Annotated in this window: 55 protein-coding genes and 2 pseudogenes (1 of these 57 cut by a window edge); 37 read left to right on the top strand and 20 right to left on the bottom strand. The window is 70.9% G+C overall.

Annotated elements, in window-relative coordinates; all coding sequences use genetic code 11:
* The 3 genes from ABZU52_RS12165 to ABZU52_RS12155 form a co-directional block, all read right to left on the bottom strand.
* Window positions 1-450, bottom strand: partial view of a carbohydrate ABC transporter permease gene (locus ABZU52_RS12165; RefSeq protein WP_354971102.1) — the 5' portion only. 381 nt of this gene lie to the left of the window's left edge; only the first 450 of its 831 coding nucleotides appear in the window; its start codon is at window positions 448-450; the stop codon falls past the left edge of the window.
* On the bottom strand, window positions 447-1,400 hold the full coding sequence (locus tag ABZU52_RS12160) for a sugar ABC transporter permease (RefSeq protein WP_354971101.1): 954 nt from the start codon (window positions 1,398-1,400) through the stop codon (window positions 447-449). The genes ABZU52_RS12165 and ABZU52_RS12160 overlap by 4 nt, the downstream gene beginning before the upstream one ends.
* Window positions 1,401-1,473: 73 nt before the next feature.
* Entirely contained in the window at window positions 1,474-2,721 is a 1,248-nt protein-coding gene (locus tag ABZU52_RS12155) for a sugar ABC transporter substrate-binding protein (protein WP_354971100.1), read from the bottom strand.
* 111 nt (window positions 2,722-2,832) lie between these two features.
* Here ABZU52_RS12155 and ABZU52_RS12150 point away from each other — a divergent pair, with 111 nt between their 5' ends.
* Window positions 2,833-3,669 carry an IclR family transcriptional regulator gene (locus tag ABZU52_RS12150; protein ID WP_354971099.1) on the top strand — a complete coding sequence of 279 codons (837 nt, stop codon included), beginning with the start codon at window positions 2,833-2,835 and terminating at the stop codon, window positions 3,667-3,669.
* A 19-nt stretch (window positions 3,670-3,688) separates the two neighbouring features.
* Here ABZU52_RS12150 and ABZU52_RS12145 read toward each other — a convergent pair whose 3' ends face one another.
* Window positions 3,689-4,003, bottom strand: a complete 315-nt coding sequence (locus ABZU52_RS12145; RefSeq protein WP_354971098.1) for a chorismate mutase — start codon at window positions 4,001-4,003, stop codon at window positions 3,689-3,691.
* Between the two features lie 42 nt (window positions 4,004-4,045).
* On the opposite strand from ABZU52_RS12145, the gene ABZU52_RS12140 reads away from it, so the two are divergent.
* Window positions 4,046-4,246 (top strand): hypothetical protein, encoded by a 201-nt coding sequence (locus ABZU52_RS12140; RefSeq protein WP_354971097.1) that lies wholly within the window; start codon window positions 4,046-4,048, stop codon window positions 4,244-4,246.
* On the opposite strand, the gene ABZU52_RS12135 is transcribed toward ABZU52_RS12140, so the two are convergent.
* Window positions 4,198-4,788, bottom strand: coding sequence for a WHG domain-containing protein (locus tag ABZU52_RS12135; protein WP_354971096.1), 591 nt, complete (start codon window positions 4,786-4,788; stop codon window positions 4,198-4,200). The two genes, ABZU52_RS12140 and ABZU52_RS12135, sit on opposite strands and share 49 nt — an antisense overlap.
* Entirely contained in the window at window positions 4,781-5,617 is an 837-nt protein-coding gene (locus tag ABZU52_RS12130) for an alpha/beta hydrolase (RefSeq protein ID WP_354971095.1), read from the bottom strand. Before ABZU52_RS12130 ends, ABZU52_RS12135 begins: the two co-directional genes overlap by 8 nt.
* Before the next feature lie 107 nt (window positions 5,618-5,724).
* Between ABZU52_RS12130 and ABZU52_RS12125 the strand changes: the two genes are divergently transcribed.
* Window positions 5,725-6,327 (top strand): methyltransferase domain-containing protein, encoded by a 603-nt coding sequence (locus ABZU52_RS12125; protein ID WP_354971094.1) that lies wholly within the window; start codon window positions 5,725-5,727, stop codon window positions 6,325-6,327.
* Window positions 6,328-6,429: 102 nt separating this feature from the next.
* Here the strand turns inward: ABZU52_RS12125 and ABZU52_RS12120 are convergent, their stop codons facing one another.
* Window positions 6,430-7,143 carry an alpha/beta hydrolase gene (locus tag ABZU52_RS12120; protein ID WP_354971093.1) on the bottom strand — a complete coding sequence of 238 codons (714 nt, stop codon included), beginning with the start codon at window positions 7,141-7,143 and terminating at the stop codon, window positions 6,430-6,432.
* 114 nt (window positions 7,144-7,257) lie between these two features.
* Here ABZU52_RS12120 and ABZU52_RS12115 point away from each other — a divergent pair, with 114 nt between their 5' ends.
* From ABZU52_RS12115 to ABZU52_RS12095, 5 genes and pseudogenes are all read left to right on the top strand, one after another.
* A complete protein-coding gene (locus ABZU52_RS12115) occupies window positions 7,258-7,917 on the top strand; it encodes a DNA alkylation repair protein (RefSeq protein ID WP_354971092.1) in 660 nt (219 codons plus the stop codon).
* Between the two features lie 59 nt (window positions 7,918-7,976).
* Window positions 7,977-9,215, top strand: coding sequence for an MFS transporter (locus tag ABZU52_RS12110; protein WP_354971091.1), 1,239 nt, complete (start codon window positions 7,977-7,979; stop codon window positions 9,213-9,215).
* A gap of 1,099 nt (window positions 9,216-10,314) precedes the next feature.
* Entirely contained in the window at window positions 10,315-10,491 is a 177-nt protein-coding gene (locus tag ABZU52_RS12105) for a hypothetical protein (protein ID WP_354971090.1), read from the top strand.
* Window positions 10,492-10,617: 126 nt separating this feature from the next.
* Window positions 10,618-10,944, top strand: a pseudogene (locus tag ABZU52_RS12100) (ADP-ribosylation/crystallin J1); the annotation flags it as partial.
* 476 nt (window positions 10,945-11,420) lie between these two features.
* A complete protein-coding gene (locus ABZU52_RS12095) occupies window positions 11,421-11,651 on the top strand; it encodes a hypothetical protein (protein ID WP_354971089.1) in 231 nt (76 codons plus the stop codon).
* A gap of 70 nt (window positions 11,652-11,721) precedes the next feature.
* Here ABZU52_RS12095 and ABZU52_RS12090 read toward each other — a convergent pair whose 3' ends face one another.
* The 4 genes from ABZU52_RS12090 to ABZU52_RS12075 form a co-directional block, all read right to left on the bottom strand.
* Window positions 11,722-13,761 carry a hypothetical protein gene (locus ABZU52_RS12090; RefSeq protein ID WP_354971088.1) on the bottom strand — a complete coding sequence of 680 codons (2,040 nt, stop codon included), beginning with the start codon at window positions 13,759-13,761 and terminating at the stop codon, window positions 11,722-11,724.
* Window positions 13,762-13,956: 195 nt separating this feature from the next.
* Window positions 13,957-14,145 (bottom strand): hypothetical protein, encoded by a 189-nt coding sequence (locus tag ABZU52_RS12085; RefSeq protein ID WP_354971087.1) that lies wholly within the window; start codon window positions 14,143-14,145, stop codon window positions 13,957-13,959.
* Between the two features lie 81 nt (window positions 14,146-14,226).
* Window positions 14,227-14,868 (bottom strand): GNAT family N-acetyltransferase, encoded by a 642-nt coding sequence (locus tag ABZU52_RS12080; protein ID WP_354971086.1) that lies wholly within the window; start codon window positions 14,866-14,868, stop codon window positions 14,227-14,229.
* A 139-nt stretch (window positions 14,869-15,007) separates the two neighbouring features.
* Window positions 15,008-16,252, bottom strand: coding sequence for a cellulose-binding domain-containing protein (locus tag ABZU52_RS12075; protein ID WP_354971085.1), 1,245 nt, complete (start codon window positions 16,250-16,252; stop codon window positions 15,008-15,010).
* A 474-nt stretch (window positions 16,253-16,726) separates the two neighbouring features.
* Between ABZU52_RS12075 and ABZU52_RS12070 the strand changes: the two genes are divergently transcribed.
* Entirely contained in the window at window positions 16,727-17,113 is a 387-nt protein-coding gene (locus tag ABZU52_RS12070) for a YciI family protein (RefSeq protein WP_354971084.1), read from the top strand.
* Window positions 17,113-18,327, top strand: a complete 1,215-nt coding sequence (locus tag ABZU52_RS12065; RefSeq protein WP_354971083.1) for a sigma-70 family RNA polymerase sigma factor — start codon at window positions 17,113-17,115, stop codon at window positions 18,325-18,327. Before ABZU52_RS12070 ends, ABZU52_RS12065 begins: the two co-directional genes overlap by 1 nt.
* A gap of 58 nt (window positions 18,328-18,385) precedes the next feature.
* Here ABZU52_RS12065 and ABZU52_RS12060 read toward each other — a convergent pair whose 3' ends face one another.
* A complete protein-coding gene (locus ABZU52_RS12060; protein WP_354971082.1) occupies window positions 18,386-19,048 on the bottom strand; it encodes a tetratricopeptide repeat protein in 663 nt (220 codons plus the stop codon).
* Window positions 19,049-19,141: 93 nt separating this feature from the next.
* On the opposite strand from ABZU52_RS12060, the gene ABZU52_RS12055 reads away from it, so the two are divergent.
* On the top strand, window positions 19,142-20,131 hold the full coding sequence (locus ABZU52_RS12055) for a BtrH N-terminal domain-containing protein (protein WP_354971081.1): 990 nt from the start codon (window positions 19,142-19,144) through the stop codon (window positions 20,129-20,131).
* Between the two features lie 27 nt (window positions 20,132-20,158).
* Here the strand turns inward: ABZU52_RS12055 and ABZU52_RS12050 are convergent, their stop codons facing one another.
* Window positions 20,159-20,524, bottom strand: coding sequence for a GntR family transcriptional regulator (locus ABZU52_RS12050; RefSeq protein WP_354971080.1), 366 nt, complete (start codon window positions 20,522-20,524; stop codon window positions 20,159-20,161).
* A complete protein-coding gene (locus ABZU52_RS12045) occupies window positions 20,521-21,300 on the bottom strand; it encodes a hypothetical protein (RefSeq protein WP_354971079.1) in 780 nt (259 codons plus the stop codon). The genes ABZU52_RS12050 and ABZU52_RS12045 overlap by 4 nt, the downstream gene beginning before the upstream one ends.
* Window positions 21,301-21,419: 119 nt before the next feature.
* Between ABZU52_RS12045 and ABZU52_RS12040 the strand changes: the two genes are divergently transcribed.
* Window positions 21,420-21,773 (top strand): VOC family protein, encoded by a 354-nt coding sequence (locus tag ABZU52_RS12040; RefSeq protein WP_354971078.1) that lies wholly within the window; start codon window positions 21,420-21,422, stop codon window positions 21,771-21,773.
* 417 nt (window positions 21,774-22,190) lie between these two features.
* Here ABZU52_RS12040 and ABZU52_RS12035 read toward each other — a convergent pair whose 3' ends face one another.
* Complete coding sequence (locus ABZU52_RS12035; protein WP_354971077.1) at window positions 22,191-24,656, bottom strand: M14 family metallopeptidase; 2,466 nt, start codon at window positions 24,654-24,656, stop codon at window positions 22,191-22,193.
* A 236-nt stretch (window positions 24,657-24,892) separates the two neighbouring features.
* Between ABZU52_RS12035 and ABZU52_RS12030 the strand changes: the two genes are divergently transcribed.
* Complete coding sequence (locus tag ABZU52_RS12030) at window positions 24,893-25,873, top strand: hypothetical protein (protein WP_354971076.1); 981 nt, start codon at window positions 24,893-24,895, stop codon at window positions 25,871-25,873.
* Complete coding sequence (locus ABZU52_RS12025; RefSeq protein WP_354971075.1) at window positions 25,870-26,394, top strand: hypothetical protein; 525 nt, start codon at window positions 25,870-25,872, stop codon at window positions 26,392-26,394. The genes ABZU52_RS12030 and ABZU52_RS12025 overlap by 4 nt, the downstream gene beginning before the upstream one ends.
* Before the next feature lie 26 nt (window positions 26,395-26,420).
* Here ABZU52_RS12025 and ABZU52_RS12020 read toward each other — a convergent pair whose 3' ends face one another.
* Together ABZU52_RS12020 and ABZU52_RS12015 are read right to left on the bottom strand one after the other, a co-directional pair.
* Complete coding sequence (locus ABZU52_RS12020; protein ID WP_354971074.1) at window positions 26,421-27,374, bottom strand: cyclase family protein; 954 nt, start codon at window positions 27,372-27,374, stop codon at window positions 26,421-26,423.
* Window positions 27,375-27,861: 487 nt separating this feature from the next.
* Entirely contained in the window at window positions 27,862-28,362 is a 501-nt protein-coding gene (locus tag ABZU52_RS12015; RefSeq protein ID WP_354971116.1) for a glutaredoxin domain-containing protein, read from the bottom strand.
* A gap of 198 nt (window positions 28,363-28,560) precedes the next feature.
* Between ABZU52_RS12015 and ABZU52_RS12010 the strand changes: the two genes are divergently transcribed.
* Window positions 28,561-30,075: a family 43 glycosylhydrolase gene (locus ABZU52_RS12010; RefSeq protein WP_354971073.1), complete on the top strand. Its 1,515-nt coding sequence runs from the start codon at window positions 28,561-28,563 to the stop codon at window positions 30,073-30,075.
* A 142-nt stretch (window positions 30,076-30,217) separates the two neighbouring features.
* On the opposite strand, the gene ABZU52_RS12005 is transcribed toward ABZU52_RS12010, so the two are convergent.
* The gene (locus tag ABZU52_RS12005; protein ID WP_354971072.1) at window positions 30,218-31,306 is read right to left on the bottom strand and encodes a hypothetical protein; all 1,089 of its coding nucleotides are present in this window, start codon (window positions 31,304-31,306) and stop codon (window positions 30,218-30,220) included.
* 130 nt (window positions 31,307-31,436) lie between these two features.
* Between ABZU52_RS12005 and ABZU52_RS12000 the strand changes: the two genes are divergently transcribed.
* Window positions 31,437-32,540: a histidine kinase gene (locus tag ABZU52_RS12000; RefSeq protein WP_354971071.1), complete on the top strand. Its 1,104-nt coding sequence runs from the start codon at window positions 31,437-31,439 to the stop codon at window positions 32,538-32,540.
* Window positions 32,537-33,169: a response regulator transcription factor gene (locus ABZU52_RS11995; protein ID WP_354971070.1), complete on the top strand. Its 633-nt coding sequence runs from the start codon at window positions 32,537-32,539 to the stop codon at window positions 33,167-33,169. The genes ABZU52_RS12000 and ABZU52_RS11995 overlap by 4 nt, the downstream gene beginning before the upstream one ends.
* Window positions 33,170-33,187: 18 nt before the next feature.
* Here ABZU52_RS11995 and ABZU52_RS11990 read toward each other — a convergent pair whose 3' ends face one another.
* On the bottom strand, window positions 33,188-33,328 hold the full coding sequence (locus tag ABZU52_RS11990; protein WP_354971069.1) for a hypothetical protein: 141 nt from the start codon (window positions 33,326-33,328) through the stop codon (window positions 33,188-33,190).
* 203 nt (window positions 33,329-33,531) lie between these two features.
* Here ABZU52_RS11990 and ABZU52_RS11985 point away from each other — a divergent pair, with 203 nt between their 5' ends.
* Together ABZU52_RS11985 and ABZU52_RS11980 are read left to right on the top strand one after the other, a co-directional pair.
* Complete coding sequence (locus tag ABZU52_RS11985; protein WP_354971068.1) at window positions 33,532-34,170, top strand: hypothetical protein; 639 nt, start codon at window positions 33,532-33,534, stop codon at window positions 34,168-34,170.
* A 281-nt stretch (window positions 34,171-34,451) separates the two neighbouring features.
* Window positions 34,452-34,868 carry a hypothetical protein gene (locus ABZU52_RS11980; RefSeq protein WP_354971115.1) on the top strand — a complete coding sequence of 139 codons (417 nt, stop codon included), beginning with the start codon at window positions 34,452-34,454 and terminating at the stop codon, window positions 34,866-34,868.
* A 19-nt stretch (window positions 34,869-34,887) separates the two neighbouring features.
* On the opposite strand, the gene ABZU52_RS11975 is transcribed toward ABZU52_RS11980, so the two are convergent.
* The gene (locus ABZU52_RS11975) at window positions 34,888-38,055 is read right to left on the bottom strand and encodes a BTAD domain-containing putative transcriptional regulator (protein WP_354971067.1); all 3,168 of its coding nucleotides are present in this window, start codon (window positions 38,053-38,055) and stop codon (window positions 34,888-34,890) included.
* 262 nt (window positions 38,056-38,317) lie between these two features.
* Between ABZU52_RS11975 and ABZU52_RS11970 the strand changes: the two genes are divergently transcribed.
* The 18 genes and pseudogenes from ABZU52_RS11970 to ABZU52_RS11885 all read left to right on the top strand — a co-directional run.
* Window positions 38,318-39,310, top strand: coding sequence for an AarF/UbiB family protein (locus ABZU52_RS11970; protein ID WP_354971066.1), 993 nt, complete (start codon window positions 38,318-38,320; stop codon window positions 39,308-39,310).
* A 136-nt stretch (window positions 39,311-39,446) separates the two neighbouring features.
* The gene (locus ABZU52_RS11965; protein WP_354971065.1) at window positions 39,447-39,743 is read left to right on the top strand and encodes a LysR family transcriptional regulator; all 297 of its coding nucleotides are present in this window, start codon (window positions 39,447-39,449) and stop codon (window positions 39,741-39,743) included.
* Window positions 39,740-40,795 (top strand): polyprenyl synthetase family protein, encoded by a 1,056-nt coding sequence (locus ABZU52_RS11960; RefSeq protein ID WP_354971064.1) that lies wholly within the window; start codon window positions 39,740-39,742, stop codon window positions 40,793-40,795. The genes ABZU52_RS11965 and ABZU52_RS11960 overlap by 4 nt, the downstream gene beginning before the upstream one ends.
* Window positions 40,796-41,357: 562 nt before the next feature.
* Window positions 41,358-42,506 (top strand): sedoheptulose 7-phosphate cyclase, encoded by a 1,149-nt coding sequence (locus ABZU52_RS11955; protein ID WP_354971063.1) that lies wholly within the window; start codon window positions 41,358-41,360, stop codon window positions 42,504-42,506.
* Complete coding sequence (locus ABZU52_RS11950) at window positions 42,506-43,243, top strand: cupin domain-containing protein (protein WP_354971062.1); 738 nt, start codon at window positions 42,506-42,508, stop codon at window positions 43,241-43,243. Before ABZU52_RS11955 ends, ABZU52_RS11950 begins: the two co-directional genes overlap by 1 nt.
* Complete coding sequence (locus ABZU52_RS11945; protein ID WP_354971061.1) at window positions 43,240-43,611, top strand: hypothetical protein; 372 nt, start codon at window positions 43,240-43,242, stop codon at window positions 43,609-43,611. Before ABZU52_RS11950 ends, ABZU52_RS11945 begins: the two co-directional genes overlap by 4 nt.
* The gene (locus tag ABZU52_RS11940; protein ID WP_354971060.1) at window positions 43,608-44,690 is read left to right on the top strand and encodes an alcohol dehydrogenase catalytic domain-containing protein; all 1,083 of its coding nucleotides are present in this window, start codon (window positions 43,608-43,610) and stop codon (window positions 44,688-44,690) included. Before ABZU52_RS11945 ends, ABZU52_RS11940 begins: the two co-directional genes overlap by 4 nt.
* On the top strand, window positions 44,687-45,349 hold the full coding sequence (locus tag ABZU52_RS11935; protein ID WP_354971059.1) for a cupin domain-containing protein: 663 nt from the start codon (window positions 44,687-44,689) through the stop codon (window positions 45,347-45,349). The genes ABZU52_RS11940 and ABZU52_RS11935 overlap by 4 nt, the downstream gene beginning before the upstream one ends.
* Entirely contained in the window at window positions 45,346-46,128 is a 783-nt protein-coding gene (locus tag ABZU52_RS11930) for an SDR family oxidoreductase (RefSeq protein ID WP_354971058.1), read from the top strand. Before ABZU52_RS11935 ends, ABZU52_RS11930 begins: the two co-directional genes overlap by 4 nt.
* Window positions 46,118-46,681, top strand: a complete 564-nt coding sequence (locus ABZU52_RS11925; RefSeq protein WP_354971057.1) for a VOC family protein — start codon at window positions 46,118-46,120, stop codon at window positions 46,679-46,681. The genes ABZU52_RS11930 and ABZU52_RS11925 overlap by 11 nt, the downstream gene beginning before the upstream one ends.
* Window positions 46,678-47,751: a prenyltransferase gene (locus ABZU52_RS11920; RefSeq protein WP_354971056.1), complete on the top strand. Its 1,074-nt coding sequence runs from the start codon at window positions 46,678-46,680 to the stop codon at window positions 47,749-47,751. The genes ABZU52_RS11925 and ABZU52_RS11920 overlap by 4 nt, the downstream gene beginning before the upstream one ends.
* Window positions 47,748-48,440, top strand: a complete 693-nt coding sequence (locus ABZU52_RS11915) for a hypothetical protein (RefSeq protein WP_354971055.1) — start codon at window positions 47,748-47,750, stop codon at window positions 48,438-48,440. Before ABZU52_RS11920 ends, ABZU52_RS11915 begins: the two co-directional genes overlap by 4 nt.
* A 179-nt stretch (window positions 48,441-48,619) precedes the next feature.
* Complete coding sequence (locus ABZU52_RS11910; RefSeq protein WP_354971054.1) at window positions 48,620-50,212, top strand: ABC transporter substrate-binding protein; 1,593 nt, start codon at window positions 48,620-48,622, stop codon at window positions 50,210-50,212.
* Complete coding sequence (locus tag ABZU52_RS11905) at window positions 50,213-51,190, top strand: ABC transporter permease (protein ID WP_354971053.1); 978 nt, start codon at window positions 50,213-50,215, stop codon at window positions 51,188-51,190.
* Window positions 51,187-52,035: an ABC transporter permease gene (locus tag ABZU52_RS11900; RefSeq protein ID WP_354971052.1), complete on the top strand. Its 849-nt coding sequence runs from the start codon at window positions 51,187-51,189 to the stop codon at window positions 52,033-52,035. The genes ABZU52_RS11905 and ABZU52_RS11900 overlap by 4 nt, the downstream gene beginning before the upstream one ends.
* Window positions 52,032-54,665, top strand: a complete 2,634-nt coding sequence (gene nikE / locus ABZU52_RS11895; RefSeq protein ID WP_354971051.1) for a nickel ABC transporter ATP-binding protein NikE — start codon at window positions 52,032-52,034, stop codon at window positions 54,663-54,665. The genes ABZU52_RS11900 and nikE overlap by 4 nt, the downstream gene beginning before the upstream one ends.
* A gap of 118 nt (window positions 54,666-54,783) precedes the next feature.
* A complete protein-coding gene (locus tag ABZU52_RS11890; RefSeq protein WP_354971050.1) occupies window positions 54,784-55,656 on the top strand; it encodes a metallophosphoesterase in 873 nt (290 codons plus the stop codon).
* A pseudogene (locus ABZU52_RS11885) lies at window positions 55,653-55,831 on the top strand (4'-phosphopantetheinyl transferase); the annotation flags it as partial. The gene ABZU52_RS11890 and the pseudogene ABZU52_RS11885, both read left to right, overlap by 4 nt.

Genomic DNA, 55,831 nt, shown 5'->3' with positions numbered 1-55,831 from the left:
CAGGACGAAGGCGGAGTTCACCAGGACGAGGCCGGCCAGCGAGTCGAGCAGTTCGAAGCGGCGGAACAGCGCGAACAGCGGGACGACCATGAGCGCCTCGGGAAGCATCTGCGTGAACAGCAGCACGACGGTCAGCACGGCCTTGCCCCAGAACGAGAACCGGGACAGCGCGTAGCCGAGCGGGATGCCCAGGCCGACCGAGAGAACCATCGTGCCCACGGCGATGATCAGGCTGTTCAGCAGCCACCCGGCCGCCTTGCCCTCGGCCAGCGCGTCGACGAAGACCCCGAACTGGCCGAGGTCCGGTGTGAGCCGGGGGTTGTCGGCGAAGAGGTCGCTGTTGCTGGTCAGCGCCGTGACGAACATCCAGTACAGCGGGAACACCGCGATACCCAGTACGACGAGCACGGCGACGATCCGTGCGGTGACCCCGAAACGGAAGCGCCTCATCGGACGTCCCCCTTCTCCACGGCACGGGCGACCAGGCGGCTGCCGATGATGACGATGAGCGAGATGACGACGCCGACCATTCCGATGGCCGCCGCCGATCCGAGTTCCTTCGAGTCGAACGCCTGCGAGTAGAGGTCGATGACCAGCGTCTCGGTGGAGCCGACCGGCCCGCCCTTGGTCATCAGCCAGATCAGCTCGAACCGCCGCAGCGACCAGATCGTCATCAGCAGGGCCAGCAGACCCACCGTCGGCTTGATGACCTGCCAGGTGACGGCACGGAAGGTGGCCCAACGTCCGGCGCCGTCCACTGTCGCGGCCTCGTTGAGGTCCTGCGGAACGGACTGCAGCGCGGAGAGCAGCACCACGGAGGTGAACGGGAACAGCTGCCAGATGGTCGTGGCGAGCACCGCCGGGAGCGCGTAGCGCGGGCTGTCCAGGATGGCGCCGCCGGGCACACCGAGCCCCACGGCGTCCAGGAAGCGGTTCACGATGCCGTACTGCGCGTTGAGCATCCAGGTGGCGATCAGCGCGACCGCGATACCCGGAGCGGCCCAGGGGACGGTCACCAGCGCCCGTGCCACGCCCCGGCCCCGAAACTTCCGGTTGAGCAGGAGCGCGACGACCAGCCCGGCGCCGATCGCGACAACGACGCAGGTGATCACGTAGACGACGGTGATCAGCAGGGTGCGGTGGAACTCGGGGTCGCCGAAGATCCGGTGGTAGTTGTCCAGCCCGACCCATTCGCTGCGGGTCGGGTTGAGCAGCCTCGTCCTGGTGAAGCTGAGGTACACCTCCTGAACGAGGGGTACCGCCTGGAAGACGAGGATGAACAGGGCGGCGGGTGCCAGGAACAGGTACGGCGTCCACTTGCTACCCAGCGGGCTGGGCCGACGCCGGGGCTGGCCTGGCGGTGTTGTCTTCGGTACTCCGGTCTGCTCGACCACAGTCATCGGGTTGATCCTTCGGGGGGAAGGACGCTGCCGGCGCACGGATCGTCGCGCCGGCAGCGTCGCCGTCGAGCGGTCAGCGGACCAGTTCGGTCGCCTGCTGCTGGGCACGGTCCAGCGCCGACTTGAGGTCGGTCTTGCCCTGCAGTGCCGCGACCACGTTCTGCACGACCACCTTGCGGATGTCCGGCGTCTTCGCCTCGAACCCCAGCACGATCTGCGGCAGGCTGGTCTCGGTGAGCCCGTCGAAGACGGGGAGGAACGGGGTCGTCTTGAGCGCCTCGGCGCTGCGCTGCGTGGTGGTGGCGACGCTGCTCGCGCCGAGGATCTCCTGCAGCTTGACCTGGTTCTGCGGCTCCAGCACCCACTTGATGAAGGTGCCGGCCTCGTCCTTGCCCTCGCTCGCCTCGTTGATCACGATGGGGGCGAGGATCGCGCCCTGCTTGCGGACCGGGAACGGGATGGGCGCGACGTTGAAGTTCAGCTTCGCGTTCTGGCCGCGGGTGGCGGTCACGTAGCCGCCGTTGTTGAGCTCCATCCCGACCTTGCCCTCGGCGAACATCCGCCGGAACGTCGCCGCGTCCGCTCCGCGCGGGATCACGTTCGCGTCGTACAGGTCCTTGAACGCCTGCAGACCCTTGAGGTTCTCAGCCGAGTTGATGGTCAGGGTCTTGCCGTCGGACCACGCGCCGCCGAAGCCGTAGACGTAGTTGAAGATGTCCTGCCAGACCCCGGCCTCCTCGGCCTCGGTCTGGCGGAACGCCAGGCCGAAGACGTCGCCCTTGGTCAGCGACTTCGCGGTGGAGGTGAACTGCTCGTAGGTGGTCGGCGGCGTCGGGATCAGGTCCGCGTTGTAGAACATCGCGTAGTTCGACGCCTCGAAGATGACGCCGTGCCGGACGCCGTCGTGGACCATGAACTGGTCCGGCTGCTTCAGCAGGTCGTACTTGCTGGCGTCGATCACCTTGTCCAGCGGCGCGACGAGGCCGGCGTCCGAGGCGGCCTCGAACTCGGGCATGTCGAAGCGGACGAGGTCGGGGCCCTTGCCGCTGCCCATCTGGGTGAGCACGGTCTGGCCGAAGGTCGGGTACGGCACCGCGGCGGCGGAGACCTGGACCTTGGTCTGGCTCTGATTGAACTCATCGAGCCACTTCGTCAACAGGGGCCCGCGGCCCGGGTCGCCGAAGGTCGAGGCGGCGAAGGTCAGTTTGGTGACGCCGTCACCAGAATCGCCGTCCGAGCCGCAACCGGTCAGGAGGGTGGCGGCAAGGCCGAGGGCACATGTCGCCCTGGCGATGCCGAAATAAGCGCGCTTATTACCCATCGTTACTCCACTGTTACGAGATGACGTCAAGCCGATGAAATTGCAACGATCGTAGCGTCATGTGCAACGGTGTCAAGGGGCAGTTGCGCATCGCGTCATCTATATTGCACAATGTGCAATGACAGCGGCGGCTCTGCCCGTCGCGCGAGGGGAGACACAGCCTTGGCGCAATCAATTCGCCGCGCGATCGACCTCATCCGTCGATCCGCGGAGCACCCGCTGTCCCTTACGGAGGCTGCGGACGTGCTCGGCGTCCACAAGTCCACAGCCCTGCGCATCCTGCAAACACTGGAGTCCGCGCGCTTCGTCCGCCGGACCGGCGCGGGCACCTACGTGCTCGGCAGCGGCCTGATCGAACTGTCCGAGCTCGCGCTCGGCTCGATGGACCTCCGCCAGCCCGCGGCCGCACACCTGCGTGCGCTGCAACGCGAGACCGGCCACACCGTACACCTCGCGCAACTGACCGGCGACGAGATCATCTATATCGACAAGGTGGACAGCCCGGCGTTCGACGCCGTCAAGCTGCCGTCACGGGTGGGACGCGCGGTGTCCATCTACGCAAGCGCCGTCGGCAAGACGATCCTGGCCTACCTTCCCCGGCAGGAGCGCGACCGCCTGCTCTCCCACGTCGTCTTCGAGAAATTCACCGACACCACCTTCACCGACCACGACGCCCTGGAAGCCGAACTCGCCCGCATCCACGACTGCGGCTGGGCCGAGGACAACGGCGAGCACGACGCCTACGTCATGTGCGTGGCCGCGCCGATCAGGGATTCGCGGGGGCAGGTCATCGCCGCCGCCTCGATCACGGCGATCGAGGTCATCGCAAGCCTCGACCAACTGAAGGCCAACCTTCCGCTGCTCCTGGAGACCGCCGACAAGATTTCGTACGAGCTCGGCTACGCGCCGCCGTCCGCGGCGAGCCCGGACGGCCGATCCGCGAGCTGACCGCACCCCGCTCGGGCGATCACCGCGTTGTCGGCGCCGACCCGCCGGTGAGGCGGTGGTGCTCGTCGGTCTCCATGTCGATGAAGGCCTGGATCATGCCCCGGTAGATCCGTTCGATCAGATCCGGGTCGGCGCCGGCCTCGGTGGCCAGCGTGCGGACCCGGGCCACCACCTGCGCCACCCGGTCCGGCGCGCGGACCGCCTGACTGTCGCTCTTGAGCGGGGCGACCTGCCGGACCAGCGACTCCCGCTGGGCGAGGAGGCCGACCAGGTCCCTGTCGAGTTCGTCGATCCGAGCCCGGATCTCGGTCAGCGTCGTTGCGGTCTCTGCCACGCCGGAAATCGTCGCACGACGGCGACGCGATCAGGCGACCCGGTGATCCGTCAGCAGGACCAACCGCACATCGACCTGGCCGGGATCCACTCGGGAATCCAGACGCAACTGAGCAATCACGACAGTGCGATCAGCATCGACCCGGCGCGGTGGCGCAACCAGATCGTGCCGCTCTGGGGCCTGACCAGCACCGGTCAGCGGGCGGAGTCGTTGCCGATGGTGGCGCCGGCGCGAAGGCCCTGATCGATGAAGTTGATCAACCAGGTGAAGCTCTCATCGACGGACGCGTCGATCTGGAACCCATCGGCCGCCTCCAGGGTCGCGAAGCCGTGCACTGCGCTGCGCAGCGTCCGCATGGCGTGGATCTCCTGGTCGGGATCCAGCCGGTACCCGCTCAAAATCGCTGACAGGGAGGCGAGCACCCGCTCGGTGGCCGGGATGAACGGGTCGTCGGGGCCGGTCGGGCGGGCGGCGTTGCCGGCCGCGTACCGGCCGGGGTGTTCCCGCACGTAGGTCCGCATCGCCTGCGCGCCGGCGGCGAGGGCGTCGCTGCCGGACCGGCCCTGAATGGCGTCGCGGATGGCGTCGCCGACCTCCGTCATGGCCAGGATGGCGATCCGGTGGGCCAGGTCGGCCTGGCTGGTGACGTGCTTGTAGAGCGAGGGGGTCTTGATCCCGAGCCGTTCGGCGAGCAGGCCCATGCTGAGGTTGTCGAAGCCGACCTCGTCGACAAGCGCGGCCGCGGCTTCGGCGACCGACGCCGGAGTGAGCCGGGCCTTAGGCATTGGTCAACGTCCGGGCGAGGAAGGGCAGGGCCAAAGCGACGACCTCGTCAGGGGTCTGGACGTGCGGGTAGTGGCCCGCGCCCTCGATGACTGCCAGCTCGCCGAGCCCTCGCGGCAGGTCGGCGATGATGCGCTCACCCTCGGCGCGCGGGTCGGCCCAGTCGGGGTCGACGCTGCCCTGGATCACCAGGACCGGGCAGGTGACGTTGGGCAGTTGCTTGCCGGCATCGCTGGGGTTGGTCCTGGCCATGGCCTGGAGGACCTTCATCCGGCCGGGCTCACTCAGCTTGGCCTCGATGCGCGCCAGCTCGCTGCTCCAGCCGCCGGGCTTGGTCGGGATCGCCAGGTCGAGGTACCTGCGCCAGCTCGCCAGGCTGCCCCGCACGAGCACCTGTGCCAGTTGGAGGTAGCCGGCCCGGAAGCGCTTCACCCGCACCAACCCGGCGAGGTCGAAGGACTGTGCGCGGGTGAACGGCGCCAGCTCGATGACGCCGGCGATCAGCTCGGGCGCGCTGGCGGCCGCGATGGTCGCGGCACCACCACTGATCGACTGGCCGATGATCACGGCCGGTCCGCCGAGGTAGCGCACGACGGCAAGGAGATCGCCCGCGATGTCGGTGCGGCTGTAGCCGTGCCAGCCGAGGCTGGAGTCGCCGCAGCCGCGGATGTCGACGTTGGCGACCCGGTATCCGGCCGCGGCCAGGGCCGGGGCGACGAAACGGTACGAGTGCCGGCTGTCGCCCATGCCGTGCGCCAGGACGACCAGTGGGCCCTGCCCGGTGACCTCGTAGGCGATGGTGTTGCCGGCAATGCCCAGGTGTTCGGTCATGACGTCCTCCAGCGTTCAGCTAACGTGATTAGCGTAAGGCTAACGATGTTAGCCAGCTGGGTCAAGGGGCCGCCCCAGCAAGCTCTGGCGAGCCGTATGGTTCCGCGATGGAATCGGACACGGTGCGGCAGGCTTACACGTCCGTCGCGGAGCTCTACATCAGCTTGTTCGGCACCAGGGAGCAGGTACACCCGGACGACCTCGCCTTCATCCAGCGACACCTGGCGGGTCGACCTGGCCCGGTGCTCGATCTGGGCTGCGGGCCTGGCCACATCACCGGCTACCTTCGGGCCCTGGGTGTCGACGCGGCGGGGATCGACCTGGTTCCCGAGTTCATCGCGCATGCGCGGGCGGCCCACCCGGACGTCGAGTTCCAGCTCGGGTCGCTGGAACGCCTCGACGTCGCCGACGAGTCCATCGACGGCATCCTGGCCTGGTACTCGTTGATCCATCTGCCGCCGCCGGAACTCGACGGCGTGCTCAAGGAGTTTCGGCGGGTGCTGACCCCAGCCGGACGGTTGGTGCTGGGCACCTTCTCCGCCGACGAGGTCGGCGCCTTCGACCACAAGGTCGCGACCGCCTACCGGTGGCCGCTCGACGAGTTCTCCGAGCGACTCACCCAGGCCGGTTTCCGGGAGGTGGAACGCCTACCCCGACCCGGCGACGACCAGCACCGGCCGCATGCCGCCATGGCCGCGATCGCGGCGTGAGGGCGCCGAGGGCCGGCCTCCCATCGCGGGCCCACGCCCGGGACCACCGGTGGGCCGGCGACGGCTCGTCGTCGGCCCACCGTCAGCTGCCCGTCCGGACCGTCAGCTCACGCCCCGAACCGCCTCGATGATCGTCTCGGCGACCTCGCCCGGCTGAGCGACAGCCATCGCGTGCGAGCCGCCGACGAGCTCGCGCTGCCCCCGGGGGTTGGCCCGCTCGGCCATGAAGCGGTGCGCTTCGACGGGGATGTTCTTGTCCGCGTCCCCGAACACGAACCAGCTGGCCAACGATCGCCAGGCGGGGTCGCCGGTGAGCTTGTCCCCCAGGGCCTGTTCGGTGATCGGCCGCTGGGTCCGGGCCATCAGCGCGGCCTGGCCGCCCGACACGTCCGCGCAGAACTGCGCGTGGTACTGCTCCTGGCCGATCGCCACCTCGTTCCCACCGGTCGACAGTGGGTACTGCACCAGCGTGTCGGCGAGGGTGCCGCCGGGGAACTTCGCGGACAGCGTCATCGCCGACTCCCCGGTGTCCGGAGCGAAGGCGTTGACGTACACGAGGGCGCGCACCGAGGTGTCGCCGGCCGCGGCCTGCGTGACCACCATGCCACCGTACGAGTGGCCGACGAGGACGACCGGACCGCCGATCCCGTGGACCACATCCCGCACGTACGCGGCGTCGCCGGCGAGGCTCCGCAGCGGGTTCGCGACGGCCACCAAGTCGTACGCGCCGCCCAGCCGCTCAAGCACACCGTTCCAGCTTGCCGACTCGGCGAACGCGCCGTGCACGAGCACGATGGTGGGCTGTGGATCAGGCATGATAGGTGCCCCCCCTCACTCCGTGAAGCTGTTCACCGCCGGGTCGCACTGGTACGCCTGGATACCCGTCACGCGAGGGTGAAACGTCCGGTCCCGATGGGCAGGAGGGCTGCCATGGCTACCCCGACGTTGGCCGAGGTGATGGCCGAACTGGTCGAGCTGGAGGATCCGAAGACACGCGAGGTGAACGCCAGAAACGGTGACGATCACGGTGTGCACCTCGGCGAGCTTCGGGCGCTCGCGAAGCGGCTGAAGACGCAGCACGACCTCGCGCGCCAGCTCTGGGCGACGGGCGGGGCCTCGGCGCGGCTGCTGGCAATCCTGATCTGCCGTGCGTTCGAACGGGACGAGTTGGACGTCATGCTGCGCGAGGCACGCACCCCGAAGGTGCACGACTGGCTCCTGAACTATGTGGTGAAGAAGAGCCCGCACTCCGAAGAGCTGCGGCTGGCCTGGTTCGCCGACTCGGATCCCGTGGTCGCGAGTGCCGGCTGGGCGTTGACCACCGAACGCGTGACGAGGAAGCCCGAGAGTCTCGACCTTCCGGGACTGCTCGATGGAATCGAGGCCGAGATGAAGGACGCGCCGGATCGCCTGCAGTGGGCGATGAACCACTGCCTGGCGCAGATCGGCATCGAACACGCCGAGCACCGCGATCGGGCGATCGACATCGGCGAACGCCTGGAGGTGCTGAAGGACTACCCGACCTCCCCCGGCTGCACGTCTCCGTTCGCGCCGGTCTGGATCGGCGAGATGGTCCGCCGCACGCGATAGGGCGGCCGAGCCCGCGGGGTCGACGCCATCTGCCACCCGCCCCTATAGTGAGTTCCATTATGGGACTTACTACGTTCTGGCGATGGTGGGTGGCCGGCACGACCAGCCACCTCGGCTCGGCGGTCGGCGCGGTGGCCCTACCGCTGACCGCACTGACCGTGCTGGACGCGTCGGCCTTCGAGATGGGTCTGATCACGGCGGCGGGTTATCTGGCGTACCTCCTGATCAGCCTGCCGGCCGGGGTGATCGTGCAGCGGGTGCCGCTGCGCGGCATGCAGGTCGGCTTGGACCTGGTCCGGGCGCTCGCCATCGCGTCGGTCCCGCTGGCCTGGTGGCTCGACACGCTGACGGTGGCCCAGCTGATCGCGGTCGCCCTGGTGGTGAGCTTCGCCAACGTGCTGTTCGACGTGGCGAACCAGACCTTCCTGCCGGAGATCGTGCCGGCCACGCAGTTGCAGGCCCGCAACAGCCTCACCTCCGGCACGCACGCCGCCACCGCGCTGGGCGGGCCGTCCCTGGGCGGCCTCGCGGTGCAGCTGCTGGGCGCGGTGCCGACGCTGTTCGTGGACGCCGTCAGCTATCTGATGTCCGCGGTGTTGCTGCGCACCCTGCCAGCCCGGCGGGTGCAGCGACCGGCCGAGCGGCCACCGATGGTCACGATGATCCGTGAGGGCTGGCACTTCGTGCTCCGACACCCGATCATCGGACCGGCCATGTGGGACGCCACCGCGACGAACTTCGTCAACGGCGCGATGCTTGCCCTCTTCCCGTTCTACCTGGTGCGCGAGCTGCACGCATCGCCGGTGATGGTCGGGCTGCTGCTCGCCGCCGACGGCCTCGGCACGCTCATCGGCGCCGCGCTGACGACCCGCTTCACCAATCGCTTCGGCACTGCCCGCGGCCTGATCATCTCGGCCTTCGTCGGTGTGGTCGGCGCGCTCATCATCCCGCTGGGCACCGGCACCGCCGCATTCCTGGCCTTCGCCGTCGGGAACCTCATCTTCGCCAGCTCCACAGTGGTGCTCAGCGTGACCACCCGCACGTACCGGATGCTCGCCAGCCCGCCGGAGCTGCTGTCCCGGGTGATCGCCACGGTCAAGTTCGTCTCCTGGGGTGCCATCCCGGTCGGCGGCCTGCTCGCCGGCGTCCTGGCCGGACCACTCGGTGCCCGTACCACCCTGCTGATCTTCGGGGCGCTCACCGTGCTGTCCCCGATCATCTACCTGTCGACGCCGATCCGTCGGCTGCGTGACCTGCCGCTCGACCCCACGCCGTCACCCATCGAGGCCCGGGTGTGAGCATCCTCGATCGGTCCACCTGGGGCACCGGAGACATCGACCGGAGGTGTAGGTCGCGGTTCCGCGGGGCAAGAACCCGCACATGGAGGGAACGGCAGGATGCGAGAGGCATCCGTTCGGCCGGCGGCACCGAACCGGTGAGTCGGGCCGGGCCGAGCTGGCGACCCCGCTGACGGCGGCCGCCGTCTGATGCGGCTGAGGCACAGCCTTCCCCCGATGGCGCTCGGCGCGGTGGCGCTCGGCGCGGCCCTGGGTGCCAGCCCCGCACACGCCGAGCCCCCGTCGCCGTCGCGTCTCCCGCTGGAGGTCGCCACCTCGCCAAAGGCTATCCAGGTTCCGGTGGACGACGACGTCGAAGTGCAGCTGAATGTGCCGCTGCCCCTGCCGACCCCGGTCGTCCCCCGACCCTCACCCCTACCGTCGACGGACCCGCCGCCACTGCCGTCGACGGATTCGCTGCCCCTACCGTCGGCCGTTCCGGTGCCGACGCCGTCAGCCAAGCCCTCCATCGCCGCGCCAGGTCGACCGACCGGCACTCCGTCGTCACCGCAGACCACGCCCGCACCATCCACCTCCAAGCCCCCGAGGGCACGGGTTGCCCCGCCATCGCCGATACCGTCGACGCGCGTGCCGGCGACGGTGTCTCGGGACGACGCCCACGGCACGTCCGATGGCCAGACGTCGGAGCAGGCGCGGGCGACGATGGCCGCCGTCACCGGACAGCGGCCCAACCCGCCCGACCGTCCCGCACCGGGGCCACCGGCGATCGTGCTGGCGCTCGCGTCCGCACCGACAGGCGTCGGCACCGGCGGCGCTGATCCACCCACGTCAACGGCCGAAGGTTCGCCGCGGACCTCGCCGCTGCGGCCAGGGCTTACCGTCACCGCCGTCGACCTGCGCGCTACCAGCCGGCCCGTCGAGCGGGGCCCTCCCCCGCCCCGGCAACTCCTGATCACCCACTCGCGTCCACGACGTTGATCAGGAGAGGTTCATGGAAATCGCCGTCATCTGGATCCCCGCCCACATCGAGCCGTCAGAGCCCGCCGTCGCGAGGTGTCTCAGCCACCTTCGCCGACACTCCTACCGATTCGCAGGAGTCATGCGGGCCCCGTGGGAGACCGTCGAGCAGTCGATGATCGACGGAGAGGTGGATGTCGTCGTCATCGCCGACTTCGCCCACCTCCCGCCGGATCGTTCCCCCCGGATCGAGCTGGCCAGTGCCCCCGACGTCGACGCGGACGAGGACCGAACGGTTCCGGACCCACAGCTCGACTGACACAGCGCCCCGTCCGCAATGGACGGGGCGCTTCGTCAATCCAGCTTTCTGATCCGGACACCCTGCGGTCAGAATGTCGGACGGTGGCCTCGTGCCGCCACCACCGCGACCGGTAAGGAGCAAACCATCGGCAACTCCGACACGATTACGCTGTGGCGGCCCACCGGGCAGGCCGAACTGGACCTCGTGGCGGCGGCCGGCTGGCGGGCCTGGCCGCCACGCCTGCCCGACCAACCGATCTTCTACCCAGTGCTCAACCGCTGGTACGCCACCAAGATCGCCCGCGAGTGGAACGTCCCCGCCGAAGGCGTCGGCTACGTCACCCGGTTTGACGTGCAACGTTCGTACCTCGACCACCACGAGGTGCAGCAGGCCGGCGGCCGCGATGTGCTGGAGTACTGGATTCCCGCCGAAGAGCTTGACGACCTGAACGCCCACATCGTCGGCACGATCATCGCGGAGGCCGAGTACCGGGGCCCAGTCGACGACGAGGAGTTCACCGACGCGGAGAGGACCCTGGGCCGGGCGCTACCTGAGGCGTGGCGGACCTACCTCCAAGGCGAGTCATGGTTCCGGCGAGGCTGGATGAGAACCGACGCCTACGTGTGGCTCAATTCCCCCCACGAGATGCTCGAGCTGCATGAGGCGTGGGACCAGGCCACCGTCTCGCACAGCGATATCGCGATCATCGGCGGTGACGGCTCCAGGGAGCAGCTCGTCCTCGACCTGGGCAGCGACCCCGCCCCGGTGCTGCTGGTCGACATCTCCAGCGGCGGGTGGGGCAACGCCATCCGGCAAGCCGACGACGTCAGCCAGCTCATCGACCGCATCGAGGCGGGCACCTTCGCGTTCGACTTGGAGGACTGACCAGAACCGGGCGACAACTCCACAGTCGCCGACTTCATCCACAGCTTCTTCCGGTGCCGGTGATGACCTCCATCGTCCGCTACGTCAAGATCGATGTGACGACGGCCGGGCGTGAAGGAGGACGTGATGCGTGTGTCTGCACCTCCATCGTGACCGGCAGCACGCTGCGCGATCTGCAGTGTTCCAGCGGTCCGGACGTCTGGTCCCTGGGCGCCAACACGCTGTCGGTGTGCACCCGGGCCCTCGGCGGCATCTCGGACGTGGCGCAGAAGGAGACCGAAGTGCGCTGCTGACCTGGCGTGCGCGACGTATCCCGGCGGGGTGCTGGCCGTGCCAGCGCCCCGCCGGGTCACGAGTCTCGCGTCACGGGCAGGGTGTTCGCGCGCAGACGTCGATGACCTTGCCGGTGAGCAGGAAGACGGCCTTCTGTTTCTGGGCTCCGGCCTGGGCGCGGGGGAACTCGTGCGGATCGTCGCCGAACTCGGGCCCGGCCGGTGCGAGATTGGTCGGCGGTGGCGCGTGGGCCGCCCCGCTGTTCCAGATCACGATCGCCGAGCCGGCGTACGGGTAGCGGCGGATCGGCGTGATGCCCCAGTACGGGTGCACGTCCAGTGACCAGCCGTCAGCGAGCGCGGGGGTGTGCAGGCGGGCGCCGATGGTCCGCGCCTGCACCTCGGCCGCGGCGGGCGAGACCTGCTGGTCGCCGAAGGCCACGTGCATCAGCACCTGGTGCGCCGGGGTGCGCGGTAGTGGCCGGTCGGTCATGTGCTGGGCGTACCCGTTGGCCTCGGACCGGTCCCACAGCATCTGCAGCAGCGCGAGGATCAGCTGTTGGTCGACCTTGTCCGGGTAGTAGCCGTCCAGCACGCTCTGGAACGGTGCGAAGTCCACGCTGCGTTGCAGCAGCGTGGAGTAGTTCATCGCCGGTACGCCGAGCACCGATCGGGTCCAGTCCTGGGCGATGGCGGTGAGCGCGCCTCCGTTGATGCCGCCCTGGCTGTTGCCGTCGTAGTGCAGCCCACCCGCGCGATTGATCAGCGGCCGTGCGGTGGCGTCCCGGAACGCCGGGTGGGCGGCGAACCCGTCCGGGTGGATCATCGCGCGGCCCAGGAAGAGGAAGTTCAGGAAGCTCTGCTGCAACCGGTCCGCCACCGCGGGGAAGGCACTGAGGTCGGTGAAGGCGCCGGCCACATAGGGGACGTCGGCGGCGGCCATGCCGATCCAGCTGGTCGCGCAGAAGGTGAAGTTGTGGGTGTTCGACATCGTCTTGACGTTGCCGGCGTTGATCTCGGTCGGTCGGCCGAGCAGTCCGTGGCCGTAGAGCGAGAGGTGCGCCGGCCTCGCGGCCGAGGCACTGCGCGGGATGGTGCAGACGAAGTCCGCCGCCACCGTCACGCCGGACGGCGTGGGCAGGGCGTTCGGCGTGGGCGGCGTCCCAGTGCCGCCGGCCGGGCCGTAGTGCAGCCGGGAGCCGGGCCCGCCGGCGCCGGTCAGATAGGACGGTACGCCGATGGTGCCGGTCACCTGCCGGGCGATCAGCGGGTCCTGCGCCGGTGCATAGTCGGTCACCTGGGTGACGGTGACCGACGGCGCGGCCCGGCCGAGGTCGGCGAACGCGTCGTCCCGGACCGCCACCATCCGGCCGGTCAGCCCGTGCCGGCTGGCCACGGTGAAATCCCAGGCCAGGTAGAGGCTGTGCCGTTTGACGCCGGTCCGGGTCAGCTCGGTGAGGATCCGCTTCAGCTGCGGCACCCGAGGGTCCCGCTGCGTGAGGCCGGCACCGGTAACGTACGCGGTGAACGCCTTCGGCGCGGGGATCAACGCCCGGTTGCCGTCCCGCAGCCCGCGCAGCCCGACGACGTAGCGGGTGCCCTCGCTCAGCGCCACCGCCGGCCGGATGATCAGCAGCTGCCGGTCGGGCTGGCCGGCGGCGTGCGCGTCCAGCTCGGCCCAGTACGGCGTGCGCTCACCGGTGCGGGTGTTGAGCAGCACGATCGGCGCGCCCGGCGCCAGCGAGCGGCCGATGTCGGTGACCGGCGCGATCCCGGTCGCCGCCGCGTCGAGGCCGGGTACCCGCACCAGGATCGGCGAGCCGGGACTGAACCCGTCCTGCCGGTTCCACTCCGTCGGGTCGATCGGGGTTCCCTGCACGTTGGCGGGCATCGCGGCGGCGGCGAACCGTACCCGCTTGCCGGTGGGGCTGCTCCGGTCCGGCACCGTGAAGTAGTCGTTCGGGAACGGCAGCAGACAGGCGGTCGGGTCAATCGGGTCGCAGGACGGCTCTCCAACCGGTGCGGGAGTCGTTGGCGGTGCGGCGGGGGCCGCCGTGCCGAGCAGGACGGCGCCTGCGGTCACCAGCACGGACACGGCGAGACGGAGCCCTCTGGAGGTGGTCACACGCATCTCCTTCGACGCTGGACGGCGGATCGATGCAGGGGCTGACGGTGGTGTTCTTCCTACGCTCGTGAAAGAGACTCAGCAAGCATCGATGCGTCCGCCCGCACCCGTGAGGACGACAGACTCACGGTCGGTGGCCGGCAGCCCGATCGTGCTCAGGCTGCCGGCCACCGACCGCACCAACGACGACTCACGGGAAGGTCACGCGGTGATCACCGGCCAGGCGTAGGCGAGCAGGGCGCAGGCGGCACCCAGAAGCGCGAGCGAGACACCCCTCGTGGGCAGCGGCAGGGCGGCGAGCACGATCAGGATGACGGCGATGACGTACAGAAATGCCTGGGCCGACATGTTGTTCTCCTCGATCAGGGGTGGCGGGCGGCTGCCCGTCATCCGCGGGGATGCCCCGAGGCGTGATCGCGGAAACGTCCCGCTGATCACGGTCCGCCCACAGTTCCACGTCCGGCACAGCGCCTACGTCTGGAGCAGAAGTGCCTCAGCGCCCACCGGCCGAAACCCGGCCGCCTGGAAGGCACGCACACTTCGCGCGTTCCCGGCGGCCTGCTGGGCCCAGACCGGTTGGCCGTCGGGCACCAGATGTCGGGCGGCCGTCGCCAGCGCCCGCCCCAGGCCCCGGTGGCGACGCTCGTCGTCGACCTCTATCGCGGCCTCCCACCGGCCGGCCACCCCTCGGCCGAGGACGACCACTCCACCCTCGGTCGCCCAGACGCGGACGTCGTCACGGCGCCGACGGGCCCTGACCTCGCGGGGATGATCGCCGTCCGCGAGCTCGGTCAGCTGTAGCGGCGGCGGCCCGGCAAGGCGACTCGCGACGGTCAGCAGGTCGATCGTGTCCATGGACCGCCGGGTGCGGTCGAGCAGCGCGTTCAGAAAACGCGGGTTCATGGTGGCCGCCAGGGAGTCACAGTCGAGAGTGGCCAGCGTACGACTCACCCACTCGGGGTCCTCGTCGGTGAACACCACGGAGTGTCCGGTGAAGGCGATGACTCCGGCGTCACGGCGGTTCGGCTGCGACACCACTGTCGTCCCGCCGTCGGGTGGTGGGAAGTGCCCGTGCGCCGCCGCGTCCAGGATGTCGGCCAACGTGCGGTCCATGGTCGTCTTCTCCCCCGTTCCGGACGCGGTGGCTCGGCTCGGCCACCCCGAAGCGGGTCGATGATATGCGGCAGGGGTGTGACCGGCTGTCAGGTCACACCCCTGCCGCCTGCACCAACACGTGACAGCGCTCGGAGGATCAGCAGCCGATCCGGCTGGACCCCACCGCGACGTCGTCGTACCAGAGGGTGTCGGCCCCACCGCCGTAGCTCTCCCAGCCCAGCTTCAGGTCGGTGAGCTGCGGCCGCCAGGTGCGGTTGTACCACTGGCCGTCGATGTCGTGCGTCGGTACGCCGTCCGCGGTCAGCCCGGTGACGGCGGTGCCGTCCAACCAGGTACGCAGCCGACCGGCCGCACCGTCCACCATGAACTCCACGCAGGTCCACCGGTTGGTGGGTAGCGGCACGCTCTGCGCCACCCCGGCCGGGCTCTGCTCGGGCAGGGTCGCGTCGTCGGAGGCACGGTTCCACTGCAAGGCGCCGTTCTGGCCACCCAACCGCAGGTCCTTGTTGCCGTCGGCAGCGTCGGCCATCGCCATCATCGTGGTGTGTTCGGTGGGCTGGGCGGTGGTGTGCCGGACCCAGATCCGGCCGTACCGCACGCTGCCCACGCTGCTGAGATTCTTCGTGGACCTGATGAAGACGTGGTTGCAGTACCCGGCGGCGCCGCTGATCCGGACCGACCGGCTGCCGCTGTGCGTGGTCGCCGTGTCGATGGTGGCGGTACCAGCGCCGGAGCAGTCCGGGCTCACCACGGCCCAGTCGCCGGACGGCGTCGACCCGGTCTGGCCCTCGAAACCGTCGCAGAGCACCGCGCCGGCACACCCGACCGGCGGCACGGTCGTGGGCGGCGGAGTGGTCGGCGGAGGCGTCGTCGGTGGCGGCGTGGTCGGTGGGGGCGTCGTCGGCGGGGGCGTCGTCGGCGGCGGGGTGGTCGGCGGGGGCGTGGTCGGCGGGGGCGTGGCGCCGTTGCACGGTACGCCGTTCAGGCTGAACCCGGTCGGCGCGCCGCCACTGGAGCCGTAGGTGCCCTGCACGCCGAACTCGGTGGAGCCACCGGCCGGGATGCTGCCGTTGTACGACGCGTTGCGGGCGGTCACCGTCGAGCCGGATTGGCTGACCGTGGCGTTCCAGCCGTTGGTGACCCGCTCGTCCCCGGCGTACGTCCAGCTGACGGTCCAGCTGGAGACGGCCATGTCCCCCGGTAAGACCTTGACGGTGGCGGTGAACCCGCCGGGCCACTGATTGGGCGTGTAGTCGACCCGGCAGCCCTGAGCGGCTGCGGCCGGTCCGGTGAGTACTGCCGCTCCGGTGGTGGTCGCGGCGGCGGCCAGCGCGGCGACGACCAGCAGGGTCGACGTACGGCGGGCGCGGAGATTCGTCATGAGAGGTCCTTCTGCCATCGAGCTGAGTTGAGGCGGCGCGGCGGCGCGTCCGGGACGGACGCGGCGCGACAACCTGCCCTGGGTACGGCGCGGGGATGCGCCACAGCGACCGGTCGCGCGTACGACCGAGGTGCCCGGCTCGGGGTGGACCTGTCAGCCGCCGACGGCCCGGTCCCCCGGGCCTCGGCGGCGCCCATCCCCAATCTATTGATATCTGACTATCTAATCAAGCGTCGGCGCGCCGGGTGGAGGCAGGTGACGACCGAACGACTCGGCCCGTTCACCTCGGATCTGGTCCGGCTCGGCGCCCCGATTGACGGCACCGTCTGACGCGGTCTGACGGGCGGAGGCGCGGATCCGGGAATCGGTTGCGTCGCGGCGAGAGAATCCTCCGGCGATGTCGATTCGCGGGCCGCTCGTTCGACGAGTGCGTGCGAGGGTCGGGAGGCGGCCCCGTCGGATGAGGAGAGCACGATGTCGAGATACATGTTGATCATGCGCGGCACCGACGAGACGAACGCGGCCATGATGGCCTCGATCGATGAGGCGATGGCCGCGACCGGCCGGTTCATCGAGGACATGATGAAGGCCGAGGTTCTCGTCGCGGCCGAAGGTCTGGACGATCCGCGCCAGGGCGCCGTCGTCGACTTCGGTGGCGAGACACCGGTGGTCACGGACGGTCCGTACGGCGAGACCAGAGAGTTGTTCGGGGGCTACTTCCTGCTCGACGTCGCCACGAAGCAGGAGGCGGTCGAATGGGCCAAGCGGGTCCCCGCGGTCCGCGGCTCCAAGATCGAGGTCCGGCGGGTAGCCGAGGCCGACGAGGTCCCGCCGGGTAGCGAGAGCAACGGCCAGATCTGATGGGTACGGCCGACATCGAGGCCGTCTGGCGGATCGAGTCGGCGCGGATCGTGGCCGCGCTGACCCGGTTCACCGGCGATTTCGGGCTGGCCGAGGACGCCGCCCAGGAGGCGGTGGCCGAGGCACTGGTCTCCTGGCCGCGTGCCTCTCCGGCCAATCCGGCCGGCTGGTTGATGGCCACGGCCCGGCGGCGGGCGATCGACGCGATCCGCCGCCGGGCCGCCCTCCAGGACCGGTACGCCCTGCTGGCGACCGATCTCGCACCCGGCCAGGAGATCGACCCCGACCGGATCGACGACGATGTGCTGGCGTTGATGTTCGTCAGCTGCCATCCGGTGCTCTCCCGCGAGGCGCGGGTGGCGCTGACCCTGCGGGTGGTCGGCGGCCTGTCCAGCGAGGAGATCGCCCGCGCGTTCCTGGTGCCCGTACCGACCGTGCAGGCCCGGATCACCCGGGGCAAGAAGACGATCGCGGCGGCCGGGGTGCCGTTCGAACTGCCGCCGGCCGACGAGCGCCGGAAGCGGCTGGGCGGCGTGCTCAGCGTTCTCTACGTGATCTTCACCGAGGGGTCGACGGCGACGTCGGGCGACCGGCTGCTGCGCCCCGACCTCGCGTACGAGGCGATCCGGCTCGCCCGCACCCTCGCCGCGCTCCAGCCGGACGAGCCGGAGGTGCACGGCCTGCTCGCCCTGTGCGAGCTGACGGCCGCGCGCTTCCCCGCCCGCACCGACCCGGACGGCACCCCGATCCTTTTGGCGGACCAGGACCGTCGGTTGTGGGACCTCTCGGCGATCCACCGTGGGCTGGCCGCGCTGGCCAGGGCGTCGCGGCGCGGCCTCGGCGGCTACGGTCTACAGGCCGCGATCGCGGCCACCCACGCGTCGGCGCCCTCGGTCGCGGAGACCGACTGGGCCCGGATCGTCCGGCTCTACGAGGCGCTCGGCCGGGTCGCGCCCTCGCCGGTGGTCGACCTCAACCGAGCCGTCGCCGTCGCCATGGCCTCGGGACCGGTGCCGGCGCTGGCCACCGTCGACGAGCTGATCGCCTCCAACCGACTACCCCTGTCGCACCTCGTGCCGACCGTACGCGGTGAGCTGCTGACCCGCCTCGGCCGGCTTCCGGAGGCCCGCGCCGAGCTGGAGCTGGCCGCCCGGCTCTGCCCCAATCAACGCGAACGCTCAGTGCTGCTGCGCAAGGCGGCCACACTGAGCTGACTGCTTCAGCACCGCCGGCCGAAACCTGGACGCCGCTCACCTGCCCGTGGCCGCAGGCTCAGATCTGCGCTCTCGCCTGCTCGATGTGTCGGGCGACGGCGTGCGCACCATGGGTGCGTGCGATGGCGTCCGCTTCGTCGAGGGTGGCGAGCGCGTCCGTTCGACGGTCCTGGGCGGCGGCGATGTAGGCCAGTCCGATCATGTTGGAGGCCATCCCCGGCAGCGCCCCGACCTCCCGGCGCAGCCGGGTCGACTCCTCCAGCCGCTCACGCGCCTCGTCCAGCCGACCAGCCGCGTGCGCCGCGATGCCCAGGTGGCGTAGCGCCTCGGACCGGGTCGACGTGTCGCCGGTCTCCGCCGCCAGTCGGCAGGAGCGCTCCAGGTACGGAACCGCGGTCTCGTCGTCACGCCGGATGAACTGGTGCAGACAACCGATCCAGAACGATGCCTCGGCTTCGCCGCGGGTGTCCCCCAGCGCCCGGTACAGCTCGAGCGCGCGCTCGAACAGCGGCAGCTCGGCGGGATCCTCGGTGGGCGACGAACCAGCGTCGGCGGGCCCGCTCTGAAACCGGGCGTGCAGGATCATCCCCCGCGCCAATGCCGCATCGGCCTCGACGGCGTGCAGGCCCTGCTCGGCGTCGATCAGCCCGCTGGCGTCGCCGCCGAACACCGCCCGTTCGTAGATCTCTCGGGCCCGTACGATCCGATGGTCGGTGCTCATGGTCGCCCCCGCTGGCATCGCCACTACCTGCTAGGACCGGCAGTCTAGTCGGCAGGCCGCCTGGCCCGCCCGCCCGCCCGATCAGGAGGCCGGATGGTCATCGAGAATGTGGCGTTCCCCGCCGGCCAGCACTGCGAGACCACCACCCTCGGCGCCCTGCTGCGCCACGAGGGCCTGGACCTGTCCGAGCCCATGCTGTTCGGCCTCGGCGAAGGTCTGGGCTTCGTCTACTGGGATGCCAGGAGCATGGACTTCCCGTTCCTCGGTGGCCGCACCAAGCCGACCACGATCACCCGAACCGTGGCCGACCGGCTGAGCCTGACGTTGCGGATCCAGGAGACCGCCTCACCCGGCAAGGCGTGGCAGAACGTCGCCGCCTCCCTCGCCGCCGGCCGCCCGGTCGGCCTGCAACTGGACTCCTACCACCTCGACTACTTCACCACGAAGGTCCACTTCGGCGGGCACTTCGTCGCCATGTACGGCTACGACGACACCCACGCCTACCTGATCGACACGGCCCAGCAGGGCGGCCCCGTGACCACCACGCTGACGAGCCTGGCGCAGGCCCGCAACGAACGTGGGCCGATGACCGCCCGCCACCTCTCCTACACGGTGGCCGGCCCTGGTGGTCCCCCGGATCTGGGCGCCGCCATCCGGGCCAGCATCCGCGGCAACGCCGACACCTTCCTCAACCCACCCATCGCCAACCTCGGCCACCGGGGCATCGCCAAGGCGGCCCGGCAGGTGACCCGGTGGCTGGACCGCTCCAGCGACCCGTCACGCGACCTGCCGCTGGCCGCGGCGCTGATGGAACACGGCGGGACGGGCGGTGCCCTGTTCCGGGCCATGTACCGCGACTTCCTCGCCGAATGCGCCACCCTCGTCGACGACGCCGGCCTCCGCCTGGCTCACCAGATGTACGCCGGGATCGCCCCGATGTGGACCGAGGTCTCCCACCACATGGCGGCGGCCGGGGAGACCGGTGACCCGGACCAACTCACCCGCGCCTCGGCGATCCTCAGCGAACTCGCCGACCGGGAACGCCAGGCGATGCGGATCCTGGCCGGCATCCGTACCGACTGATCACCTCCACGACCATTGGCGGGTGGTTCATGGCACCGAAGGGTGATTCAGCGCCGCCTCGACGATTCGGATCGCCTCGGTGGCGTCGATTCCGACGCTGGCGATGACCGCCGCGTAGTCACGGGCGGCGCGGCGGGCCTGCTCAAGGGAGTGCTCGCCGGCGGCGGAGACGAACGAGCCGGCCCGCCCGTGGGTCTCGATCAGCCCGGCCTCCTCCAGTTCCCGGTACGCCCGGCCGACGGTGTTCACGGCGAGGCCGAGGTCGGCGGCGAGCCGGCGGATCGTCGGCAGTCTCGTGCCGACGGCGAGCGAGCGGTCCTGGATCTGCCTCGCGAGCTGGGCTCTGAGTTGCTCGTACGGCGGCGTCGGCGAGGCCGCGTCGATGACGATCATCGGATGGCCATGGCCCGCCGTGCCGCCGTCCCAACATCCGCAGTCCGCATCTCGACAAGGTAGAGCGCGGCGACGCCGGCCACCACGAGCCCCACCGAGACGGCGTTCCACCAGCCGAGCGATTCCCCGGACAGGAGGATGGCCGGCAGCGACCACACCAGGCTCGGTGTGACGAGGGCGCGGGTGTCTTCGACCCGCATGATGACATCGGCCGTGAGTGACGTCTCGTCCTCGGCCACGGCCGGGCTCGCCAGGATCTGGCGCAGTTGCATGATGATGCCGGCGCCGGAGCCGGCGAGGCTGATCAGCACGACGATCGCCCCGTACCGCAGGCTGGAGTCCGAGACCGGCAGCACGCTCACCGCGAGGAGCCCCGCGCCGCTGAACGTGGCAACAGTGAAGACGGCGTGCGGCCGGCCGAGCACCGCTGGCCAGCCGAGCTCGACCGGGTGGGCCACCCGTCGGGACAGTTGCGCGCCGGCCCGCAGGTCGACGCGCCGCACCCACCAGCCGAGCAGCCACTGCCCCACCAGCAACCCGACCACCAACGCCGTCAGCACCAGCACCGGCAGCCAGGAGGACGCGTCGTCGGCGAGCCGCCCCAGCACGTGCGTCAGTGCCGCACCGAGCAGGAATACGGCCAGGAGGAAGCTGCCGGCAGCCTTGGCACGCGAGCGTGCCGCCAGCCGCGCCGCGATCAGCGGGGTCGGCTCCGCGTCGGCCAGGCCGTGCCGGGCCAGCCACCGCCCGGCCTCCGTGTGATCCGCCTCGCGCATGACACCACCTCCGGACGTCCCAAGCATTGTCTCAACAAGATGAGTCATAACATGCGACAATGTCAACCCGGGGTGTCCGGATAATCAGAAGGTCTCGATCGCCCGACCTGGAGGTCCCCATGCGCGTCATCCGCATTCTGCCCAACCTTCCGGTGGCCGACGTCAGCGCCGCGAAGGGCTTCTACACCGACTTTCTCGGTTTGAGCACCGAGGCGTTCAACCTGGGTTGGGTGGCTCGCTACACCTCGTCCGACCCCGACGTGGCCGTGCAGCTCGTCTCCGGCGACGCGTCCGCACCCGAGGACTCGGTCATCAGCGCCCAGGTGGACGACGTGGACGGCGCCTACGCCGAGGCACAGCGGCTCGGCTACGACATCGTGCACCCGCTGACCACCGAGCCGTGGGGCGTGCGCAGGTTCTTCGTCCGCGCCCCGGACGGCAACGTCATCAACGTGGCGGCGCACCGCCCCTGAAGCGGTGCCGACAATCCCGAGGGATTGACCCTCACCGACGCCCGAAGTTAACTGCACATCAACGAAGTGGATCGATGTTCACCGGAGTGCCGCCGACGCGGCACGGGTGGCACCGCTCCGCGTCGTCTCGACATCGCCCTCGTTTCGGCGGACGTGGGCATACCGGGGCACTTCCCGGCGTGCGAGACCCGCATCCGCACGACGATCCAGAGGAGATCGTGTCGGTGAAGATGACGCCGCCGCTACAAATCGCGCTCGCTGGCCCTGCCCGCGTACGGCTACTCGCTGTGGGAGCTGGAGGTGTACGGCAGCTGAACGACCGAGCTCGACCCGGTCGTGCGGAATTGCCGGCACGCGACCGTTGCCCCGTCGACGCGGGTGGACCGCACCGACGGGACAACGCCTCTCGGGGCCTCGCTACCCCTTGGCGATCCTGATCGTCGCGGTGCGGTAGTTGTTGCGCTTGTCGTTCTTCGTCGGGTCGTAGTTCTTCTCGATGTTGCCGGCGCTGTCGACCGAGAACCAGCGGAACGTCGTCGTCTCGGTCAGGTGGAACACCTGCCCCGGCTCACGGAACTCGGTCGCCGCGTAGCGGGGCGACTCGAGCGTGGGCCGGCTGCCGTCGGTCGTGTAGTAGATGGTGGCCGGCTCGCTGGTCTCGAAGTGCACGTCGACCGGCCCGGAGTAGCGCCCCGCGCCGGGGACCAGCTGGGACGTCGGGTTCTTGTTGTCCCGGCCCCAGTCCGCCGCGACCCGGAACATCTCCATGATCCCGTTGGCGTACTCCATCGTCTCGGCGTGGCCGCTGACGAGGTCGGGGTTTCCCACCCAATCCGGTTGGAACGAACCGCCCTGCCAGTCGCCGGTGACCGGGTTGTAGACCGAGCCGCCGACCTCCCAGCCGAACGCGTAGATGCCGTAGGTGTGGTACAGGTCCTCGCGCACGTTGCCCGCCGAGGAGTAGAGGACGTCCGACGAGCCGCCGACGTTCTCCGGCGTGACGACGGTCTCCCGGTACGCCTTGACCTGCGACAGGATCCGGGCGGCGGACTGCCAGTAGAACGCCTCGTCACCCAGCGGCGGACGCGGCGTGGTGATCCGACCGTCCGCGATGTAGGCGCCTGGCTGCCAGAAGAGCTGACCGCCGTTGGAGTGCACCGACATCATGAACTTGATGTTCTTGTACTTCTCGACCAGCCAGATGATGTTTTTCGACTCGGGCTCGGACAGCTCCGCCGGCCCCTGGTAGGTGTCGCTGACGCAGCTGGTCGACGCGCCCGCGTAGCCGTCGTGCCCCGAGCCGACCCGATAGTTCCGGTTCAGGTCGACGCCCCAGGAGTTGCGTCGACCCGGATCGGCGTTCGCGTCCGGGCAGTGGTTGGTCATGTTCCGGCGTTGGGAGGCGAAGTTGTAGAAGCTGTAGTTCGCCCCGTCCGGGTTGTTCGACAGGATGAAGAAGACATCGGTGTTCTCGACGATCCTCTTCGTCTCCCGATCGGACCGGTAGTTGTGCACCAGACGTTCGGCGGACTCCAGGCTCGTCGTCGCCGGCACCCACTCCCGGGCGTGGTCCTGCGCCTGGATCAGGACACCGGGCTTCTTACCGTCACGGTGCTTGCCGATCCGCAGGACCGGGATCGTGGCCGGGCCTCGCGGCACCTCGCCGGCCGGCGCGCCGACCCGCTTCTGGTCGAGGAAGTCGGTCAGCGCGACCGGCCCAGCCGTCGGTGCGACGACCCCGGAGCCCTCGTTGGTGCGGTACGGGTGCGCGCTGTCGATCAGCCCCGCGGACCGGGTCCGCAGAGCATCGGCCACCTCGGCGGCCGTGCTCTTCGGCGCACCGGAGGCGTCCGTGGCGAGCAGGACCCGGACCGCCTTGCCGGTGACCTCCACCGCGAGCGGGAGGTCCGGCTCGGGCCGGTCCACGAAATCCACAGTGATGTCGTTGCCACCCTGGTGGCCCCAGGCCGCCGAGGTGACGACCACCGCGGCCTGCCCGGTACCGCCGATCTGGGCCTGCGCCTTGCGCTGGTACCCGTTGGTCTGGTTCGGCAGGTAGACGATCTCGGCGATGTCCGGGTACTGCCGGGCAATCTCCTCGGCACGGCTGTAGAGCTGCTGCGGGTGCCGGTAGCCGTCCACGAAGTCCGACTTGTAGGACGGGCTCGCGGTCAGCGGTGGCGGGGCGTCCTCCAACCAGTTGGAGACAACACCCGTGGTGACACCACCGGTGGAACTCGTCACCCGGATCTTGGTGGGGCGTACGTCGAGCTTGAACAGGTTCCGGTGGAACATGTACTGCCCCGAGTCGACGAACCGGCTCATCGTCCGGGCGAAGCCGAACGGCGTGCCCTTGCCCGAATCGTTCTCCACCTGCATCCCGACGATCGGGTCCGCCTGCTGACCCTCGGTGGTGCGCGCCTCGACGTACAGGAAGCCCTGGCCCTTGGTGGTGAACCAGTCGGCGCGGACGACGCGTACCGTCGCCTGGTGGTTCGTTGGCTGGGCCGCCCGCGCGCCGGCCGCGCCGATGCCAATGCCGCCGTCGGCCTCGTCGCTCCAGGCAAAGCCCGCCTCGTCGCCGAGCACGTCGACGCCCATCGCGGTGAGTTCGGCGACCTGCTCGGCGGTCATTACCGCCTCGCCCTCGATGCCGTTCGGCACGCGCCGCAGGCCGTGTTCGAGGTCAAAGCCGGCCGCGGCCACCTTGTCCAGCATGTCCGCGCCGGTCAGCCTGATGTGGACGAGACGTACCTGCTGGGGTTGTTCGGCGGCGGCCGACGGCCCCGGCGGATCCGCGCCCGCAGGGCCGGTCGTCACGAGGATGCCGCCCACCAGGGTGGACAGCGCGAGAAGCGCGATGCGCCGTGGTGTACGCCGCATTCCCCCTCCTTCTACTTATGACGGTTGATTGCCGGCGGACCGGTCCGGTGAGCGTATGTGCGATCGCGCCGGCAGCGGCTCACGTCGATCGAATTTGAGCATTCCTTGAGGCGACGGCGGGCCGGTCCCCCGACAGAGGGAGCGCATCCCCTGCTGTCGGGGAGGACGGTTGGTCCGCAGCCCGCGATCGTTTGTCCATGGCTGTCGTTGCAAGACCAACCCGCGCAGGACGGTGGGTGCTGGCGTGCGCCGTGTTCGTCGTCGCCGCGGTGGCCCAGCGGCTCTACTGGATCGCCGGTGGCCGGTGGGGGTACACCGCCTGCGATCGCACCGATCTGGTCGATCCGACCGGTGGGTGCGGTGCGGAACAGGTCGTGGCGGTGCCGTTCTGGTCGGGGTGGGGAGCGGTGGGGGTCGGGGTCGCCCTCGCGGTGGTGCTCGCGTGCGCGGTCCGGTTTCCCGGGAGCTGGGCGAGCACCGGTAGCTGGGCTGCGGCCGCGCTGCTCCTGGTGGTCGCGTTCCCGCTGCACCTGGTCTTCGAGGTTCCTGCGGCGTTGGCGGGACGGCCCTCGGACTGGCGTGACCTCGGCGCCCGGCTCGCGCTGGTGGCCGGTGGCGTCCTGTTCGCCGGGCTCGCGAACGCATCAGGGCTCCGGCGCGGACCGGCGGCCGTCGGCTACCGGCCGGTGCCGCGGTGGACACGCCGCTGGGCGTACGTCGCCGTCGCGCTGCCCGTGGCCGGCTGGGCCGTACCCCACGCGCTGTGGGTGCTCGGCGTCCCGGTCGGCATCTCCCAGCGGGAACTGACCGACATCCAGCAGAATCTCTCCACGCAGACGGGGGTGGCGATCACACTCGTCCCGCCGCTCGCCGGCCTGCTCGTCCTCGGGTTGGTACAGCGGTGGGGACAGCTGTTTCCGCGCTGGGTGCCGGGACTGCACGGTCGGCAGGTCCCCCGGCGGCTGGCGGTGATCCCGGCCGCAGTGGTGGCGCTCACGCTGGTCACCTACGGCGTGCTGAGCATCGCTGTGCTCGTCGGCGAACTGCTCACCGGTGACACCCGCTGGTCCGACGTGTGGGACGGGTGGGCGGTCACCGCCACGCTGCTGGTGTTCCTCGGCTGGGGCGTGTCGTTGGCCGTCACCACCGTCGGCTACGCCCTCGCCACCTCGGCCCACCCCTCAATGACCGGCATCCCAGAATCGGAGCGTCCATGAGCCCCACTGACCCTGTCCACGTCTCGACCGGTGCTCCGCCTCAGTGGGCGGTCTGGGCCGCCTACGCCGTTCCGCTCTGCGTCCTGCCGTCCGCGCTCTGGCGACTGTCGTTGGTGTTCACCAACGATGGGGTCACACAGTGGTACATGATCTTCCTGTCCGCCCTGTCGATGGGGCTGGCGCTGTTGACACTCGGACTGGTGCACCGGTGGGGGCAGCGAGTTCCGCACTGGATACCCCGCCTCGGAGGCCGCCGCATACCGGCGCGCCCGGTCGTACGCGTCGCGCTGATCGGCGGCTGGTCGCTCGTCGCCATCTGCGTCTACTTCCTCCTGAACCAGAGGTTCCACTTCGTGCAGAGCACCTGGGTGGGCATCGGCGACGACGAACCGGTGCACCCGACTCCCGGCTGGGAGGTGCTCCGCTACTACGCCCCGATGCTCGGGTGGGGACCGCTCGTCATCGCCCTGGCCGCCGACTACGGCCGGCGCGCAGCGTGCTCGGGGCCGACTCGGCGCTGATCCGCCGACAGCGGCAGCGCCCGTGCTCAGAACGTGGCGATCGGGTTAACCGGGCTGCCGGAGGTGCCGGCGAAGCGGACCGGCGCGACTGCCAGCTGAAAGTCCCACTGGCCGAGCTCGGCTGCCGTCGTCGCGCACGCCTCCAGGTCGCAGTTGTCGAGCATCCACAGACCCATCGCGACGAGACTCACGGCGTGCACCGGCATCAGCACGTCGTCGTACCCCGACGGCTGCACGTCCTGTGGGGTGTCAGCGCCGATCAGCGCGACCCCCCGTTCATGCAGCCACGGCAGGCAGGACGCGTGCCAGCCGGCCTGGGTGAAACCGGTGGCCGCACCGTTCTCGTGCCGGAAGCGGCCATAGCCGGTCCGCAGGAGTACCGCGTCGCCGGGTCGCACCCGCACGCCCTGGCGACGCTCGGCCTCCTCGAGATCGTCGGGAAACACCCCGTGCCCCGGCTCCCACCACGGCACACCGCGGGCCGCCGCCACATCCAGCAGGACACCACGCGTGACGATCCCGTTCGCCGCCGCCGTCACGGCCGCCCACGCCGAGCCCGTCGCGGCGTCGACCAACGAGTGCGACCGCCCGTTGTACATCAGGCCGTCCCAGAAGATGTGGCACGGCGAGTCCAGGTGGGTGAGGGTGTTGCCGTGGAACGAGATGCCGAGCCGCTCGGACGAGAAGCCCCAGCGCCGGTCGGCGTGGAAGTGCTCCGGCATGTTCTCGGCGCCCGGCATGTCGGCGGCGCACGGGCACGTCGTCGTCGCCCGTTCCATGTCTCCCGGTACGGCAACCTCCCACCCGCAGGACACGCTCCTGCCGTGACGCACCGCCCGCGCCGCCGCCAGCCGGACGTCGCCCGTGATGTGGTTCAGCGTCCCGAGCTCGTCGTCGTCGCCCCACCGCCCCCAGTTGGACAGCGTGTCGAAGTACCCGAGCACGTCGTCCTGGGTCGGCATCGGCCGCCCTGCCGTCATCTCGCATCGACTCCTCTGGTCACGCGGTTTCGGGGCACCGCAGGTCAGGGTAGTCCGCGACTCGGGCGCACCTCCGGTCTCCGGTGCCACCGGCCAGGTGGTCCTCCTGGTGGTTGAGGAAGAAGACCAGCGAGCCATCTGCCGGTGGGCCGAAGCCGTCGACTCTCGGCCAGACGTCCGTCCGGGTCGGGGAGGTGGCGGGGGCGCCGACCCTCACCGGCCACACCAGAGGCACCCTGCCTTTGCTCTGCACCCGCCCACGCACCACGCACGGTCCGTGACTGGCGCGTGGGCGGGTGCAGAGCAAAGGGCGGATTCCGCGCGGCACACCGTACGGGCGGGTCGCTAACTCGGCTGAGGGACGAGACTTCGCTCTAGCGAGGGAGGCGGTCCGGATGTGCGACGGCGAACGGCGACGCCGGCCCCGACGCGGTTCGGCTTCGGGCGGCGGCCGGCGCGGACCTGGTGAGACGAGGGTGCCGCCGGGTCAGGACAGGCGAAGCTGCTCGCGGAACCAGGCCCGGTCGGGGTTCACCACAGCCTGATCGCCGAGCACGACGGTCGGTACGGTCTCGTTGCCGTCGGCTACCGCCCGGACGGCGGCGGCAGCGGCCGGGTCCTGCCAGATGTCCACCCAGTGCGCTCGGCGGGCGAGCCGGCCGAGGGAAAACCGGAGCTGGAGGCAGTAGCGACAGCCGGGACGCCAGTAGACGATCGGCCGGCCGTCCGACGCGCTGGCCCGCCGCGCCTCGGCGGCGCTCACCGGGCGGGGAAAGGCCCACGGCGACAGCAGCAGGGCCAACGCCAGGAAGACCAACAACTTGACGCCGCCAACGACGGACAGGCCATCGGCCAGTTGCGCCACCGCCACCAGCACACCGCACGCCGCCATCAGGATCGCCAGAACCCACCGTCGAAGCACGCCGAGCACACTACCTCCCGGTGCCGGGATGGCCACCGCCACCGTTCCAGCCAGGTCGGAGACCATCACGCCTTGACATGTATCGATGTTAACGCCAACATGAGGTCCGCTACCTGGAGGCAACGCCACCGCCACATTCCCAGCCCTTCGCGCTTCTGCCCCGTCCGGCCCGATGCCGTTGCCTGGCGTCAACCGGATCGGCTGCGGTGTCGCGGCGGTGTCACAGGTGCTGGTCAATGTCCGTTCCCAACTTGCGGAGGACAGATGCCGCTGCCACTCGCCCCTACCGACCCGATCGCCCGCCGAGCCGTCCGCCGGGGCTCTGTCGGCCGCGGTGGCCCCCGGCGTCTACGGTCGGTGCTGGCCGCGGTGTTGCTGGTGCTCGCCGGGTCGGCCGGCCTGCCCACGGCCGGGCCGGCGCACGCCGCACCGGCCGTCAGCTACACCAATCCACTGGTCAACCAGCGGGCCGACCCACACATCTTCCGGCACACCGACGGCTACTACTACCTGACCGCGACCGTGCCGCAGTACGACCGGATCGTGCTGCGCCGGGCGACCACCCTGCAGGGGTTGGCGACGGCGGCGGAGACGACCATCTGGAGCCGGCACACCAGCGGAGAGATGGGCGCCCATATCTGGGCGCCGGAGATCCATTTCATAAACAACCGGTGGTACGTCTACTTCGCCGCTGGCCGCACCGACGACGTGTGGCGGATCCGGATGTACGTCCTGGAGAACGCCAACGCCAATCCGCTGACCGGTTCGTGGACCGAACGCGGCCGGATCACCACGCCCTGGGACACCTTCAGCCTGGACGCCTCGACCTTCGTCGCCAACGGGGTGCGCTACCTGACCTGGGCACAGCAGGAACCGGGAATCTCCACCAACTCCAACGTCTACCTCGCCCGGATGGGTGCCAACCCGTGGCAGATCACCGGCACCGTGACCCGGCTCGTCGTGCCCACGTACGACTGGGAGACCCGCGGCTACCGGGTCGCCGAGGGACCGGCGGTGATCCAGCGCAACGGCCGCGTCTTCCTTACCTACTCGGCCAGTGCCACGGACGCCAACTACTGCCTCGGCATGCTGAGCGCCTCCGCCACCGCGAACCTGCTCGACGCGGCCTCGTGGAGCAAGAGCCCGTCACCGGTGTTCGCCAGCAACGCCGCCACCGGCCAGTACGGCCCCGGCCACAACTCGTTCACCGTCTCGGAGGACGGGCAGAGCGACATCCTGGCCTACCACGACCGCAACTACCGCGACATCAGCGGAGACCCGCTCAACGACCCGAACCGGCGGACCCGGCTGCAGAAGGTGTACTGGAACGCCGATGGCACGCCCAACTTCGGCATTCCGGTACCCGACGGGATCACCCCGGTCCGGCTGCGGTCGCACGACCAGTCCACCAGCTACATCCGGCACTACGACTACCGGGCCCGGCTGGAGCCGAACGTGACCAACCTGGCTGACTCGCAGTTCCGTATCGTCACCGGCCTCGCCGGCGGCGGGACGGTGTCGCTGGAGTCGACAAACTTCCCGGGCTACTACCTGCGGCACCGGGGCTACGCCCTGTACGTGGAACGCAACGACGGCTCGACGCTGTTCAGCGCCGACGCGAGCTTCCACCGCCGGTCCGGCCTGGCCGCCAGCGCCGGGCTCTCCCTGGAGGCCCAGAACTTCCCGGGCCGGTACGTGCGCCACCGCGACGGACTGCTCTACCTGGACGCGCTGACGTCGAGCGCCGAGCACCCCTCCGCCACCTTCCACCTGGAATAGAGGACCGCTGCCCTCCACCACCACTAGAACACCGTCCGGCGGCGGCACTCTCCGCCGGGGACGGCGGACGCCCTGGTGCTGGCCGTGATCACCACGTTGGTCGGCGCGCTCGGTGCCGTCCTGGTCAGCAACGTCACGCGGGTCAACTCGACATTGACCTGGTGTTGAGCGGCGCGTCGGGCCGGGCGGGTCCTGCGCATGCCGCGCACGGGCGGCGGTGGCGCAGCCGGTAGGCCGCCGCCGCCGCGGCCAACGCCGCACCCCAGACCGGCCACAGCAGGCTCGGCCCCATCGCCGCCCAGTTGCCCCTGCTGGGGTCGAGGTACAGGGCCCGCGCGAACATCAGCCCGGCCGAGGTGACCAGCAACGCCACGGTCATCGCCGGCACCATCACCGCCGCCACCGGCACCCGCCGTCCGCCCAACACCGGGATCCAGCGCGGGAAGACCTCCCCCCAGGGACGGATCAGCCCGATGGTCAGCACCGAGCCGATCAGGCCCATGCTCCCCATCGCCGCGCCGACCCACCAGATGCCCGGCATCTCCTGGTCCATCTCGCGCAGGTCGGCGGCACTGAAGCCGAACGGCACGCCGAGCGCCCACGCCCACCGGGTGGCCGCGTACAGCACGGGAGCGCCAGCCGCGATCCAGACCGCCACCGTGCCCCACCGCGCGGCGTCACGATCGCGACCGGTACGCCCGCACGCCCCGCAGGCGCCGGTGCGGGCCCGCCGGTGCGCGAGCGCGGCGAGGGCGAACAGCACCCCGCCGGCGATGCAGATGAACTGGTTGACGACCGGCCAGGGCACCTGGGACGCGAACGTCACGCCCTCCGGCCAGCCGAACGGCTTGCCCACCAGAAAGACCGGGAAGTGTCCGACCGCGACCAACGGCCGGTAGTCGGGAACGATGACCCCGAGGACGAGCGCGATCGCCCAGGCCACCGCCTCCAACGCGACACCGAGCCGTCCGGGCCAGATCCGCGCCGCGAGGAGCCCGGCCAGGACGGCGGCGGCCACGGCGGCAGCCGCGATCACCGGTGCGGCGCCCTCCTGGGTGACACCGCCGAGGATCGACATGCCCTTCTCGATGCCGGGGTCCGGGTCAGCGGCGCCGAACGGGAAGCCGGGCCCACCGGCCGCCCAGGACAGCGCGAGTATCGCGTACGCCAGCGCCCACAGCGCCGCGACAGCCGGCCAGGTCGCCACACGAAAGTGCACAGGTGTCGTCATACGAAGACCGTCGCCCCGGACGGCGGACCGGCACCATCTCCCGATCGGCAGGTTGTCCGGCGGGCAACCGTTGCTCTCTCTGCCGTCCGGCGGACTGCTCAACCATCGACCGGACGCCTACGCTGACCGGGTGACCTACCCGCCGGACGACGCGATCGGAGCGCTGGCGATCGTGCCCGCCCTGACCGCGGGCGGTGCCGTGCTCACCGCGGTGGTCGGCTGGCGACGCCGGGGCGTCCTGTCCGCCCGGGGTGGGATCGCGGCTGGCGTCGTCTCGCTGGTGGCCACCGCCGGCATGGTCACCACCCGGCCGGACTACGGTGCGCTGGCCGGAGTGGTCGGGCTCGCCGAGTGCGCGGCGCTGCTGCTGCTGGTCGCCGCCGCGACCCGGTGGGCCACGCCACGACAGGCCATCCCGGGTGTGGTCGTCGCGGCGCTGGCGGTGGCCGTGTGCGTGCTGCGGTTCCTGCCCTCCGACTCGCTCCTCGACGCGGTCGGCGCCTGCGCGCTGTGGTCTATCGGGCCGCTCGCCGCGGTCGTGGTCGGCGGATACGCCCGGCTCGCCGAAGACCGCCGGATCCGATCGGTCGCCGCCGCGCAGCACGCCCAGCGCGTCGCCCTCTCCCGGGAACTGCACGACTTCGTCGCGCACGACGTCAGCGGCATCGTCGCGCTGGCGCAGGCCGCCCGGTTCGTCGCCGACACCGACCCGGGCCGGGCGCTGGAGGCCCTCGCCCGCATCGAGGCCGCCGGCCTGCAGGCCCTCCAGACGATGGACCGTACCGTGCACATGCTGCGGCACCTGTCCGATCAGCCGGACGCACCCGCCGCCGCGACCCCCGGCCTCGCCGACCTGCCCGCGCTGCTCACGCGCTTCAACGACACGGTACGCGTCGACGCCGACCTCGATCCGGACCTCGTGGCCGTCGTGCCACCGGAGGTCGGCGCGACGGCGTTCCGGCTGGTGACCGAGGCGCTGACCAACGTACGCCGGCACGCGCCCACGGCCACCACCGTCGAAGCGACGGTACGCCGGACGTCCGGGTCCGCGCTCGCGGTGACCGTCACCAACGACGGCCCGGCGCACCGCCAACCAGCGCGACCGATGCCGGGCAGCGCGTCCGGCCTCGCCGACCTCCAGGAGCGGATAAACCTTCTCGGTGGCTCCCTCAGCGCGGGCGCGTACGGCGACGGCTGGCGGGTCGCCGCCGTCCTGCCACTGGGGTCCAGATGAGCATCCGCATCCTCGTCGTCGACGACCAGGAGAACGTCCGCATCGGCTTCCGGCTCGTCCTCGACAGCCAACCCGACATGACTGTGGTGGGGGAAGCCGCCAACGGCACCACGGGGCTGGAGCTGGCGCAGCACCTCCGCCCCGACGTGGTCCTCGCGGACATCCGGATGCCCGGGATCGACGGACTGGAGCTGACCCGGCGAATGGCTGGAACCGGGCCGCGCGTGATCGTCGTGACGACGTTCGACCTGGACGACTACGTGACCACCGCGTTGCGGGACGGCGCCTGCGGATTCCTGCTCAAACGATCGGGACCGGCGCTGCTGGTCGAGGCGGTCCGGTCCGCGATGGCCGGCGACACACTGATCAGTCCACAGCTGACCATTCGACTGCTGCGCCGGCTTCCCCCCGCACCGTCGACCGTGGCCGACCCCCATGCGCTGACCGTCCGGGAACGCGAGGTCGCCCGGTCGGTGGCCCGTGGCAGCACCAACGCCGAGATCGCCGCCGAACTGGCGATCTCGGCCGGCACGGTGAAGACACACATTGCCAACATCCAGGCGAAGCTCGGCGCACGCAACCGGGTCGGCATCGCGGCCTGGGCGTGGTCGACCGGCCAGGCCGGGTGAGGTGGCAGCAGCGGGTCGTCAGTCGGTGATCACCGGCCAGGCGTACGCGAGCAGGGCGCAGGCGGCGCCCAGCAGAGCCAGCGAGACACCGCGAGTCCGCAGCGGCAGGGCGGCGAGCACGAGCAGGATGACAGCGACGACGTACATGGTGGGACTCACACGGGCAACCATCGACGGCGATAGCCGGTATCGTCAGCGGCGGCTCGCCGCTGCCGTGTCGACCGGCACGCACGGGCCGGAAGTTGTTCTGCCCCAACGGTTTCAGGGCCGCGTGCCCCGGCGTCGATACGGACGCCGCACCTCTCGGCGGAGGAACGCCGGGCACCGTTGGTGGCACCGCGCCCACACAGGACGGAAAACACATGCGACGAATCCTCACCGCGCTGCTGACGACCGCGGCGGCGGTCATCCTGGTCCCCGGTACGGCGTCCGCCTCGCCCGCCGAGCCGACGCAGTCGTGCGGACCGATCCAGCTGACCGGCAGCCTCACCCTGCCGGAGCCTGGCACCGTGATCCGCCAGTCGGTCTCCATCGGCGACGACTGCCAGGTCGTCACCGGGCGGGCCCAGGTCGTCGCCGCGCCGACCGGCCGGACGCGACTCGCCGCCGCGCCCTACCACACCTACTCCGAGATGTACGACTGCTGTGGCATCGTCATGTCGGCGCTCTACACCGACAGCACCAGGACCACGTCGGGCGGACAGGTGACGTCGTCGTCCACCACGTTCTCCACCCGCGTCAACCGCGAGCCGTGGAACGCCGGATGGTCGGTGCGCACCGCCACCAGCAGTGGCGGGTGCGCCTCCTCCTGCCCGTCCGCCGTGTACGACCACCACGCCGAGTTCTCCTACCAGGGGATCTTCGACCCCACCGGCGACTGGTACTACAACATCCACGACTCCAAGGTCGTGCTCAACGGTGACGGCACGGCCACCTGCCAGCAGACCGTGAACCTACGGCACACCTTCATCGGGTGGAACTGGGTGCACGGCTGCGGCTGACCGCCGCCGTGGCGCCAATCCCACCGGTCAGGCGCGTGGCTCGACAATGGCTGTCGCCCACCAGAAAATTCCGAATGGCCCTCATGAGAGCGCGCCCGACAGGAGTAATTTGAGTGATATTTCCGCACGGCCGGATTGTCGACGGGGTTCCCAGGTGGGTGGTGTGGTGCGCTTACGCGGTCCCTCTCACGGTCCTTCCCTCCGGCATCTGGCGCATCGCTCTCGTCGCGGCGGGCGTCCATCTCATGGAGGAGACGCCGGCACCCGGAGGACGTGGTCCGGTGGTGTGGGACGGCCCGGTGTACGTGATAACCCTCAGTATCGTCAGCGAACTGCTCGCACTACTGACGGTTGGCCTGGTCGCGGTCTGGGGTGAGGTCGTCCCACGCTGGGTCCCCGGTCTCGGCGGGCGGCGCATACCGGTGCTCGCTGCGGTCGTACCGGCCGCGATCGGCGCCACGATCTGCACCGTCCTGTGGCCGTACGCCTTCCTGATGCTGGTCCTAGGGCAGAAGCTGAACGGCGACCCGGGGGTCATGCAGTTCAGCGACTGGCAGGCGGTGGCCTTCTGGGGCACCTATCTACCGCTCGTACTGTGGGGACCGCTGGTGTGGATCTGCACTGTCCACTACTGGCGGCGCCGCACGTCCGCGCGACGGTCCGCATCAGCGCCGGCCGACACGGCAGCCCCTGTCTGAGCCGGCGGGACGGTCGCCCTCACCGATGCCCCGGATCGGTGCGGGTCGACTGTCCGGCGGTGATCTGGTCCAGCAATGTCTGCGCAGCGGCGCGGCCCGCATGCTGACCGTGCCGCTCGCACACCGCGATGGCCTCGCGGCAGGTCTGCTCGGCTTCGGCGACCGCACCCTCGGCCAGTTGGATCGCGGCGAGGCGTCGCAGGACGGTGCCGTGGTGCAGCCAGAACTTGCGCCGCCGCACCAGGGCGTCGGCCTCCATGACGTGGCCCCGGGCCGAGGCCAACTCGCCCAGCTCGCGTTCGGCGGCGGCCAGTTGCAGCAGCGCCTCGATCTCCCCGTTGAGGTAGTCGATCTCGACGGCGAGTGTCCGGGCCTGGAGGCCACAGCGCCGGGCGCCCTGCGGGTCCTGTTGCGCCCACAGACACGCGGCGAGGGCGTTGAGCGCCTCCGCCTCGGTACGGCGGTGGTTGATCGTGCGCGCCACCTGGAGCGCCTCCTCGGCGAACCGCCGGGCCAACGCGAAGTTTCCCAGGTCGAAGTGGGTGCCGGAGATGGCCACGGCGGTCCGGCCCTCGCCGAGACGCGAGCCGAGCCCCCGGAACTGGGCGAGCGTGCCCAGTAGGTGCCCGAGCGCCTCCGCCGCGCGCCCCTGTTCGCGGTAGGTGCCGCCGAGGTCCAGCCGGACGCCGACGACCGAGTACTCCCGGCCGAGCTTCGTACCGGATTCGGCCGCCTCGGTGAGCAACTGCGCGCTGCGGGCCAACTCGCCCTGGTACCGGTAGGCGATACCGAGCCCGTGCGCGGCGGCGACCTCGTAGAAGGCGGACACCGGCGCGGTGTTCAACTCCCGGATCCGCTCGAAGCTCTGCACCGCGACGTCGAGCTGGCCGATCCACAACGCGGCCATGCCGAGCGCGTTCACGCACACCACCTGGTACTGCCGGTCGCCGAGGCGTTGGTAGAGCTCGGCGGCCCGATTGAGGTGGTCGACGCCGAGTTGCTGCCGCCCTGCGGTGATGTACGCGTGCCCCAGGCTGAGCCGCATGATGGCCTCGCCCTGCTCGTTGGCCGCACGCAGCGCGGCCTTGAGCCCCAGCCGGGTGACCGCGATCCACTCGGTGTACCGCTCGGTCAGCGCCAGCGGTGAGGTCAGCGCGTCGCCGAGGTGCCAGGCGGACTCCAGCGGCCCGAAGGAGGCCGCGTACGCCACCGCCGAGTGCAGGTTGTCGCGTTCGTCGTCGATCCAGGCGACCGCCTCGGCGCGGTCGGCGAATGCCGGTGGTGGCACCGAGGTCGAGCTGGGCGGCAGCCGGGGCATCGGCCGGTGGGGTTCGATGACCCGGGACGCGGCGCTTGTCGCGTGGGCGAAGAAGTCGAGGTCGCGACGGATGGTCGCGGTCTGCTCGGCTTCGCTCTCCTCGGCGCGGACGCGCTGCACGGCGTACACCCGAAGCAGGTCGTGCAGGCGGTAGCGACCGCCGGAGCCCTCGACGAGGTTGGCGGCGGCCAGACTGCCGAGCATGGCGCTGGCCTCGCCCAACGACGCGTCCAGCAGCGCGGCGGCGGTGTGCGCGGTGAAGGACGGCCCGGGGTGCAGGCCGAGCAGGCGGAACCAGCGCTGCTGCTCGGCCGGCAGCGCGTTGTACGAGTGCTCGAACGTCGCGCGCACCGCGCTGTGCCGGTCACCCTCCAGGGAGAACACCGACAGCCGGTCGTCACCGTCGAGCTGGGCCACATAGCTCTCGACGGACTCGTGCGGACGGGCTGCCACCATGGCGCCGGCGATCCGCAGGGCGAGCGGTAGGAAACCGCAGAGCTGCGCCAACCGGCGCACCGCCGCCGCCTCCGCGCCCGCCCGGTCCGCCCCGATCATGCTCGCCAGCAGATCCTCGGCCGCACGCTCGCGCAGCGGGTCGAGGTTGAACCGGCGGGCGCCCTGCATGGCGGTCAGCCCTTGCATGTGCGCACGGCTGGTGATGAGGACCGCGCACTTGCTGGTGGCCGGCAGAAGCGGGCGGACCTGCTCCGGGTTGCGCGCGTTGTCCAGGACGATGAGCACACGCTTGTCGGCGAGCAGCGAGCGGTAGAGCATGATCTGCTCGTCGAGGTCGAGCGGAATGGTGTCGGCCGCCGCGCCGAGGCCCCGCAGCAGGCGCGGCAACAGCTCACCCGGGTTCAGGGCCGGGCCGACCCCGAAGCCGTGCAGGTCGGCGAAGAGCTGCCCGTCCGGGAAGTGTTCCCGCACCGCGTGACCGACGTGCACCGCCAGGGCGGACTTGCCAACCGCCGGCATTCCGGACAACACCACGATCGGTGGAGCGGCGACGTCCCGATCGGGGACGAGGATGTCGGCCACCGTGGCGGCCAGATGGCGACGGCCGACGAAGTCGACGACATCGGGGGGCAGCTGGGACGGCGCCACAGTGGGGCGGGCGCTCACCGGTTGCCGGACCGGTGCCGGCTCCGCCAGACCGGGATCGCGATTGAGCACCCGCTGGTACAGCCGTTGCAGCTCCGCGCCGGGGTCGATGCCGGTCTCGGCGGCGAGGACGCCGCGCGCCTCGTGGTAGGCGGCCAGCGCGTCAGCGTTGCGACCGTCCCGGTACAACGCCAGGATCAACTGCGACCAGAAGCCCTCGTGCAACGGATGTTCGCCGGTGAGCTGCCGGAGCCTGCTGATCACCTCGGCATGCGCGCCTCGTTGCAGGTCGGCATCGATGCCGCGCTCGACGGCGGCCAGGCGCTCCTCGGCCAAGCCGCTCAGCTCGTACCGCTGAAGGTAATCGGAGGAGACGTCGGCCAGCGGGGTCCCCCGCCACAGCAGCAACGCCTTTCTCAGCACCTCGGACTTCGTCACCGGGTCGTCGGCGCGGCCGAAACGCTCCGCCTCGGCGACGAGCGCCCGAAACTGGTGGAGATCGACGTGCTCGCGGTCGACCGCCAATCGATAACCGTTGGCCGTCGTCGCGATGACCTCCTCGCCGAGGAGCCGCCGCAGACGCCGGACATAATTGTGCACCGCGGCCTTAGGATCAACAGGAAGGTCCTCGTCCCAGAGAGCCGCGTACAACTCGGCCAGCGACACCGCACTGCCGGCCCGTAGGGCCAATAGGGCGATGAGCGCACGCTGCTTCGAAGCCCGGACGACAATCAGCTCGCCCCCGTCGCGGATCTCGAGCGGCCCCAAGACCCCGAATCGCAGATCCATATTCCCCCGCCGTCGACGTCGTCTAACGCTGTGGATGGACGACGGCACGATCTTAGCCACTCGGGATAAGCGCCGGGTACCCGTAGCGATCATGATCGGCTACGCGACGTCCCGCCGCCGAGCCGTCGAAGCATGGATCGAATGCTCTAAACCCCCCTGGACAATCAGCGAGCGGACAGTTCCACTCATATCTGTGAGGTTCCGCCGCATAGTGTTCCGGGGTGACGCGCGAGGTTCCGCGATGCCGCCGGCAGTTCTGCGGCACATCGTCGCCGACGAAGCGCCGCAGATCAGACACCTCGACGAGCGCCCGGTGGCCGTCGGCGCGCTGGCGCAGGTGCATCGCGCGGTCTGGCCGGACGGCCGCGCGGTGGCGGTCAAGGTGCAACACCCCGATGCCCCTACCGCGCTGCGCGACGAGCTCGACCGCGTACGACTCAGCTTCCACGCGCTACACCTGGTCTTTCCCGGTCAGCCGATAGCACCGCTGTGGGCCGAGTTCCACAGCGATGCCGTGACCGAACTGGACTGTGCCGCTGAGGCGGAGCACCAGAGCGCCTTCGCGGCGGCGTACCGCGGAGACGCGAAAATTCTCGTCCCGGACGTCCGCCACGTCGGCAGGCGGCTGCTCGTGACGGACTGGGTGGAGGGTGAGCCGCTCACCGAGATCATCGCGGCCGGCGACCGGCGGCGGTGCGACGACGTCGCGCACCGGATGACGACCTTCCAGCTCAGCGCTCCGGCCCGGGTCGGCCTCGTGCACGCGGACCCCGCCAGCGACAACTTCCGGGTGCTGCCGGACGGCAGCCTCGCGGTGCTCGACTTCGGCGCCGTCGCGCCGTGCCCCGACGGGCTCCCCCGCGAATTCGGGCACCTGCTGCGCGCGATGCTCGACCGCGACGCGGAGCGGCTGGCCGAGACCCTGCGGACGTTGGGCGTGCTGACCGCGCCCGGCCAGATCGCCCCACACCGACTGCTGACCCTCGCCGAGTCCACTGTGCTGCCGGTGCTCGAACCCGGCTTCCGCTTCGACCGGCGCTGGCTGCGCCGGCAGGTAGGATCGCTGGCTCTCGGCGGTGGTCTGGCCGTCGCCCGCGAGGTTCGGTTGCCGCCGGGGCACCTGCCGCTGCTGCGCATGGTCGTGGGAACCGTGCACCTGTTCTGCCGGCTCAACGCCCACGCGGACTTCGCCGGGGCGCTCGCCACCTGGCTGCCCGGCTTCCAGGAGGCGTGAGCCGTCGGCGGGCCGGACCGCCGCGATAGCGGAACGATAGCGATCGGATCACCACGGTGGCAGAAGCTCGGGGAGCGAGGCGGTCAGCAAGGCCACGTTCGACCGACCCGCATCTACAAACCGGGGGATTGATCCAATGCACGAGCGGGAGTTGAGAGCATTCGTTGCCATCGTCGAGGCGGGCAGGATGGACTACGCCGCCACCTCACTCGGCTACTCACAGCCGGCGATCAGCTACCAGATCAAGTGCCTTGAGCAGCAGCTGGGGGCTCGGCTGTTCTTTCGGCACCCAGACGGCGCCCAGTTGACCCCGGAGGGCGCCATGGTGCTGCCCTCCGCACGGGCGGTCCTGGCTCTGCTGGACGGGATCAAGGAGGTGACCGGGCGGCAGAACCGGCCGGCCACCCTGGAGAAACTCCGGGTCGCCGGATGATGGTCGAGACCGTGCTGCCGGCCCCCTCCGCGGGGCCCACGCTGGCGAGGCACCTGGACGTACGTGCCTGCGTCGAATCCTTTGACGCGGCCCTCGCCTCGACGGTCCGCTCGACGCTGGCCGAGGTGGAGACCGAGTTGCGTCGACGGGTCGTCGCGCCCGGCGACCCGTGGTTGAGCGAGGCGGCCGGACACCTGCTCCGGGCCGGCGGCAAGCGGCTCCGCCCCCTGTTGGTGATTCTCGCCGCGCAGACGAGCCGCCCCGACCCGGCCCGGGTGCTGCGGGCCGCCATCGCCGTCGAACTGATGCACGTCGCCACGCTGCACCACGACGACGTGATGGACAACGCGACGCTGCGGCACGGAGTGCCGAGCGCGAACGCCCGGTGGGGAAACCGGCTGGCTGTCCTGGTCGGCGACCACCTCATGGCCGTCGCCTGCATGACGGCGCTCGAGGTCGACACGCACCTGGTGCGCCGACAGGGCTGGACGCTCACCAGGCTGGTGCGGGGTCAGGCCACGGAGGGGTTGGCGCTGCGCGCCGGCGAGGACGCCGTGGAGCAGTACCTACAGGTGGCGTCGGACAAGTCGGCGTCCCTCTTCGCCCTCTGCGGCTGGGCCGGCGCCGCCTGCGGCGACGCCGACGAGGCGGTGGCGGAGGCGCTCGGCCAGTACGGCGAGGCGCTCGGTGTCGCCTTCCAGATCTCCGACGACCTGCTCGACATCGTGGCCGACCCGGCCGCCTCGGGTAAGACCCGGGGCATCGACCTGCAGAAGGGGGTACGCACCCTGCCGATCCTGCACGCGCTGGCCGCCGGCGATCAGCACGCGGAGCGGCTCGACGAGATCCTGGCCAGGGGCGCGGTCGACGACCCCGCGCTGCGCCAGGAGGCGCTGGAGCTGTTGCGCACGTCGCCGGGACTGGAACGCAGCTACGAGGACCTGCGCAAGCACGCCGCCATCGCGGAGAACAGCCTGGCCCGGGTTCCGGAGGGGCCGGCCAGGGACGCGCTGCTGACCGTGTCCGACTTCGTCGTCCGACGGACGTACTGACAAGCCGACGAGATACATCAGCGACACTGGAGTGACGTAGATCACACGACACCGAATCTTCCCATTCGCGACTCATGTCCTTCCTGGGCACAGATAAAAATGTTGAATAACGCCAGCCCGGTGCACAGGGACCGGGGTCAATTGGCGCGACGCACGGCTGGCCAGGCCGCCCGGGTGACCGGGCGGCCCGGAATGCGTCACAGGTTGTTGCGGAGCCATCGCCGACCAATTAACCTTCGTGAGGATCGATCGATCGGCATGGCTGGCGGTCGACCAGCCCGACGACAACGGGGGGATTTCGAGGATGCTTCGCTCGACAAGATTGGCGATTCGCCGCGCGCCGGGTCCGGCCCTACCACCTCGCACTGGCTGTCCCCAGCGCCACTGAGTTCCGGAGCCACGCACGGGGGCTGATTCCCCGTGGCCGCTGGAGGAATTCTTCCGACACGCCCCGGCTGGCGTTCTTTCGTCACGCCGTTTCACCGCAGTCCCGCTCGCACTTTCAGCCTGCCCGACGCATTCAACCGCCGATGGCCGTCGCGATAAGCGGAGCTCGCACTTCATGAGATCAACGAAGACTTACCACGTCCGCGCCCAAATGCAGGCCGACTACGACGTCGTCTGCGCTGACAATATTCTGGACCCAGCAAGTGAAGAACTCGTCAACCGGGGAAGACGGCCTGGAAACCACGATCAACGCCGATTCGTCGTGCTGGATCGAGCAGTCGACGAATTCTATGGAAATAGTATACGAGCCTATTTCGAGCAGCATCACGTGGAGTGCCGCTATCTGGTGATGCCCGGCGGCGAACAACGCAAGGTGATGGACTCGGTACTGGCCGTCGCCGAGGCGCTCGACGACTTCGGCATCGACCGTCGCCGGGAGCCGGTCATCTCCATCGGCGGCGGAGTCCTGCTGGACCTGGTCGGCGTCGCCACCGCACTCTACCGACGGGGCCTGCCGCACGTGCGGGTGCCGACCACCCTGATCAGCCTCGTGGACGCGGCCATCGGCGCCAAGACCGGGGTCAACCACGGCGTGCACAAGAACCGCCTGGGCACCTTCCAGACACCGACCGCGGTGCTGCTGGACCGCCGGTTCCTCGCCACCCTCGACGAGCGGCACGTCCGCAACGGCGTGGCCGAGATAGTCAAGCTGGCGATCGTCCGGGACGAGCGGCTGTTCGAGCTGCTCGAAGAGGACGGTGACCGGCTGGTCGAGGAGAAACTCCAGGGCCGCTCGCCGGCTGGCGAGCGGGTCGCGACGGAGCTGGTGCACCACTCGGTGCAGGGCATGCTGGCCGAGCTGGCGCCGAACCTCTGGGAGAACAACCTCTACCGGCTTGTCGACTTCGGTCACTCGGTAGGCCCGACGATCGAGATGCTGGCCGGCGGCGACCTGCTGCACGGCGAGACCGTGGCGATCGACATGGCCCTGTTCACGACCGTGGCGGCGCGTCGCGGCCTCATCGAGGACAAGGACGCCCGGCGCATCCTCGAACTGCTGCACCGGTTCTCGCTGCCCACCGACCACGCCCTGCTCGACGACGACGTGCTGCGGCGCGCGATGGCGGACACCGTTCGCCACCGCGACGGGATGCAACGACTGCCCGTGCCGGTGGGCGTCGGCAAGGCCGCCTTCCTCAACGACGTCACGCAGGACGAACTCCGCTCCGCGCTGCGACACAACCGGGCGGAGGCCGTCAGCTGATGATCATCGCTGACGCGACGGCGCCGACCGAGGTCCACGGCGTACACGGTGCCGAGGGCACCTCCTGGTGGAAGTGCTTCGTCCGGGGCGCCGAGCTGGCCGGGGGGTGGGAGGCGGTCGAGTGGGCCCGTCTACCGCCCGGCGGGCTCAGCGGCGAGCACCTGCACACCCGCACCGAGGAGGTGTACATCCTGCTCACCGGCAGCGGTCAGATCCTCCTCAACGGCCGGTCCACGCCCGTCCGGGCCGGAGACGTCGTCCTCACCGGCATCGGCACCCGGCACGGACTACTCAACACCGGTCCGGCCACGCTCAGCTGGCTGGTGGTCGAGGTGCTGGGGCCGGACACCGCGGCCGTGTTCGGCCGTCCAATGGCCGGCGGCGCGTCCGCCGGACGATCGGAGAGGAACGCGGCCATGCCCGCTGCCCAGGTGTTCCACCTACAGGAACCCGGCGAGATCGACCCACGCGAGGTCCTCACCGGACCGCTGCGCCGGATAGCGCGCCAGCGACTCGCCCCGGCGCAGGCGGACACCGTCGTGGCGGACGGCAGCGAGTTCACGCTCTTCGTGATCGCCGGCTCCGGCACGATCGCGTCCGGCCCGGCATCCGCCCCGCTCGGGCCGGAGGTGTCCGTCACGCTGCCACTCGGCAGCACCGCCACGGTCACCGCCGGGCCGGACGGCCTGGAGCTGTTCTCCCTGGAGTTGCTCGTCCCGGACGGGGCTGCGGCGTGATCGTCGGCACCGGAGCCGCGCCCGCCCGCCAGCTGGGCGGATCCGGACCGGAGCGCCGGCTCCGCTGTCTGGCCCGGCGCGGCATGCTGCACAGCGAGTGCCAGGCGATCGACCACATCCGGCTGGCCGCCGGGGACCACCTCGACCTGACCGAGGCCGCCGGCCACGAGACGGCCTGGGTGGTGTGCCGGGGGCGGGCCCGCCTGACCGGTGAGCCGGGCGAGCTGACCGCCGGCGACGTGGTCGTGGTGCCGGTCGACGCACGGCCGAGTCTGACCGTCCTCACCGGCCCGGTGGAGCTGCTGCGGGTCGCCGTGCTGGCCGACGAGACCGCCCGTCGTCTGCCGCGAAGGAGGCCGGTGGCGTGATCACCAGCAGCCAGCCGGCCACCCGGTCGGCGTCCGGCACCTGGCCCGACGGCGCGATGAGCGCCACCGCTCTGGTGGGCCGGCACACCGTCGCCGAGATAACCCTTCCGGTGCCGTCGCCGGCGCCCGGGACGGTGCTCGTGCGCCCCCGCCACGTCGGACTCTGCGGGACGGACCTCGAGCTGTTCCACGGTGACTCCGGTTACCTGCGGTCCGGGCGCGCCCACTACCCGCACGTCTTCGGTCACGAATGGTGGGGCGAGGCGGTGGCGGTCGCCCCGGACGTGCGCGATCTCGCGCCCGGCGACCCGGTCGTCGGGCAGACCATGCTCCCCTGCGGCGGATGCGGCAGCTGCCTGCGCGGTCGCCGCCAGCAGTGTCGCCGGATGACCGAGGTCGGCCTGTACGGGCAGCAGGGTGCCACGGCCGACTACGTCCGGCTGCCCGCGCATGCCCTGCACCGCCTCCCGCCCAGCCTGGCCGAACCATGGGCGGTGCTCGTCGAGCCCGCGGTCACGGTGGTCGAGGCCCTCCGTCGGGCCGGGGCGACAGCGACCGACCGGGTGGCCGTCCTCGGCACCGGCACCATCGGGCTCCTCGCGGTGCAGTTGGCCCTTCGGGTGACCGCGACGGTGACGGCGCTCGGCGTGCAGCCGTCCGGACTGGACGCCGCCGCCCGGTACGGCGCCGTGCCGCACCTGGCCGGCGACGTACCGACGGGGGATTTCTCGCTCGTGATCGAGGCCTCCGGCGCGCCCGAGGCGTTCGCGCACGCCCTCGAGTTGGCCGAGCCCGGCGGCCGGGTCGCCCTGGTGGGCGTGGCGTACGAGCAGGTGGCCGTCACCCCCGGCGACCTGGCGCTGCGCGGGCTGTCCGTGCTCGGCGTCCAGCACGGCATCGACCACTACCCGGACGTGATCCGGCTCTTCGATCACGGGGTGCTCGACGGCGCGGGGCTGCTCACGTCCCCGGTGCCGCTCGGGCGGGTGGCCGACGCCTTCGCGATGCTCGCCGCCGACCGGGGCGCCCGCCCGAAGGTCGTCCTCGACCTCGACCGGCGAAAGGACGGGCCGGCGTGAACGTGCTGACGGGGACCGACGCCGGGACCGGGCGGCTGACCGGCCGGCACGGCCATGTCGAGGTGCGCCGGCTGGACCCCGGGGAGGCGCTGCCGGAGGGCGCGGCGGGCACCGAGTCCGCCGTGGTCGTCCTGTCCGGCACGCTGTCCGGCCTCGACCGGGGGGCCACACTGTTCCTCCCTCCGGGCGGCCCGGCCGACCTGACGGCGGGCCCGGAGGGGGCCGCGCTGCTGCTCGTACGGGCCGGGGGCGCCGAACGGCCGACGGTGGCGACGCCCCTCCCGGACGGCACCGACCACGTGTCGTCGGCGGTGCTCGCCGCCGGTGGCGGATTCTCCGACATGCGGGTGCGATGGCTCGTCTGCGGCTCCGCCGGGGGCAGCACCCGGTTGGTCGTGGCGACATCGACGTTCGCGCCGGACGGCCACCACGAACTGCATCGGCACCCGAGCGCCGAGGAGTTCTTCATGGTGCTCGACGGCAGCGGCGAGCACCTCACCGAGACCGGCGCGATCCGGCTCGGTCCGGGTGACGTGGTGCTGGTCGGGGCCGGTGAGTGGCACGGCTACCGGACCGACCCGGGTGTCACCACGACGACGGTCTACGGCTATCTCGGGGCGGCGAGCCTCGACGAGGCGGGATACGAGGTGCGCGCGTGACAAACCGGACAGTGATCGTGACCGGTGCGAGTTCCGGGATCGGCAGGGCGGCGGCACTGTGTCTCGCGGAGCGCGGCTTCGACGTCGGTATTGGCTACAACAGCGGTCGGGCCGCCGCCGAGGAGGTCGCCGCGACGATCGGCGCGCTCGGGCGGCGCGCGGTCCCCTTCGCGCTGGACCACCGCGACCCGGGCGCGGCGGCGGCGGCCGTGGTCGCCGCCGCCGAGGAGCTGGGCGGGCTCGACGGCTTCGTCAACAACGCCGCGGTCAACCGGCGCTCCGCCTTCCTGGACGAGACCGTCGACGAGTGGAACGAGCTGCTGACCGTCGACCTCACCGGCCCGTTCGCCTGCGCCCAGGCCGCCGCGCGCGTGCTCGTCGCGCAGGGGCGTGGTGGACGCATCGTGAACGTCAGCTCGGTGCACGACTCGGTGCCGATCCGGGGCGGCTCGGCGTACTGCGCCGCCAAGGGTGGCCTGCTGATGCTGACCCGGGTGATGGCGCTGGAGCTGGCCGAGCACGGCATCGCCGTCACCGCGATCAGCCCCGGCGAGACGGCAACGCCGATGAACGGCGTACCCGACGACGTGGACGCCGCCGAGATCGAGCGTCCGGCCATCCCGGTCGGCCGGCCTGGACGCGCCCGGGAGGTGGCGGCCCTGGTGGCGTACCTGCTCGAGCCGGACGCGGCCTACGTGACCGGGACGGCCATCACGATCGACGGCGGCCTGACCCTGATGAGCGCCATCCCCAACCAGGAGTACGCACATGGCATCTGACGAACGCCACCCGATCGGCATCCCCGGCGCCCGCGCCGTGCACCATGTCGCCTACACCGTGCCCGACCTCGACCAGGCGGTCCGGTTCTTCGTCGACGTGATCGGCGCCGAGCTGGTCTACCAGCTCGACCGGGTCGCCGACCCGGACGGCGGCGACTGGATGACGCGCAAGCTGGCCGTGCACCCCGCGGCGGTCGCCCGGATCGCGATGCTGCGCCTCGGGCCGGTCACCAACCTGGAACTGTTCGAGTACGACAGCCCCGATCAGCGGCGGACGCTGCCGCGCAACAGCGACTGGGGCGGTCACCACCTGGCGATCCACGTCGACGACGTGGACCGGGCGGTGGCCTACCTCGAACAGCAGCCGGGCGTACGGTTCCTCGGCAAGCCGGAGACCATCGAGGACGGTCCGATCGCCGGCGACCGGTGGGTCTACTTCACCACGCCGTGGGGCATGCACCTGGAGCTGATCAACCTGCCGGCCGGGGCGCCCTTCGAGGAGGCGACCGACGCCCGCCTGTACCGGCCGGAACAACAGTGGACGAATCGATGAGCCGAACCGGGGCGGCCGGTCGCTCACCGGCCGCCGACCTCGCGCTGCTGGTCCGGTTGGGTCGACCGAAGTTCCTCCTGGAGAGCGTGCTGATGGTGACCTGCGGCGTCGCCGTGACGGTCTACCTGGGTCATCCGTTCCTGATCGGCCCGTGGTTGGTGGCCCAGGCGTTCGTCACCACGACGCACCTGATGACGCAGTACTGCAACGAGTACTTCGACCTGGAGGCGGACAGCGCGCACACCGGGCCCACCGCCTGGACCGGCGGCAGCCAGGTGCTCGCCCAGGGTCTGCTGCCCGCGTCGATCAGCCTGGCGGCCGCCTTCGTGCTGCTGTTCCTGTCCGTCGTCCAACTGGCGGTCATGCCCACCCTGGCCGCGAGGCTGCTGTGCGTGGCGATCGTGGCGTTGGCCTGGTTCTACACCGCGCCACCGATCCGGTTGAACTACCGGGCGCTCGGTGAGGTGACGACCGGGGGCGTGCTCATCCTGCTGTGCCCCGCGCTGGCCTGCCTGCTGCAGATCGGCACGCTGCCTCCGCTGCTGTTCGCCGTCACCACTCCCCTGTTCCTGGTCATGACGGCCCGGATGATCGTGATGAACTACTGCGACCGGGACTCGGACCGGTCGGTCGGCAAGCGGACCCTGCCGAACACGCTCGGCCCCCGACGGGCCGCCTGGCTGTTCACCGCGTTGCAGGCGACCGCGTACGTCCTCCTCGTCGCGGTCACCGCCGCCGGGGTCCTGCCGCTCGCGGTGGGTGTCGCGCTGCTGGCGACCGCCCCGTGGGCCGTCCTGCTCTGCCAGCGCCTTCTCGGCGCGCCCCCGTCGGTCGACGACGCGTCGGGCGGCAACCGGCTGGCGGGCGCCGCGACGGTGCACGCGGCGGCCACTGGTTACGTCGCGCCAGCCGCTCTCGTGGCCGCAGCCGCGGTCCGCCACGGGTTCACCGAGGCGGTGCTCGGCGCTCTCCTGCCGTTGGCGATCTACACGGTGTTGTTCGTGGCGCAGTGGCTCAGCGAGCACCGCGCCGCGTCCCCCCAGCGAATGACGGAGGTGTCTCGCGCATGAACTCGTCGATCCTGGCGGCTCTGCCACCGGTCCTGGATCCCCGCCAGCACGCCGACGCGCTGGTCCCGACCATCGCCTTCGGCGTGGTGGGCATCTGCACCTTCACGGTCTACATCATGATGTTGCGCCGTCAGATCATCGAGAAGGTCCCGGCGATCCCCGTGTTGGCGTTGTGCGCCAACATCTCGTGGGAGATCACCTACGCCTTCATCTACCCGATCTACCCGCAGATGCGGATCACCCTCTACTTCTGGATCCCGCTCAACCTGGTGATCCTCTTCCTGGCGGTCCGCTACGGCCGGCGCGACTTCCCCTCCCTGTCCCGTACCGCCTACGGCTGGCTGATCGCCGGGTGGAGCCTGTTCGCCCTGACGTTCATGCCACTGGCGACCCGCGAGTTCGACGACCGGTTGGGCGTCTACACGACGGTGTTCGTCGTCGTGTTCATGGACGCCGCGTTCGTCGTCATGCTGTGGAACCGACAGTCCACGATCGGCCAGACCATGTACATCGCCATCCTCAAGATGGTCGTGGACGTCTCCGGCGCGGTGGGCCTGATCATCTGGTTCCCGGACCGGTGGCTGCTGCATCAGATGATCGCGGCCGAGGTGGTACTCGGCGCGCTGTACATCGTGCTGCTCTACCGGCGCTTCCGAGCGGAGGGCGCCTCACCGTGGCGCAAGATCTGACCGGTGGGCCGGGTCGCCGCGCCACCCCGCATCCCGGTCGAGCCGCCCGCTCGTCGCCACACCGGCACCGGTCGGGAGCCGCGGACCCTTCGCACGGCACCGAGTCCGGTGATCCCCTCACCTCGGGACGGAAAGCCACCGCTTCCGGCCCGGGTTCCAGCGAACGAAAGATGACCCCGATGAGAATCCGCACGCTCGTACTGGTGACGGCCGCGACCGCGATCCTGACCGGATGCACGGGAAAGTCGGAGTCGGGCGGCGGCGACGGCGCGACACCGCGCGCCGGCGGCACCCTCACCTTCGCGACGGACACCGACCCCGGCTGTCTCGACCCGCACCAGTCTCCGGCGGCGGCCGCGCTGCTCACCGGCCGCGGCGTGGTCGACTCCCTGGTGGCCCAGGACCCGCGCACCGGTGACGTCGTCCCCTGGCTGGCCGAGTCCTGGAAGACCGACGAGCGGGCCACCACGTACACCTTCACGCTGCGCGGCGACGCGACCTTCAGCGACGGGGCGCCCGTCGACGGGGCCGCGGTGAAGGCGAACCTCGACCGGATCGTCGCGCCCGCGACCAAGTCGCTGCTGGCCGCCGGCTTCCTCGCCGGGTACGCGGGGACCACGGTGACCGCCGACCGCACGGTGGAGGTGCGGTTCAGCCAGCCGAACGCCGGGTTCCTCCAGGCCGCCACCACGGCGTTCCTCGGAATACAGTCACCCGGCTCGTTCGCCGCCGGACCGGCGGCCACCTGCCGCAAGATCGTGGGCAGCGGCCCGTTCACCGTGAGCGACTACGTCCCCCAGCAACGCGTGACGCTCGCCCGCCGGACCGGTTACCGGTGGGCGCCACGGACAGCCGCCCACCAGGGCGACGCCTTCCTGGAGAAGGTCGTCCTCACCATCGCGCCGGACAACGGCGTCCGCAGCGGCAGCCTGCGCAGCCGCCAGGTGGACGCGGCCGGCAACGTGACCCCCCGGGACGCTGTCGCGCTGGGCGAGGCCGGCTTCGACGTCCACCGGCGCGAGCAGGCCGGCATCGCGTACAGCCTGTTCATCAACGGCGCCAAGGCGCCCTGGACGGACGCGGCGCTGCGGCAGGCGGTGGCGCACGCGGTCGACCGCGCCCAGGTCGTCAAGACGCTCTACCAGGACCAGTACGCGCGGGCCACCAGCGTGCTCACCCCGACCACACCGGGCTACCGGGCGAGCGAGACCACCACGTCGGCCGCCGAGGCGAAGCGACTGCTCGACGCGGCCGGGTGGCGGGCCGGGTCCGACGGCATCCGCGCCAAGGACGGCCAACGGCTGACGCTGCGCTGGACGTACGTGTCGCCCGCGCGGGAGCAGCGCGACCTGTTGGCGCAGCTGGTGCAACAGCAGCTGCGGGCGGTCGGGGTGGAGGTGCTCCTCGACCCGGCACCGGCCGGTGACGTGATCCGCCGGCAGACCACCGGTGACTGGCAGATGGGCGACATCAGCTTCCTGCGCGCCGACGCCGACGTGTTGCGCACGGTTCTGCAGTCGTCAGCCGGCGGACGGCCCCCGATCGTCAACGACCCCACCCTCGCCGCCGCTCTCGCCGAGGGCGCCGGCACCCTCGACCCGGAGGTGCGGAAGACGAGCTACGCCCAGGCCCAGCAGCGGATCGCCGAGCAGGCGCTGGCCATCCCCGTCTACAACCCGACGTACCTGCTGGCGACGGGCGACCAGGTGCGGGCGGCGACGTTCGACGCCCAGGGCCTCCCTCAGTTCTACGACACCTGGCTGGACCACTGAATGAGCTGGATCCGGCGCGGTGACCGGGGCGGGATCCGCAGCACGATGGTGCGGCGGAGACTGTTCTCCGCCGTCACCGTGCTGATCGGCGTGGTGACCGTCGCCTTCGCCGTGGTTCACCTCATCCCCGGCGACCCGGTACAGACGATGCTGGGCGCCGGCGGCGCCTTCGTCGATCCGGCTCAGGAAGCCGCCCTGCGCCACGAACTCCGCCTGGACGGCCCGCTGCACGAGCAGTACTTCGCGTTCCTCGCCTCGGCGGCGCAGGGCGATTTCGGGACCTCGTTCCAGACCGGAGAGCCGGTCACCCAAATGATCGCCGAGGCGGCGCCGGCGAGCCTGTCGCTGGCCGGGGCCGCCCTGCTGCTCGGCGCGCTGATCGGCACCGGCATCGCCGTGCTCTCCCGGCTGACCAACTCACGCCTGCTCGCATCGGCGCTGGCGGTGTTGCCGGTGCTGGCGATGTCGCTGCCGGCGTACTGGGTGGCGGCGCTGCTGTTGCAGTTCTTCTCGTTCCGGCTCGGCCTGGTCCCGGCCCTGGGCGGGACGGGCATCCGAGGGCTCGTCCTGCCCGCCCTGACCATGTCGTTGCCCACCGCCGGGGTCGTCGCGCAGGTGCTCGCCTCCGGGTTGCGCGCGGCCGAACGCGAGTCGTACGTCCTCATGGCGCGGGCCAAGGGCGCCACCCGGTCACGGGTGGTCTTGCGGCACATGCTCCGCAACACCGCGCTGCCGGTGATCACACTGACCGGGACGACGGTGGGCAGCCTGCTCGGGGCGGCCGTCGTCACGGAGACGATCTTCGGGCGACCCGGCCTGGGCCGCCTGATCATCAGCGCGCTCAACGCGCACGACTACCCCGTGATCCAGGGTGTGGCCGCGGTGCTCGGCGCGACCATGATCCTGATCAGTCTGCTGGTGGACGTGCTGTTCACGTACCTCGATCCGCGGGTGATCTCGACGGCGGTCTGGCGATGACGCTGCTGGCGGTGCTTCAGCGCCGCGCCGGTCGGCCGGGACGGCGGACGCCACCGGTCACCGTGGTCGCGGCGGCCCTGATCCTGCTCGCCGGGCTGGCCTGCGTCGTGGCCCCCGGCCACCTGGCCCCCCACCCGCCCGACGCGGTGGCGCCCGAGGCGGCCCTGCTGCCGCCCGGCCTCGGTCATCCGCTGGGCACCGACGAACTGGGCCGTGACCTGCTCAGCCGGGTGATCCACGGCTCCCGCCTGTCGCTGCTGGTGGGGGCCGCCGCGACGGTGCTCGCCCTGCTGGCCGGCACCGCCATCGGCCTGGTCGCCGGCCTCTTCGGCGGCTTCATCGACTCGGTCCTGATGCGCGTTGTCGACGTCATGCTCTCCTTCCCCGCCCTGCTGCTCGCCCTCGGCGCGATCTCGGTGCTCGGCAGTTCCCCGACCCGGCTCGCCATCGCGGTGGGCGTCTCCAACGTCGCCACGTTCGCCCGGTTGATCCGGGGGGAGGTGCTACGGGTACGCGGGCTGGCGTACGTCACCGCGGCCACGGTGAACGGCGTGCGGCCCGCCGGGCTGCTGCTGCGGTACGTGGTGCCGAACGTCTGGGGTCCCGCGCTCGCCCTGGCGGTGCTGGGGTTCGGCGTCGCCATGCTGGAGTCGTCCTCGCTGAGCTTCCTGGGTTTCGGGCCCCGGCCACCGGCCGCCGACTGGGGGATGCTCGCCGCGGCCGGCCGGGACAACCTCGCCGACGCCTGGTGGCTGAGCACCTTCCCCGGTCTCGCCGTGGCCGTCACCGTGCTCGCCGCCACCGTCATCGGCAGGGCGGTCCAGGACCGACGGGGGATGCAGTGACCGCCGAGCCCCTGCTACGGATCCGCGGCCTCACCGTGTCGTACCCGGCGGTCGGTCGGGAGATCCTGACCGGCGTCGACCTCGACGCCCCGGCCGGGGCGACAGTGGCCGTCCTGGGCCCCTCCGGCGCCGGCAAGAGCACGCTGGTGGTGGCCATCGCCGGCCTGCTGCCGCCCGACACGCGGGTCAGCGGCGAGATCTGGTTCGACGGTATAGCCCTGCACGACCTCGACGAACGCGCCCGACGCCGGTTGCGGGGACGACACATCGCGATCATTCCGCAGGATCCGACAGTCGCCCTCAACCCGGTCCTTCCGATCGGGGTCCAGGTCGCCGAGGCACTGCTCGTGCACGGCATGGCCGGCCGCGCGAAGGCCGCCCGGCGGGCCGTGGAGCTGCTGCGGTCCGCCGGTCTGCCGGATCCCGAGACGGTGGCCGTCCGCTACCCGCACAACCTGTCCGGGGGCATGCGCCAGCGGGCCCTCGTCGCGTGCGCGCTGGCCGCCGAGCCCCGACTCGTGCTGGCCGACGAGCCGACCAGCGCGGTGGACGCGGTGTCCCAGGCCGGGGTGCTCGACGACCTGGCCAGCGTGACCACCGGCACGGGCCGCACGCTGATCCTGGTCACCCACGACATCGGTCTGGCGATGGAGCGCGCGGACTGGGGCATCGTGCTCGATCGGGGCCGCACGGTCGAGGCCGGCCCGATCGGGCGCCTGGCGAGCGCGCCGGAGCATCCGGTCACCCGGGCGCTCGTGGCCGCCGCGCCGCACTCGCGGACCGCCCGCCTGCGCCCGCGGGCCCACCCGGCAACCTCCGGTACGGCACGGGATCCGATCGGGGGCAGGCCGCTGCTGCGGCTGGAGCGGGTGAGCGTCGTCTACCGCCCCACCGGGCGACGCACCGAGCCGGTGCGGGCGCTGGTCGAGGTCGACGCCGAGGTGCGCCGAGGCGAGACCCTCGGGGTGGTCGGCGAGTCCGGGGCCGGCAAGTCCACGCTGGCGGCGCTCGCCCTGCGACTCGTCACACCCACCGCCGGGCGCGTGCTCTTCGACGGCGCGGAGGTGACCGGCCTCCGCGGCGCCGCCCTGCGCTCCTTCCGACGCCGGGCCCAACTGGTCTTCCAGGACGCGTACGCGGCGCTGAATCCGCAGATGAGGATCGGCACCGCGATCGCCGAGCCGCTGCGGGCGCTGCGCCTGGCCAACCGGGCGGATCGCCGGATCCGGGTCCGCGAGGCGGCCGACCTCGTCGGCCTGCCGACGTCCATCCTGGAGCGGCGTCCCCGGGAGTTGTCCGGCGGCGAATGCCAGCGGGTCGTCCTGGCCCGCGCGCTGGTGCTCCGGCCGGACCTGCTGATCTGCGACGAGCCCGCCTCGGCGCTCGACGCCGCCATGCAGGCCCAGGTGTTGCAACTGCTCGTGGACGTGCAGGGCGAACTCGATCTCGGATACCTGTTCATCTCGCACGACCTCGCCGCGGTCCGTCAGGTCGCCGACCGGGTTATGGTGCTGCGGCAGGGCCGGGTCGTCGAGCAGGGGGTGGCCAGCGAGGTGCTCGCTCATCCGGCGCATCCCTACACCGCAGCGCTCGTCGCGGCGACCCCCGGGCACCGGGCCACGCCGAAGCTTCCCATGCACCACGCGTCATCAGGAGGTACGTCAGCCATGTCGGTCAACCCACGCGCCGCCTCGCCGGTGGACTTCGAGCAGTTCGGGCCCTACCTGCCGAGGAACCGGGCCGGTGAACCGCTCCAGCGCAGCGAGCCGGCGTTCCGCGCGCGGATCACCGCGGACGGCTCCAGCGGCCACCCGGCCGAGCCCGGGCGGTACCACCTGTACGTGGCGGCCCCGTGCCCCTTCTCGCACCGATCCACGATCGTGCTGCACCTCAAGGGACTCCAGGACGTGGTGACGGTCTCGGTCGCCGACCCGCTGCGCGACGGGCGCGGGTGGGCGTTCCGCGAGGGGCCGGGACACGGCCTGGACGAGGTGAACGGCTTCGCGTTCCTCTCCGAGGCGTACCAGGCGACCGACCCCGACTACGACAGCCACGTCTCGGTGCCGGCGCTCTGGGACCGCCAGAGCGGCCGGATCGTCTGCAACGACTACCGGGTGCTCAGCACGGACCTGGCGACCGCGTTCGACAAGTACGCGACGAACGACGTCGACCTCTACCCGGAGGACCTGCGTCCCGAGATCGACGAACTTCACGAGTTCCTCTACACCCGGGTGCACGACGGGCCGTACCGGTGCGGCTTCGCGCGCGGCCAGGAGGCGTACGAGCACGAGGTCGCGCAACTGTTCGAGGCGCTCGACCAGCTCGACGAGCGGTTGCGGGACCAGCGGTACCTGTTCGGCGACCGGCTCACCGAGGCCGACATCCGGCTCTACGTCACGCTGGCGCGCTTCGACACCGTCTACTTCACGCACTTCAAGGCGAACCTGCGGCGGATCGCGGACTATCCCCGGCTGAGCACCTACTTCCGCGATCTCTACCAGCTGCCGGCCTTCCGGGACACCACCGACTTCGGCCAGATCAAGAACCATTACTTCCGGACGCACCCGTGGCTCAACCCGACCGGCATCGTCCCGGTCGGCCCCGCACTCGACAGCCTGTTGGGCGGCTGACCGTCGCCGGCTGATCCGGCCCCGGGGTGGGCCCCTTCAGCGCTTTCGATACGACCAGGCCACGATGGAGCACCGTTGATACGGTCGCCTCCAGCCCGCCATCGGCGCGGTGGCGAGAGTGGCCGAAACGCGAAGGGGCCTTCCTCTGGACGCGCGAACGACGGGTTCCCTGTACGCGGTCAGCGACCTGCACGTGTCGTACACCGACAACCGGGACCTGGTGGACCGACTCGAACCGGAGTCCGCCGACGACTGGCTGCTCGTCGGCGGAGACGTCGCCGACCTGTTCGCCGACGTCGAGCGCACGCTGCGGCTGCTGCGCAGCCGGTTCGGCACTGTCGTCTGGGCGCCGGGCAACCACGAGCTCTGGACCCATCCCAGCGATCCGGTGCAGTTGCGGGGCACCCGCCGTTACGAGGCGCTGGTCCGGATGTGCCAGGACAACGGCGTGCTCACCCCCGAGGACCCGTACCCGGTCTGGACCGGCCCGGACGGTCCGGTGGTGGTGGCGCCGCTGTTCCTGCTCTACGACTACTCGTTCCGCGCCCCGGGCACCCACACCAAGGAGGAGTCGCTGCGCAAGGCGTACGACGCGGGTGTGGTCTGCACCGACGAGATGGTGCTGCACCCCGACCCGTTCCCGGACCGCGAGTCGTGGTGCTGGGACCGGGTCGCCCGGACCGAGGCGAAGCTCGGCGAGATCGACAGGGCGCTGCCCACCGTCCTGCTCAGTCACTGGCCGCTGATCCGCCAGCCGACCGACGTGCTGTGGTACCCGGAGTTCGCGCAGTGGTGCGGCACCGAACGCACCGCCGACTGGCACGTACGCTTCCGGGCCACCGCGGCGGTCTACGGCCACCTGCACATCCCCCGCACGACGCACCACGACGGCGTGCGGTTCGAGGAGGTGTCCCTCGGCTATCCCCGCGAGTGGGGCCGGCGGGCCGGCCCTCCGGTGCTGCCCCGCCGCATCCTCGCCGGGCCGACATGATCCGGCGGTTGCTGCCGCCGACGGTGGTGACCGTCGACACCCGCGCCGACCGCGCCGACGAGACGGTCTTCCCGGGAGAGGCGGATCTGATCGCCAACGCCGTGGAGGTGCGGCGTCGGGAGTTCATCACCGCCCGCCGGTGCGCCCGGGAGGCGCTGCGGCAACTCGGTCACCC

This window comes from Micromonospora sp. NPDC005220 (genome assembly GCF_040607895.1).
Classification (GTDB): domain Bacteria; phylum Actinomycetota; class Actinomycetes; order Mycobacteriales; family Micromonosporaceae; genus Micromonospora.
Note: the sequence above shows the minus strand (reverse complement) of the source record. Positions and strands in the feature narration are given on the sequence as shown.

Coding starts and splice junctions, on each gene's coding strand:
- ABZU52_RS12105 (WP_354971090.1), top strand. CDS start 10,315: ATGCGGGCCCCGTGGGAGACCGTCGAGCAGTCGATGATCGACGGAGAG.
- ABZU52_RS12025 (WP_354971075.1), top strand. CDS start 25,870: ATGAGCCCCACTGACCCTGTCCACGTCTCGACCGGTGCTCCGCCTCAG.
- ABZU52_RS12050 (WP_354971080.1), bottom strand. CDS start 20,524: ATGATCGTCATCGACGCGGCCTCGCCGACGCCGCCGTACGAGCAACTC.
- ABZU52_RS12095 (WP_354971089.1), top strand. CDS start 11,421: ATGACCTCCATCGTCCGCTACGTCAAGATCGATGTGACGACGGCCGGG.
- ABZU52_RS11985 (WP_354971068.1), top strand. CDS start 33,532: ATGCGACGAATCCTCACCGCGCTGCTGACGACCGCGGCGGCGGTCATC.
- ABZU52_RS12150 (WP_354971099.1), top strand. CDS start 2,833: ATGTGCAATGACAGCGGCGGCTCTGCCCGTCGCGCGAGGGGAGACACA.
- ABZU52_RS12135 (WP_354971096.1), bottom strand. CDS start 4,788: ATGCCTAAGGCCCGGCTCACTCCGGCGTCGGTCGCCGAAGCCGCGGCC.
- ABZU52_RS11910 (WP_354971054.1), top strand. CDS start 48,620: ATGAGAATCCGCACGCTCGTACTGGTGACGGCCGCGACCGCGATCCTG.
- ABZU52_RS12115 (WP_354971092.1), top strand. CDS start 7,258: ATGGCTACCCCGACGTTGGCCGAGGTGATGGCCGAACTGGTCGAGCTG.
- ABZU52_RS12090 (WP_354971088.1), bottom strand. CDS start 13,761: ATGCGTGTGACCACCTCCAGAGGGCTCCGTCTCGCCGTGTCCGTGCTG.
- ABZU52_RS12070 (WP_354971084.1), top strand. CDS start 16,727: ATGTCGAGATACATGTTGATCATGCGCGGCACCGACGAGACGAACGCG.
- ABZU52_RS11925 (WP_354971057.1), top strand. CDS start 46,118: ATGGCATCTGACGAACGCCACCCGATCGGCATCCCCGGCGCCCGCGCC.
- ABZU52_RS12160 (WP_354971101.1), bottom strand. CDS start 1,400: ATGACTGTGGTCGAGCAGACCGGAGTACCGAAGACAACACCGCCAGGC.
- ABZU52_RS12005 (WP_354971072.1), bottom strand. CDS start 31,306: ATGACGACACCTGTGCACTTTCGTGTGGCGACCTGGCCGGCTGTCGCG.
- ABZU52_RS11900 (WP_354971052.1), top strand. CDS start 51,187: ATGACGCTGCTGGCGGTGCTTCAGCGCCGCGCCGGTCGGCCGGGACGG.
- ABZU52_RS12155 (WP_354971100.1), bottom strand. CDS start 2,721: ATGGGTAATAAGCGCGCTTATTTCGGCATCGCCAGGGCGACATGTGCC.
- ABZU52_RS12120 (WP_354971093.1), bottom strand. CDS start 7,143: ATGCCTGATCCACAGCCCACCATCGTGCTCGTGCACGGCGCGTTCGCC.
- ABZU52_RS11970 (WP_354971066.1), top strand. CDS start 38,318: ATGCCGCCGGCAGTTCTGCGGCACATCGTCGCCGACGAAGCGCCGCAG.
- ABZU52_RS11960 (WP_354971064.1), top strand. CDS start 39,740: ATGATGGTCGAGACCGTGCTGCCGGCCCCCTCCGCGGGGCCCACGCTG.
- ABZU52_RS12125 (WP_354971094.1), top strand. CDS start 5,725: ATGGAATCGGACACGGTGCGGCAGGCTTACACGTCCGTCGCGGAGCTC.
- ABZU52_RS12130 (WP_354971095.1), bottom strand. CDS start 5,617: ATGACCGAACACCTGGGCATTGCCGGCAACACCATCGCCTACGAGGTC.
- ABZU52_RS11950 (WP_354971062.1), top strand. CDS start 42,506: ATGATCATCGCTGACGCGACGGCGCCGACCGAGGTCCACGGCGTACAC.
- ABZU52_RS12085 (WP_354971087.1), bottom strand. CDS start 14,145: ATGACGGGCAGCCGCCCGCCACCCCTGATCGAGGAGAACAACATGTCG.
- ABZU52_RS11920 (WP_354971056.1), top strand. CDS start 46,678: ATGAGCCGAACCGGGGCGGCCGGTCGCTCACCGGCCGCCGACCTCGCG.
- ABZU52_RS11905 (WP_354971053.1), top strand. CDS start 50,213: ATGAGCTGGATCCGGCGCGGTGACCGGGGCGGGATCCGCAGCACGATG.
- ABZU52_RS12035 (WP_354971077.1), bottom strand. CDS start 24,656: ATGCGGCGTACACCACGGCGCATCGCGCTTCTCGCGCTGTCCACCCTG.
- ABZU52_RS12020 (WP_354971074.1), bottom strand. CDS start 27,374: ATGACGGCAGGGCGGCCGATGCCGACCCAGGACGACGTGCTCGGGTAC.
- ABZU52_RS12080 (WP_354971086.1), bottom strand. CDS start 14,868: ATGGACCGCACGTTGGCCGACATCCTGGACGCGGCGGCGCACGGGCAC.
- ABZU52_RS12040 (WP_354971078.1), top strand. CDS start 21,420: ATGCGCGTCATCCGCATTCTGCCCAACCTTCCGGTGGCCGACGTCAGC.
- ABZU52_RS12065 (WP_354971083.1), top strand. CDS start 17,113: ATGGGTACGGCCGACATCGAGGCCGTCTGGCGGATCGAGTCGGCGCGG.
- ABZU52_RS11965 (WP_354971065.1), top strand. CDS start 39,447: ATGCACGAGCGGGAGTTGAGAGCATTCGTTGCCATCGTCGAGGCGGGC.
- ABZU52_RS12060 (WP_354971082.1), bottom strand. CDS start 19,048: ATGAGCACCGACCATCGGATCGTACGGGCCCGAGAGATCTACGAACGG.
- ABZU52_RS11995 (WP_354971070.1), top strand. CDS start 32,537: ATGAGCATCCGCATCCTCGTCGTCGACGACCAGGAGAACGTCCGCATC.
- ABZU52_RS12075 (WP_354971085.1), bottom strand. CDS start 16,252: ATGACGAATCTCCGCGCCCGCCGTACGTCGACCCTGCTGGTCGTCGCC.
- ABZU52_RS12015 (WP_354971116.1), bottom strand. CDS start 28,362: ATGGTCTCCGACCTGGCTGGAACGGTGGCGGTGGCCATCCCGGCACCG.
- ABZU52_RS12055 (WP_354971081.1), top strand. CDS start 19,142: ATGGTCATCGAGAATGTGGCGTTCCCCGCCGGCCAGCACTGCGAGACC.
- ABZU52_RS11915 (WP_354971055.1), top strand. CDS start 47,748: ATGAACTCGTCGATCCTGGCGGCTCTGCCACCGGTCCTGGATCCCCGC.
- ABZU52_RS12010 (WP_354971073.1), top strand. CDS start 28,561: ATGCCGCTGCCACTCGCCCCTACCGACCCGATCGCCCGCCGAGCCGTC.
- ABZU52_RS12110 (WP_354971091.1), top strand. CDS start 7,977: ATGGGACTTACTACGTTCTGGCGATGGTGGGTGGCCGGCACGACCAGC.
- ABZU52_RS12045 (WP_354971079.1), bottom strand. CDS start 21,300: ATGCGCGAGGCGGATCACACGGAGGCCGGGCGGTGGCTGGCCCGGCAC.
- ABZU52_RS11955 (WP_354971063.1), top strand. CDS start 41,358: ATGAGATCAACGAAGACTTACCACGTCCGCGCCCAAATGCAGGCCGAC.